Here is a 55,245-nt window from a genome sequence, read left to right as displayed (position 1 = left end):
GGCCATCCTCGGCGAGGCTGTCGGTGACGACTTTCAGTGCAGCCGCGGAACCGCCGACGTAGAGACTGCCGCTGTCTTTCTCGACGACCACCACGTCAGTCACCTCGGCGACAGCCCGGATGCTCGCGCGGGCGTCGTCGGTCAGGTCGCCGAGCAGGAACGTGAGCGTCGCGCCGTCGTCGGTGCCGCCAGCGACCGTCTCGCCGAGGGCCTGATGGCGGGCCACCTCCCGCAGCGTCACGTCCGTCAGTTCCGACACGGTGGGGCCAGCGTCGGTCTCCGGCCGCGTCGTCCGCTCGTCACCGAGTGCGTCGGCCACTTTAACCACATCATGTGTCTCTTGCGTGTCGTGCGTTCGGATGATGTGTGCACCGCGTTCGACCTCCATCGTCGCCGCGGCCAGCGACACCGCGAGCTGGTTCTCCGTCTCGGGCTGGTCGGCCAGGTCGCCGAGGAAGTCCTCGCGGTTGGTCGCGGTGAGCATCGGCCGGTCGAAGGCACGGAATTCCCGGAGCCGACGGAACATCTCCCAGTTGTCTTCGAACTCTTTGCCGTCGTACCAGCCGCCGAAGGCCGGGTCGATGATGGTCTTGTCCGTGAACCCGTCCCGCTGGAGTGCCTCGAAGATGTCGTCGATTGTCTTCAGCGCGCCGGGTCTGGCAAGGTCCGGCGGGCTAGCCATCTTGACGACCGGCATATCGTGGTCTTCGACGACGCCTTTCATGTCCGGGTCGGCAAAGCCACATACGTCGTTGATGAGGTCGAAACCGTGGCCGATGGCCGCCTCGGCCACCTCAGCATAGCGCGTCTCGAGCGACAGCGGCACATCGGCGTCGAGTTCGTCGACCAGCGGCGCGACCTCTTCGAGCCGGTCTTTCTCCATCTCGACCGGTTTGGACTCGTATTTGGGGTTCGCCGACTGAAGGCCGACATCGATGATGTCCGCGCCGGCGGGGACGAGGTTCTCCTCGATTGCGTCGGCGGCTTCCGCGGGGTCCAGATACACGCTCGGCTTGTACCCGGAGTTCGAACTCATGTTCAGCACGCTCATGACGCGTGTCGGATGGCCATCGCCCACCGGGAGGCCGTCGATTTCGACCGTTCGCATACCGCTCTCTGAGGGCTGTGGATACATAGGTCCCGCGACATCGGCGAACCGGTGACGCCATGCAACGTATCACTGACACAGAAACACCGAGTTTTATATAGGAAGTTGCATGATTTGTACGGGATGGGTGGGGAGTTAACTGTTACATTCGACCTCGATTCGTTCGAGGCTGTAACACAGCAGCTGATGACTGCGGAGTCCGAGAGAGAGATCTGCGAGATCGCAATGTCGGGGATTGCGTCCGTGTTCGACGTGCCACTCGGAGGGCTGTGGCTGTATGACAGCGACGCTACGGAGCTGCAGTTGGCCGCGTCGACGGAGCGGGCTGACGAGGTGTTTGATTGGCCGGTGACCTACCGGCCCGGCAACAGCCTCTCGTGGGAGGCGTTCGAGCAGGACGAAGTGCGGACGTACTCCGAACTCGACAGCGAGCGAAGCCAGTACAACAAGAACTCCCCTGTCAGTAGCGAGATTATCCTCCCGCTTGCCGAGTACGGCGTTATCAACATCGGGTCGCTAACCCCCGTTACGTTCGACGATGAAGCGGTTCGACTCGCCCGGATGTACGCGACACACGTTCAGGCGGCACTGCAGAAGGCCGAGCGCGAACACGACCTCCGCGTCCAGCGCGACCGGATGGAACAGTTCATCGGCGTCGTCTCACACGACCTCAGAAACCCGCTTCACGTCGTCGAAGGACGGCTTGAACTCGTTCGAGAGACCGGTGACCTGTCCCACCTCGAAGACGCGGAAGAGGGTGTGGCCCGCATGGAAGCGCTCATCGACGACCTGTTGACCCTCGCAAACAAAGGGTATGCAGTCGAAGACCGAACCGCTATCTCACTCGATACCATTGTCGAACAGACCTGGGAGATGGCCAGAACGGCTGACGCAACGCTGAATATCGAAGGGTCCGCTCCAGTGTTCGGTGATCAGAACCGCCTCAAACAGGTGTTCGAGAATCTCTTTCGGAACGCTGCGGACCACGCAGGCGACGAGGCGACCGTCTGGGTCGGGCCACTTGTCGACGGCGGGGCAGCCGGGATAGACCGTGCGGATGAGCGGAATGGGAGCCGAGTAACCGGCTTCTACGTCGCCGACGACGGACCGGGCATCCCATCGAATAAAGTGAACGATTTCCTCTCAGTCGACGGGTTCTCCGGCGGTGACACCGGCCTCGGCCTGTCTATCGTTGCCCAGATCACCGACGCCCACGGCTGGGATATCTCAGTGACGAAGAGTAGAGCCGGCGGCGCGCGATTCGAAGTGACAGACGGGACGAAACCAGTCTCACCGTTTCACTCCTGGTAGCGTGGAGATGGCCACCGACAGCGCCTGGACCGGGTGCCAGTGCTGTCCGTGGCGGGATTGACAGATTTATTTGCTCGCCCACTAGAAGGTATGTCAGTGCAGACCCCGGAACAGGACATCGAAGCTGTGCTGAAAGAATCAGGCCCGGACTACGAGGGGTTCCAGTTTGAGACTCCGGGTGGGGGCCACCAGAGCGATGTCTACATGGTAACGCTGCGCCACGACGGCGAGGCGTACGAGGTGGTCGTGAAATTCAAGCCACAGGGCGATGTCCCGTTCGCCGTCGAACCCTGTCTCCACGACTTCGTCGCCGGTCGGACAAATGTCCCTGTTCCACGCATCCTCGTCTACGAGGACAACCCCGACGCCGATGTCCCGCCGTATTTCGTCACCGAACGCATTCACGGCGAGAACTTGGCCGAGGAGTTCGCCGGGCTTTCGACCGACGACCGACAACGGGTGCTGGCCCAGTCCGGTCGTATCCTCGGAGATATGCACTCCGAGATCGGGTTCGAGGCGTTCGGTCGACTCACGCTCCACGACGACCGGATCATCGTGAGCGACTGGATGGGGGACTGGCGGGAGTACTTCGAGCGTCTCACCAGATCACACCTTTCTCATCTTGATGGGACGCCTTTCGAGGACATGACAGACCGGGCGTGGGACTGTATCGAACCGGCACTGAGTATGGTGCCAAAGGACGGCGTTCCGCGACTGGTTCACGACGATTTCAGGCCGGCGAACCTGATGTTCGAGCAGACGGCGGACGCGCCGATCACGGCCGTCCTCGACTGGCAGGACGTACTCGCGGCACTGCCGGAGTACAACCTCGCACAGACAGAGTTCCTCTTTATCGACTCGTCGTTTCAGGACCCGGAACTGCGTGCCTCGCTCCGGACGGTATTTCACGAGGGGTATCAGGAGATGCGCCCGATGGAGTTCGACGAAGGGTACGAACAGCGACGCCCCCTCTATCAGCTCTCGACGCTCCTGTGGCGAATGGCCGGCTTCAACGCCGCCTTCGCTGACGAGTCCGGCCTCGCCACCGCTCGCGCCGAAGCCCAGTACCGCCAGCAGTTCGAGCGGCTCGTCGAGGAGATACAGGCAAACTAAACCGGTTCCGATGAGCGCTCGCTGTCGACAAGCTCCCACACAGACTCCCAGTCGAGCGTCGTCTGTGCGCCGGGTGACTGCGCTGCGAGTGCGCCACAGGCGTTGGCGACCGCGAGCGCGCGCTCTGGCCCGATCTCCCGTGCGCTGGCGAGCAGATACCCGGCGGCGAACGCGTCGCCCGCGCCCGCAGTGTCCACAGATTCTATCGGATACCCGGCGTTCGTGACCGTCTGGTCACCGATATGGGCTGTCGCACCGCAGTCCCCGTGTTTGACCACAACTGTCGGCACTGCCTCGAAGAGCCCGCTGTCTCTGGCATGGTCGGCCTCCCGGTCGTTGCAAAACAGGATATCCGCATGTGAGAGCACCGACGAGTAATCGCGGTACGGGAGCCGGCGGCCGGGGTCGAAGCTTACCGGAACATCCGCGGCCGTGGCGTCGCGTGCGAGCGCTGCAGCCGTCGTCGGGTCTTGGCCGGTCAGGTGGAGGTGGTCCGCCTCGGCCAAGGTTTCGGCCGGGAGGTCTGCCGCGCCGAACGCCTCGTTGGCCCCGTCGTTTCCAAGCACTGCAACGTCGCTGCTCTCGTCCACGATGAGGTACTTCACGGCCGTCGGGTCGTCAGATTCGATCAACACCGTCTCGACGCCGGTGGCAGCCAGTTCGCGCCGGACCATGGTTCCGTGGTCGTCCCGGCCGACGCTACCGAGGACTAGCGGGTCCGCATCGAGCCCAGCCAGTGCAACGGCCGCGTTCGATGCGCTTCCCCCGCTAGACTGTGACCGGTCGGCGATACGCCCCTCGCCGTCGGGCTCCGGGAGGTGGTCGACGCGGAGCGTCACGTCCCAGTTGACGTGCCCGGCACAGATGACGCGCATATCCACCGCTGGGAGGGGCGCTATGATATCAGTTTCCCACTCGAAGATATGCAGCATGTTTAACACTGACCGGAACGGACCGGCGCACATGGTAACGGTCCCCGATAGCGTCCTCCCGATGAGTCGTCGGACCAGCAGACGATTACTGCACTCAGAGGTGACTGCCTGATGCGCCACGGTGCGGCTGTACTGGCCTGCTTAGTAGTCGTCGGCTCGCTTCCGCTCTCGGTCGCCGGCGCAAGCGTCAACGCGTCCGTCTCGAACGTCGACGTCTCGCCGTCGTCACCAGCGCCGGGTGAGACCGTCACGTTTGACACGACGGTCCGAAATCTCCAGAGCAGCGACGCCCCGCTCGAAATCAACGCCATTGCAATCCGGAAGTCTGGCGGACGAGGTGTCACCGAGTACGAACGCGTCTCGGATCTGGGCTCGATTTCGCCGGGCAGCACGCTTGAGGTACCCCTGACCGCGTCCTTCGATTCGTCCGGCAGCAAGGACCTCCGCGTCATCGCGTACGGCCGTGACCGCGGAACTGGCGAGAACGTCGAACTCAGATATCCGGTGAAGCTAAACATCGAAGAGCGTCACCCGCAGGTGGATATCACGACTAACGACTCCGTCGCTGGCGTTGAATCGGCGGGTGAAGTCACCGTTGCAAACGGACTCGATTCCCAGATAACGAACGTCGAAGTCGTCGTCGAAGGCGACGGCGTCGAGATGACGGAGAGCCGCACAGTCAGCTCACGCGTCGAACAGAACGGGTCGATGACTGCCCCGTTCCGGTTCCGGCCTGAATCTGCCGGCGAGCACGAACTGACCGCGACGGTCAGCTACACGGTCGACGGCGACACCACACGCACCACGACCCGCACGACGGTCATCGACGCGGACCCGCTCCGCAACAGCGTAGAGCTCGACACGACCGCAGTCGGTAGCGGCACCGACCGCGCGTTGCGGGTCGCCGTCTCTAACGGAGCCAACGCGCCGCTCTCGGATGTCATGGTCAGCGCAACGTCGGAGAACGCGTCGTTCCAGCGCGTCCTGCTTGAGAACATCTCAGCTAGCACGACCCGGCAGGTGCGACTGAACGCCACGATGGACGAGCCACAGGCAGACGTCACCGTCACGGCCAACTACGACCTGGGGTCCGAAACGGAGCAGGCCACCACCGAAACGACGCTTCGCTCCGTCCCGGGAACGATTGACATCACTGGTCTGGACGTGGTCCGACAGGGCGGGCGCCTCCAGATTTCAGGGAGTGCGAGCAACGTTGGCTCGACAGATGCGGACAGCGTCCTCGTCAGCGTCGTCGATACCGAAAACGTCACGCCGGCAACTCCGAACCGCGATTACTTCGTCGGGACGGTCCCAGCCAGCGACTTCGTCTCCTTCGACGTGTACGCACGGACGGAGGGGAACGCCACGTCAGTGCCACTGGAGGTGACGTATCTCGTCGACGACACGCGGAAGCGACAGACGTTCGACGTAGATATCGACCGAATGGGCGGTTCGGCACAGCAGCCGGCGGGTCAGGACGGCAACAGCGAGGATGAGGACCAAAACAGCATGCTGCCGGTGTTCATCGCCGGCGGACTGGCACTGCTGGTCGTCGTCGGTGTCCTCGTGCGCCGCTACCGAAGCAGTGACGACGATATCGAGGTATGACGGTTATCGACGCACAGGGGCTGGTCAAGCGGTACCGTACCGGGGGCCAGACCCTGTACGCACTGGCGGGGATCGACTTCGCGCTCGAATCCGGCGAGTTCGTCTCGATTATGGGGCCAAGCGGTAGTGGCAAGACGACCCTGCTGAACATCCTCGGGCTGCTGGACACGCCGACGGAAGGGACCGTCCTGCTTGAGGGGCAGGACGTGACCGGACTCGGCGACAGCAAGCGGACGCGACTCCGGAAGCAAACGATTGGGTTCGTGTTCCAGCACTTCTATCTCCTGCCGACGCTGACTGCCGTCGAGAACGTCGAGGTACCACTGCTGTTGGACAGTGATCCGAAAGTCAAAAAACGGGCCAGAGCGCTTCTAGAGCGGCTTGGGCTCGGCGACCGACTGGATCACAAGCCCGACGAACTCTCCGGCGGCCAGAAGCAACGCGTCGCAATCGCGCGCTCGCTCATCAACAGCCCGAAGGTTGTTCTCGCCGACGAACCGACAGGCAACCTCGACAGCGAAACCGGACGACAGATACTCGACGAGTTCCGCCGCATCGCCGACGAGGACGACGTGGCCATCGTCGCAGTCACGCACGATGACCTCGTCAACGAGTACGTTGACCGCACTGTCCACTTAGTCGACGGCACTATCGGGAGGGAGCGGAAGAATGGCGGGTAGGTTCTTCCCGGCCGCGCTGATGGCGCGGCGCAACCTCACGCGGACGAAGATGCGGTCGTTGCTGGCGTCGCTGGGTATCGTCATCGGCGTCGTCGCCATCGCTTCGCTGGGGATGTTCGGCGTTGCGCTCCAGTACTCGTTTACCCAGAACCTCGGCAACGTCGGGAATCAACTCACGGTGTACCCGAACTCCGGGGAAAACATCACTGAGCTCACCGAACGCGATATCCGTACGATTCGCAGAGAGACAAGTCCAACAGCGACTGTGTCGCCGGTAAAGACACGTGTAGAGCCGGTGTCGTACAACCGCGAGGACGCAATCAGGGAAACAATATACGGCGTTGAGGACCCCGCCGCGTTGTACGAGGCCAAGGAGGGACGGGTATCGCCGTTCCGATCCGGTGCACTCGTCGGCTCAGATGTCGCAGAGGAGCACGAACTGCATCCGGGGAGCCAGATTACTGTCAACGGGACCAGTGTCCGCGTCCGGGCCGTCCTCGAAGAGGGCGACCCGTTCTCCTCGACGAACCCCGATAACCGAATCATCATGCCGGCTACGTCGTTCAGCCAGCGCGGCTACTCGGAAGTGTACGTTATCGAGTCGACCGGGACACAGGCCAACGAGACCGCGATGGGGATCCGCGGCGCGCTTAACGACCGCGAGCAGCGGGTCGTCGTTCAGGAACTGGGCTCGCTCGTCGACACCATCGAAGAGCAGTTCCAGATCATCAACACCGTCCTCGCCGGTATCGCATCGATTTCGCTGCTCGTGGCTGGCATCTCCATTCTCAACGTCATGCTGATGTCCACCGTCGAACGACGGGAGGAGATCGGCGTCCTCAGGGCGGTCGGCTATCAGAAGCGGGATGTCCTCAAAGTGATGTTGATGGAAGCGACGCTGCTCGGATTCCTCGGTGGCATCGCTGGTGTCATTCTGAGTCTCGGTGCCGGACTGGCGATAAATCACTACGCCGTCGGCAATGCGATGGCCGTCTTCAGGCTGCCAAACGCCTGGTACGTCGGCGCGGCGTTCACGTTTGGGGTGCTGACGAGTATCGTCAGCGGGCTGTACCCGGCCTGGAAAGCAGCGAGCGAAGAACCGGTCGACGCGCTGCGCGGTTAAATCGTCGCGTCGACGCCCGGTTCCAGCAGTGGGTCGGTCCGGTCGACCGACAGGGCGTCGAACTGTGCAAGCCAGTCCTCGTCGCCGCGCTCGAAGGCCTCAAGCGCGTCGCCGACAGTGTAGGTGCGTTCCTCGTCCGAGCACGGGAACACGCCCTCTAGGTCGTCGCTGTCATAGATCGCCAGCGAAACGACCGGGAAAACGACGACGTCGTCGACCTGCTCCATCCCGACATAGCTCCGGTTCCGTCGCTCGAACGCCGGTTCGAGCGAGTGATGGTTCCGGGCCGCCCAGTCTGTGAACTCCTCGTATGTCTGGATGGCTTCCGACCGCTTGTCCTCTGCCATCGTCCTGATTCGCTGCCACTCACCGGCGACCATCGACTCGCTGAACACGCCGTTGGCCTCCAGTCGCTTCACTCGATTGAGCACTTGCTGTTGCGCGTCGAATGTGCCGTAGGTATCTCCGCGAAGATACAGTTCAGCCCGAAGATGTGTGTCCCCTGTCATAGCGTTCTCATCGCTAGCTTCTCCAGAGACCCTCAAAACTCTTTCCCAGATTTCGTGCCAACACACCACACAAAGCAGGAGACTGAAAATCAGGTGTATGTGGGGCTCTATATGTATAATATGGCGTATTTGCCTGAATGTGGAAGCCCCTTATATTATTAGTACGGCAACAGTTATCTTCCTCTCAGGTCGATGTTAGCTTCGACAATTATCGAACAAACTACCGATGAATGGCTTCCAGTTTAGCTGACGAATCCGAGTATATATAAGAAATATAATGGTTGCTTGTCGGGCGGTTTTGTGCGCAGGTTACCCTGTGATGGCCTGTTCGAGAGAGTGGTGGCCAGCGAGTGCACAGGTCTTGCCTGCTACCGCACCCGATACCATCGCTGTACCTGCCTGCGACATTTGCCGGATCCGGGTGCGGTGCGCCCGAGGATATTCGATAGCTGCCGAAATCGTAGCCAACTTTCGTCGAAAATACGGTCAGTCCTGCGACACTGTGTGTGGACGCCTGCCGCTCCTCCAGCGACACTGCTTGTGAACCCCCGTTCACAGATTCAACGTTCAGGTTCGAGCCGGGGACCTCACATCCCCTGTCCGATTCTCCGAGAGCTCCGCTGTGTTCGGGTCCTCGCTATTCGTCCGCGACAAAAACGGTTACCAACTCGCGGCCGCCCTCCTCGTCGATTCAGTCGTCTCACGGGTCACTCTGTTCCCCGTTCGACGAGTCCGAGATTTTCGCTCCGCTCAAATCTCGCTAATCGTCGGCGTGCGCTTCCGCACCACTCGCGACAACGTCAATTTCGCCGGCGTCCAGTTCTTCCTCGATTTCGCGGGCGGCCTGCACCATGTTCTCCATCTTGCCGCGGGCGACCTCGCGGGGCAGGAGCTTCACGCCACAGTCCGGCGAAACGGTGAGTCGCTCTGGGGGTACGACTTCCAGTCCCTTCTTGATGTTCTCCTTGATTTCCTCGACTGACTCGACCTCCGCGGTGTGGGCGTCCAGAACGCCCATGGCGAAGTCCTTCGTGAACTCGTGCTCTTTGAACACGTCGAGCTGGTCGTAGTCGCCGTTGGCGAGCTCCAGGTCGTACTCGTGGACCGGGTAGTCCAGAATCTCAGGGTAGATGCGCGAGTAGTCGCCGTAACACACGTGCAGGCCGAGGCGCACGTCGTCGGGAATCTCGTCGACGATGCGCTCCAGACACTCGCCGACGATAGCGTGGTCGTCCGGCGTCGTGGCGAGGGCGGGCTCGTCGATCTGGATGTAGCGAGCGCCGGCCTCGACCAGCGCCTCGATCTCCTCGTTGACGAGGTCTGCAAGCTCGTAGGCTAGCTGCTCCTCGCTGTCGTACACTTCGTTGAACGACCAGTTCGCCAGCGTGTACGGCCCCGTGATGGGGACCTTGACCGGACGTTCGGCGACCTCGTCGGTGAACTCGAACTCCTCGACGAGCCACTGCTCGCCGTACTCGACCTCGTCAGCGACGCTTGGCTTGTCGAAGTAGTTGTGGCCCCACACCTTCACGCGGCCGTTGAACTCGTAGCCGTCGATGCGGTGGGCGAAGTATTCCACCATCTCGTTGCGGCGCATCTCGCCGTCACAGATGACATCGAGGCCCGCGCGCTCGTGCTCGTGGGTGATGAGCCGCGAGGCGTCGTCTTTCGATTCTTCCCACTCCTCGGCGCCGAAGTCTGCGTCCTCGTCCTCAAACAGCTCTCGGGCACGGTCGTGCCACTTTGGCTTGGGGTAGGAGCCGACGACAGTCGTCAGCAGGAAGTGGTCGTTCGGGTGGTCCGCCGGCTTGAACTGGTCTCGTGGTCCTGTCATCGTTATGCCTCCGCCGCCTCCAGATCAGCGGCGTTTGCGAGCGCTTTGAGTTTGTCTTCGAACTTATTCACCGGAAGATAGAACGTTTCCGTGTTTGCCGTCGCGTACACCGTGTCGTACGCGGTGTTTGTCTGCTGTTCGAACCAGTCGATACGGTCTCGAATCGTTTCGGGCGACTCGACGAGCGTGTTCTGCCCGTTGACGACGCCCAGCGCCACGTTGTCCTTGGTGCCGTATTCTTGAACGTTGTAAACGGTTTGGTCGTGGTTCGCGACGAGATCGAAGCCGATAGCATCCACGTCAGCGTCCATCAGGTGTGCGTAGGCCTTCTCCTCGATGGCCCCCCAGTAGGTGTGGGCGACGACTTCGGCGTCGGCGGCCGAGGCGACGGCATCGATTGCCGCGGCGGCGCGTTCGTCCTCGCCGTCGGCCGGCGCGTTCTCGACCAGCGATGGCTCAAGCAGGAACAGCGTCTCCACGTCGGGGAAGGCGTTCACTTCCTCAACGAGGAAGTCGGCGATAGCATCGAGGAACGCGGCGTCGTCGCCGTAGTGCTCGTCCGTAGCGAGGTCCGCAAGCGAGTACGGCCCGGGGAGGACTGCCTGCAGGCCGGAATCGACGTGGTCGGCAGCAGCACCGAGGTCAGCGGCCACGTCGCCGCCGTCAGCACTGAGGTCACCTTGCACGACCGGCTCTCGATAGAAGTTGTTGTTGTCGTAGTAGCGGACGATACCTTTCGTCTCCACGCTGTCGTGGACCGCAAGTGGATGCGCGAGCATGTCGTCCCAGCGGAGCTGGCCCTCGACAATGCGGTCGAGCCCGGCGTCTTGCTGGACGGAGATGACTTCTTCGCGGGCTTTGTCGTAGGCCGCGACGACCTCGCCGGACTCGTCGCCCGAGATGAGGTCAGTCTTCTGATGGCCCTTCAGATCTGCCAGTTCGTCCTTGGCCCAGTCCGGAAGCGGAAAGAGCCCAGGGGTCGTGGCGATTACCTGTGTCATTGCTGTTGGGTAGGAAATGACGGGCTTTAATATTTCCTATTCAATAAAATGCTCTGCAGTAATCACTCTCGATAGAACCGCAGGACGACGAGCACTTCGTACGGGTGGTTTTCACTCGCAAGCTGCTCGCTCGCCAGTCCGTGTTCGCTCGCATACGCTCGCACTGCCTCCGGGTCCGTGAGACTGCTGACGAGCATGAGTGCCTCGCCGCCCGGGGCCAACACGCGCTCGACGGTTTCGAGAAACGGGTCGACGAGCCGGCGGCCGTCTTCGCCCCCCGACAGCGCGTGTTCCATCCAGTCGTCCCACTCCTGTTCGGGCGGGGTCGGCAAATACGGCGGATTGAACGCAACGAGGTCGAAGGCATCTGCCCGGAACGGCTCGACAAGATCGCCGCGAACGACCGGGACGCCGTTGTCGGCGGCCTCTCGACACGCGAGCGGGCTCACGTCGACTCCGACCGCCCGCGCGCCGGCCTCAGCGAGCGTCGCGGCGACGTAGCCAGAGCCCGTCCCCACGTCGAGCACGGTATCGCCTCCGTCGACTCGCTCGCTGGCTGTTCGGGCCAGCAGGTCCGAGTCCTCAGCGGGCTGATACACCGATTCGACGCCGCGCTGGTCGGCCAGCGAGGGACGGTCGCCAGAGTCGCCGTCCCCATTCGGGTCGCCCGTTTCCTCGTCCATCTCAGGCCTCCGGTTGGCCGACCTCGTAGGCGAGTGTCGCCAGCGTGGCGAAGTCGGCCGGCGTCAGCTTCCCGGCACGGGCGCTCATCAGCTCTTCGTCGGCGGCGTCGACCACCGCGTCGGGGTCGCCCAGCCCGGAGATGTGGGCCGTGTTCCGGACGGCGTTGCGCATCGTCTTCCGGCGCTGAGTGAACACCGCCTTCAGGAAGTCCATGAAGAAGTCGTCGCTGGGAACGGTGTAGTCGGGTTGTCGCGGCGTCGTCCGGACGAGCGCGCTCGTGACGCGGGGCTGCGGATCGAACGCTTCGGGCGGAACCGTCTCGACGATCTCTACGTCGGCGTAGTGGCCCGCTGTGACCGACAGCCGGCCGTAGTCGTCCGTTGCCGGTTCGGCAGCCATCCGCTCGGCGAACTCCTGTTGGAACATCAATAGGAGCGGGCGCTGCTCCGGGAGCACCCGAAACGCGATCTCCGAGGACGCACCGTATGGCAGGTTCGAGATGCTGGCGGTGAACTCCGGCAGGTCGACTTCGAGCGCGTCGCCCTCGACGACAGTGAGGCGGCCAGCCGCGACTTCATCAGCGAACTCCTCGCGGAGATGGGCTGCGAAGTCGGGATCGCGTTCGACTGCAGTCACTCTGTCCGCTGCCGCGAGTAAGCGGTCGGTCAGTGCACCCGGGCCTGCGCCGATCTCCAGTACGTGCGAGAGGTCGACGCCCGCATCCGTTGCGTACCCCGGAATCCGGTCGAGTACTCGGTCGTCGACGAGAAAGTGCTGGTCCTGCCGGGTGTCGGCCCGCTTGCCGGCCCGTCGGACAAGTGCGTCAGGGTCCCGACTCCCAGTCTCGGTCGTAGTCATTAGCGAGCCGTAGCGGGTCGCGGTAGAAAAGGGTCGCCTTACACTGGTGGCTGTAAGGTCAGCTGGTTGCAGCCGACAGTCTCAGGAGGACTGCTCCTCGCGCCGGACGAACAGCCGGTATTTGAGGTCGTCGTCCTGTAGCTCTTCGAGTATCCGTTCGACAAGCGTCTCTTTGGGGCTGTGGAGACCGCTGACGCGCTCTTCGAGGTCTTCGAAGCTCTGGAAGGGCTTTCGCTTTCGCTCGTCGAGAATCGTGTTCCGGAGCTTCTTCCCGATGCCCGGCAGGAGGTTCAGCTGGTGGAGTCGCAGCGTAATCGGCTGGGCGTCGTTGTAGAAGTCGACGAACCGCTGCTCGTTTGCTTCGACGATTTCCTCGACGGCGTAATCGAGTTCCGAACGGGCACCGCTCGGGATATCCTCGAACTCGACTTCGGTCACGCGGCCGAACTCTGTCAGGTCAACACGGTCACCGAACGCGATGTCAACGTCCTTGTCGTCGAGCTGCAACTCGTAGATGTAGAACTCGTCGATATCGAGCGCGTACGCGAGCGGCTCCTTCTGGTGTTGTGGCCGGTCGTCTCCGGGCCGCCCGTGTGGGAGGACATCGAGGACAGCCGCCATCATAGAGTCGCCGCCGCTCTCCGATTCAGTCATGTCAGGCAGTACGAGCACAGCACACTTAATGCCGGTGGATGCCTCGAACCGCTTCACCGAGCGCCGTCGCTGTCTCTGTGTTTGGCCCACCGACAGTAGAACGCGAATACAGTTCGCGTTGCTAATCGCCTACGAAATCAGAGTGAGCGGCGACGAGCCGAACTGACGAGGCTCTTGCTATGCGTACTGCTTGACGATATTGAGAATATCGTCGAGTTCGTCGCCGTCAAGGGTGTACCGCTCCTTTGCGAACACGGCGCGGAGTTCGTCGCGGTCCAGCGGCCGCAGGTTCGCGATTTTGTAGGCCGTCGGGGTGTCAACCTTTTCGAGTTCTTCGAGGTCTTCGACCAGCTGCAGCGACTCTTCTGGGTCGAGGACCGCAAAGCGGTTGACGTGCTCGATCGCCCGCTTGAGCTCGTAGCGCATCTCGCGGTCCTCCTCGGCCGCTCGCTCCATTTCGAGGTCCTCGAGTATCTCTTTGGTCTCCGCGACCGTCAGGAACTCCTCACTGACTTTCTCTTTGAATATTGTCATTCTTGCCGGCGCAGGTGCGCAGCGGTGACGATGATAGTCTTTTCCTTGCCACCGTCAACGATGTCGACCTTGTACGCGTCACCCTGCGTCCCTTCGACAGTACCGGTCCGGCCGTCGAATCGCGGGTGGAAGCGGCCGTTGGGCACGGATGGGTCAATCTTGAGGTGGACTTTCTCGCCGTCGTCGAACTCTTCAACGGCGCGCTGTGGCGGCGAGGTGCCGCGGTCGCGGGGCTTGTTCTTGAGCTTGTCTCGTGTTCCTTCGAGGGGTCCGTTTGAACTAGGCATTCTTGCTCCTCGCTAATCCGGTCGCCCTAATAAAACGTGCGTTCCGCGGCCGTCGCTGGTCACGCTCTTGCAGTCGCTACAGTACCGAGTGGAAAACGACAGCGGCGAGTCGATTACAGGCGACCGGTACTCTCGATGGAGACCGACTCGACGTCATCGACGTTCGCAAAGGCCTCTTCGACGGCTTCCGTGCCGCCAGAGTCGTCAGGGACGATGACCGTCGGCGTCAGCGCGACGAGGCCGAAGGCGACGTCCTCGCGCTCGAACCCGTTGATCTTCGTTCCTTCCGGAAGCACGCCCTCGAGACGCTCCTGCAGGTCGTCGAGGTCGACTTCGGGGCTCTCCGGCATGACCTTGATCTTGGCTGCTACTTTCCCCATTGTTATGGTCCCATGAAGCCACAATCCGGGCATTTGTAGAGGTTGCTCTGCTTCCGGCAGGTGGCACAGCGGTAGATCTGCTGGCCACAGTCCGGGCACTTGAACGCGGCGGCGTTCGTGCCGGCGATGTTGATGCCACACGAGACGCACTTGCGCGCCTGTTTCTGTTGGCTCTCGCTCATACCACTCCGTATCCGACCGCGGCTTTTAACGATTGCCAAACGCGACCGCCACCGCGAGAGACTGCCATGGCTCTAGTTCCCGGGCAGGATGTCCCCGAGCGCAGCACCGATTGCCATCGGGACGAACGCCACGGCACAGATACAGGCCGACCGGTAGACGACCACCGGGTCGGTCGACCACTCAACGAGCCCCCAGCCGGTAAGGAGCGCGACAGAGACGACGAGTGCCGTCCCGGTGACGCCGACGAGTCGGCGAGGGACGAGTCCGAAGATGGGGTTGGCGACGCGCACGTCCTGAAAGTCGGCGACGTACAGAATCGAAATGACCAGTCCGATAGCGATGACGAGCGTCGCGGCGAGGTACAGCGGGTGCTGGGCGATGTGCAACCCGGCGTCGACCGTTCCGCCTTCGACAGCCATCGGAATCCCGAACAGTAGTGACCCTAGCAGTGCCTCCGCGAGGTCGGACCGGCCGAAGCCCCAGACGACCCGGCCGAAGGTCGCCGCTTCGTGATCCTGTGACTCAGCGGCCGCGCGCATCGCGTCCCGGACCTGCTGTCGCTCGTCTTCGGAGTCGACGAGCTGTTCCAGTTCCTGAAGTTCGTCGAACAGGGCCGCGAATTCGTCGTCATCTGCATCCAGCTCGGCCGGCTGGTCCTCTTGCCTGCTCATCTGAGATCGGGCTCACTATCCCGTGTTGGTACGTCCGGGTCCGGTTCGGCACCGGTCGTGGGAACGCCGTTTTCCCAGACGTAGAATCCCTTGCCGGCGACAGCACCCCGCTGTCCGTCCTCGACCTTCTGTCGGAGCAACGCTGGCGGCTCGAACCGCTCGTCCAGCCGCGTAGAGAGGTCTTCGAGCGCGGTTAACACCGTTTCCAGCCCGTGGCGGTCGGCGCGGACCAGTGGCCCGTCACGGTCCGAGTCGCCGCGTTCGAACGTCCGGTCGATATCACGAATTCCGGCGACACCGTCCTCGACCATCCGGATCGCTTCGGCGATGGTCGCGAGTTCGAGCCGAAGCGCGGCAAACCCCGGCGTGTCGCGGACGACGACCGGCGACGCATCCAGGCTCTCGACGAAGTCAGTCACCCGGTCGCGGGTCGCCGCCGTCGTCTGCGCAGCGATGACGACCTCGACGACTGCGCCGTCGGGCGGGTCGACGAGGTTGAGACCAACTGCCCGGTCCGGGCTCCGGAGGCCGGTCGCCACTGCGGTCACCGACAGCGACGTGTCGCTGACGGCCATGAGCGTCTCCGCCTCGACCATTGTCTCTGTTTCGGCGACCACTTCCCGGTGGCTGTCCGTCCCGCCGTCGATTGCGTCGACGACAATATCGCTGCCGCTGACAGCACTTTCGAGCCCGGTAGTTCCGTCGATACTGGCCGAGACATCTCCGTTGAGTGCCCGCCGGATCTCGTCGACTCGGTCCATCACAGCCGTCGCATCCGCTCCCCGAAGACGTACTTCGTGGCCCGCACGGACACATCGCTGTGCGATATCCCGCCCCCGCTTTCCGGTTCCGAGTACGGCCACAATCATGACAATACCACCGAACTCCCGGCGTTAATCCTTTACGCCGCGACCTGTTCCGGCCTCATCTCTGGGCCGTACCGCTTGTCGGGCGGACAGCGAGACGAGAGCGGCGGCAGTACGCTTTTTTTGTCACCGGCTGTATCGCCGGCTATGGACATCGGTGTACTAACCGTTCCCCTCGGCGGGCAGTCGCTCGATGAGGCACTGGCGTATCTCAGCGATCTGGGCGTCGATGCGGTCGAACTGGGGTGTGGCGGCTTCCCCGGCGACGACCACCTCGACCGGCAGGCGTATCTCGACAACGAGGAGAAGCAGGCCGAACTCGAAGCACTCCTCGACGAGCACGACCTCCGGGTGAGTGCGCTGGCGACCCACAACAATCCGCTCCATCCGGACGACGACCGCGCCGCAGCAGCGGATACGGAACTCCGGGAAGCGATCCGGCTGGCCGACCAACTCGACGTGAACACCGTCACGGGCTTTTCCGGCCTGCCCGCCGGCGGTCCCGACGACGAAGTTCCGAACTGGATCACCGCGCCGTGGCCGACCGAACACGCCGACGCCCACGAGTACCAGTGGCGTGTCGCCGACGAGTACTGGTCGGACCTCGCGGCTCACGCGGGCGCACACGACGTGGATGTCGCCATCGAGATGCATCCCAACATGCTGGTGTACGAGCCCCGCGGCCTGCTGGAACTGCGCCGGCGGACGAACGACCGCATCGGCGCGAACTTCGACCCGTCGCATCTGTACTGGCAGGGCATCGACGTGACCGAGGCCATCCGCCTGCTCGGCGAACACGACGCCATCCACCACTTCCACGCCAAGGACACGAAGGTGTACGAGTCAAACGCCCGGGAGAAGGGCGTGCTGGACACCGCGCCGTACACGGACGAGTCGGACCGGTCGTGGCTGTTCCGCTCTATCGGCTACGGCCACGGGGAGTCCCACTGGAAGGACGTGGTGTCGACCCTGCGGATGGTCGGCTACGACGGCGCGCTCTCCATCGAACACGAGGATTCGCTGACCAGTGCTCGCGAGGGATTAGAGAAGGCCGTGGACGTGCTTGACCGCGCCGTATTTGAAACGCAGCCCGGCGACGCCTACTGGGCTGAGTGACCGATACGGGCGATAGTGCGGCGCTTTCGGGCACGTACGCTTATATTATGTCTGTGTGATACTCCGATTGGATTCCCGTATCCAGTGACACCCGATGAACATCGAACTCACACACAAGCCCTCGTACACGCACGTCCGCGCCGACCTCGACAGCGGTGAATCAATACTCGCGGAACCCGGCGCGATGGTCAGCCACTCGCCGACCATCGAAATCGAGACGACGACGAGCCGGGACGGCCTCCTCAGCTCCGCGAAATCGATGCTCGGCGGCGAATCGCTGCTCGCAAACGAATTCACGGCACGGGGCGGCTCTGGCACGCTGACCCTCGCGCCGCCGACGCCCGGCGACGTTCACCACCACGAACTCACCGGCGAGACGCTGTACGCCGTCGACGGGGCGTTTCTCGCGGCCGACCCTGACATCGATATCGACTCGGAGTTCGGCGGCATCAAGTCGCTGCTGGCTGGCGCGAGTATCACGCCGCTGGCGCTGAAAGGGACCGGGAACGTCCTCATCGAGGCTTTCGGCGGGCTGGAGACCGTTGAACTCGACGCCGGCGAGTCCTACACCATCGACAACGACCACGTCGTCGCCTGGGAGGAATCGGTCAATTTTGACGCCCACCGTGTCGGCGGGCTGAAGTCGACGCTACTCAGCGGCGAAGGACTGGTGATGGATTTCACCGGCCCCGGAACGGTCTGGTATCAGACGCGCGGGCTCGACTCGTTCACTTCGGCTATCGCCGATGCGCTACCCGGAACGGGTGACAACGACGGTGACGCGACTGGCCTAGACGACTTCATCTAGCCGAAGAGCGTCCGCCGGCGAAAAACCGCTTTCAGGAGAGCGCCTGCGTGATATCCGTCGAGGACACCATGCCGACGTAGTCCTGATGCTCGTCGATGACCGGGAGGTGCTTGATGTCGTAGGTCGTCATCATCGCGGCGGCCTCGCCCAGTTCGAGCGAGGTCGTCACCCGCTCGACCGGCGAGGTCATCACGTCGCCCACAGTCGCCGTCGAGAGGTCCTTGCCGGCTGCAACGGCGTCGACGATGTCGGTCGTCGTGATGATACCTGCCTGTGCCCCCGGGACAAAGATTCCGTTGATGTTCTGGGCCTGCATCTGCGTCGCGGCCGCTTTGACGGTTTCGTCGGCAGAAATCGTCTCTAGCGGCGTCGACATGATGTCCTCGATACGAACGGTCGTTTCAGTGGCCATGCAGGAGCAACGCGCGCATCCCGTTTCGTCTTTTCCCTCGAAGCGGCCCGCCGCCCTGCCGTCACCATGAGCGTTATTTCGGCCCCGAGTGAACAGTCGGGTATGACCCTCGACATCGGCATGCTCGGCTATCGATTCATGGGCAAGGCCCACGCAAACGCGTTGGACCGCCTCCCCATGTTCTTCCCCGAAGCGCCGGCCGTCAACAAGGACGTACTCGTCGGTCGCGACGAGGACGCGCTGGCCGAGGCGGCCGACCAGTTCGGCTTCGACCGCATCGCGACGGACTGGCAGGACATCATCGATGAGGTGGACGTGTTCTACAATCTCGGCCCGAACCACGTCCACGCCGAACCGTCCATCGCAGCGCTTGCGGCCGGCACACCGACGTTCTGTGAGAAACCGCTCGCACCCACGCTCGATACGGCAGAGGACATGGCCGAGGCCGCCGCCGACGCCGACGTGCCCGCGGGCGCGGCGTTCAACTATCGCTTCGTCCCGGCAATCCAGTACGCCAAGGGGCTCATCGACGACGGAGAACTGGGCGAGATTCACCACTTCCGCGGGCAGTACCTCCAGGATTGGCTGGTCGACCCCGACGCGCCGTGGTCCTGGCGCAACGACGCGGAGATGGCCGGCAGCGGGGCGTTGGGCGACCTCGGCTCGCACACGGTCGACCTGGCCCGGTTCCTGCTTGGCGACGCCGCCGGCGAGATAACCGACGTGAGCGGCCACCTTCGGACGTTCACGGAGGAACGGCCAGTTGAGGGAAGCGACGAGACGCGCCCGGTGACCGTCGACGACGCCTACAGCGCGCAGATCGAGTTCGACAGCGGCGCGATGGGAACACTGGAGGCCTCCCGCGTCGCCACCGGGCACAAGAACGCCCACACCATCGAAATCGAGGGGTCGAAGGGCGCGGTGAAGTTCGACCTCGAACGGCTGAACGAACTGCAGGTGCTCACCGAGGGTGACCGCGGGTTCCAGCAGGTGCTTGTCACCGACGCCGAGGACCCCTACGTCGACCACTGGTGGCCCCCCGGCCACGTCATCGGCTGGGAGCACACGTTCGTCCACGAGAACTACGAGTTCCTCTCGGCCGTGGCCGACGGCGGCGAACAGGAACCGTCCTTCGCCGACGGACTCGCCGCACAGCGTGTCCTCGACGCCATCGAGCGAAGCGACGAGCGCGGCGAGCGGGTCAGCCTGTAGGGCCGAACCGAAACCCCCTTTCGGGGGCCACTGGTAAATCCTGGCATGCTCTCTATCGCGCTGGCCGGCAAACCGAACGCCGGCAAGTCTACTTTCTACAAGGCGGCGACGATGGCCGACGTGGACGTGGGGAACTACCCGTTCACGACCATCGACGCCAACCGCGGGGTCAGCCACGTCCGAACGGAGTGCCCCTGTCTCGACCGCGAGGAACGCTGTGGCGACGACAACTGCCGGGACGGCAAACGCTACGTTCCGGTGGAGCTCATCGACGTGGCCGGCCTCGTCCCCGGCGCACACGAGGGTCGCGGCCTCGGGAACCAGTTCCTCGACGAGCTGTCGACCGCCGACGTAATCCTCAACGTCGTCGACGCCTCCGGCGGAACTGACGCCGAGGGCGAACCCGTCGAGGTCGGCGAGCACGACCCCGTCGAGGACGTGCACTTCGTCGAGGAGGAGATGGACCTGTGGCTCGCCAGCATCGTCGAGCGCAACTGGGAGTCCATCGAGCGCCAGTCCCGCTCGCCGGATTTCAAGCTCGACGAGTCGCTCGCGGACATGCTGGCCGGGGTCGGGGCCTCCGAACTCGATGTGGCGCGGACGCTGCGGGACCTGGAGTACCCCGAGGACCCCATCGCCTGGACCGACGAGCACCGCGAGGCGCTGGCGACGGAGATCCGCCAGCGGACGAAACCGCTCGTCGTCGTCGCGAACAAGGCCGATATCGCCCCGGATGGAAACATCGAGGCCCTGCAGGAGGCCGCCGACGTGGTCGTCCCCGCGACGGCCGACGGCGAACTCGCGCTACGCAACGCCGCGCAGGCCGGGGTCATCGACTACGACCCGGGCGACCCGGACTTCGACATCGTCGGCGACGTGAGCGACCAGCAACGGGAGGGACTGAACCGCATCCGCGGCGTGATGGAGGAGTACGGCGGCACTGGCGTTCAGGGCGCACTCGACACCGCCGTCTACGACCTGCTGGACCACCTGACGGCCTACCCTGTCCAGAACGAAACGCACTGGACTGATGGGCAGGAGAACGTCCTCCCCGACGCGTTCCTGCTGCGCCAGGGCGCGACGCCCAAAGACCTCGCCTACGCTGTCCACTCGGATATCGGCGACGGCTACATCCACGCTGTCGACGCCCGCGAGAACCGGCGTATCAGCGACGAAACGGAACTCGAAGAAGGATCGGTCATCAAAATCGTCAGCGACGCGAACTGACGCGCCTGGCCCGCGACCATTCTTTCACTGTCACTCCGGCAGTAAGTCCCGCAACGTCGCCCGGATATCCTCGCTCCCGGGGCTCTGTGGCACCTGCCCGAGCACGTCCCGGCCGAGTCGCTCCGTCGCTGCACCGACCGAAAGCCTGTCCAGCAGCGTCCCGTATTTCAGCGCCGGCCGCGGCGACACGTCGAACAGCAGGTCGCGCTTCCCGATGAGCGAGTGGGTAATCGACAGGATTTCCACGGCATGGTCGACGTACTGCTCTCTGGCGTCGTCGTCGCCGTACTCAGCTATCGCGGCTAGCAGAAACCCCTCCAGTTCGGCTTCGCGGTCGTGGAGCGCTGGCGGATCGGAGAGCACGGTCGTCCCATCGGGCCGTTCCGGGAGCATGCTCCGGCGGGGTGCATACGAGAGGACAGCGCCCGTGTGCGGCGTGGTCGCGGCGGGCAGTGGCACAGCCAGCCGCTTCGAGGGGTTCGTATCGGTGAAGACAACGTGGAGGTTCGCTGGGTCGCCACGCACCGGTTCGTCCCAGCCCTCAGGGGTGTGCACGTAGCCGCGTCGGAGCGCCTCCTGCAGCGTTCGTGGAATCCGCCCGCCTTCGCCCTGAAGATCTAGATGGAGCACGACGGGACCGTTGCCGCTCTCGTCGATGAGTGACCACAGAGCCGGGATTGCGTCCGCAGCGCCGGCGGAGAGTTCGTAGCAGGCGGCGTCCTGCTCTGCGGCCAGCAGTCGGGCGAGCGTACTACCGCGCCAGCCGGTCAGGTCGGCCACGTAGAACCACGGGAGGGTGTGTATCGGGCCGACCGCGGCGTCGCCGGTCGCTGTGTCGATAGTTGGCGGGACGGTGTCCAGATAGCTCTCAATCGTCGCAAGTTCGGGCGCGAAATACTCGGCCGTCGCTGGGGGCAGGTCGGTCGCGCGGCGACGATGGTCGTCGACTGAATCCATACTGGGCGTATGCCCGAGCGCCGGAAAACGGTGACGAGGGAACGAGTAGCAGTGGGGTGAACATCTGCGTCTGCCGTCTGTGTTCCGACAGCCTTCGATTCTGCAGTCGCTCTCGACCGATGAACCGGTGCGTCTCTCCCGTGCTCGGCTTCAGTGTCGTTTCTGACCGACGAAGGGAAACCCGTTTTTTGCCCCGTCCCGAACCAAGGGTATGAACGTACGGACGATAGCCGACCTGGGTCCCGACGAACGGGCCGCTTTCTTCGACCGCGATGCCGGTGTCGACGCCGTCAGAGACGACGTGCGCGATATTGTCTCGCAGGTCCACGAGGAGGGTGACGTGGCGCTGCGACGCTTTGCCGAGGAGTTCGACGGCGTGTCGGTGGGTAACATCGACATCACGGACGCCGCCGAGCGAGCATACGAGGAAATCGACGACGAGGTGCGGGAGGCCATCGAGGACGCCGCGGCGAATATCCGCGCGTTCCACGAGCGGCAGGTCCCGGAAGACTGGCACGACGACTTCGAGGGGCGGGAACTCGGTCGTCGCTATCAGCCGCTCGATAGTGCTGGTGTGTACGCGCCCGGTGGCACGGCGGCCTACCCCTCCAGCGCGCTGATGGGCGTCATCCCAGCGAAGGTCGCCGGCGTCGAACACGTTGCCGTCGCCACCCCACCAGCCGAGGAGGTCAATCCCGTCACATTGGCTGCCATCCACGTCGCCGGGGCCGACGCCGTCTATCAGGTCGGCGGCGCACAGGCCATCGCGGCGCTGGCCTACGGAACTGAAACCGTGAGCGCGACCGACATCGTCGTCGGTCCCGGCAACCGCTGGGTCACGGCAGCAAAGGCCGAGGTTCGCGGCGACGTTGCCATTGACTTCCTCGCTGGCCCCTCCGAAATCATGGTTGTCGCTGACGGCGATGCGGACCCTGAACTGGTCGCGGCCGACCTCGTCGCACAGGCCGAACATGACGAGAACGCTTCGGTCGTGGCCGTCACCGACGATGAAGAACTCGCAGAACAGGTCGCGGCCGCTGTTGACGAGCAGGTCGACGGCCGAGAGCGCGAGGCGGTCATCCGCGCCGCACTGGACAACGACGCCTCCGGCGTCCTCCTTGCTCGCTCGATGAGCGAGGCTGTCCTCTTCGCAGAGGAGTACGCCGCCGAACACCTCTCAATACAGGCCGACGACGACGAATCGCTGCTTGAACGGATTCCGTCCGCCGGGTCCGTGTTCCTCGGCCCGTACAGCCCGGTCGCCGCTGGCGATTACGCGACCGGCACGAACCACGTCCTGCCGACCGGCGGCAGCGCGCGAGTCACCGGCGGCCTCTCCGTGGACACGTTCGTCCGGTCGACAACTGTCCAGCGGCTCTCAGCGGAGTCGCTGGACGATCTTTCTGACACGATTACGACCCTCGCCGAAGCCGAAGGGCTGGAAGCACACGCCGAGAGCGTCCGCAAACGGTTCGAGTAACACACAGACCGGTACGGCGACCGTCGGTTGCAGCCAACGAATCCGGTGTGGGTCCGCTGTGGACTTTGGACGGTAGCGGACGTGTGCGGAGGACTGCCGTCACGTCCGGGGTGTCTAGTTACCCAGCTGATAGCTGTCCCCAGTGCCTGATTCAACAGGTATAGAGGAGTACTGCTGACAGTGTGCTGACTGTTCGCAAAGTTCCGATACCGTACGTGGTCGTAATAGACATAATCTAGACATATCAATAATATAAACTGTTAATCAGCGTCTGGGGTAGTGGACACACATGAGGCCCACGGACCTCCCGGAAATAGATACAACAGCACAGAACCGGCGAACGTTCATGCAACGGACTGGTGGCGTATCGCTGGCGGCGGTGCTTGGTATGTCTGCAAGCGCCAGTGCGATGGTGAACGACGACGGGAACTTCGAGTCGGACCCCTATACACTGGGGGTCGCATCGGGCGACCCGCTTCCCGACTCCGTCATCATCTGGACACGGCTCGCCCCGAACCCGCTCAAAGCGGACGGTGCGATGCCAGCCGAGCCGTTCGACATCCAGTGGACGGTTGCCACCGATGAAGGGATGAGCGACGTGGTCAACAGCGGGACCGCGACTGCTGGCCCGGACCACGCGCACACCGTCCACGTCGACGCTGATGGGCTTGACCCCGACACCGAGTACTACTACCAGTTCGAGTGCCGCGGCGAGACAAGTCCGGTCGGCCGGACAAAGACCGCGCCGCCCGCCGGCGCGTCTGTCGAGGAGTTCCGGTTTGGCTTCGCCTCCTGTAACCGCTGGGTCGACGGCTACTACACGGCGTTCAGGCAGATGGCCAGGGATGAACTCGATCTCATCGTTCATCTCGGCGACTACATCTACGAATACGGTATCGACGTCTCGGATTCGCCCCGGAAAAAGTCGCTCCCGCAGGCGTATAAGAAGGAGACGACAGACCTCGACACCTATCGCCTCCGCTATGGCCTCTACAAATCGGACCCGGATCTGCAGGCCGCTCACGCTAGCGCCCCGTGGCTCGTTACTCGTGACGATCATGAAGTCGACAACAACTGGGCAGGCGACGTTCCACAGGACCCTGACAAACAGTCCGCCGAGGCGTTTATCGAACGCCGCGCGGCGGCGCTGAAAGCGTATTACGAGCACATGCCGTTCCGGATGGCACAAAAGCCCGAGGACGCCAGCCAGAAGCTCTACAGATACTACGAGTTCGGCGACCTGCTCGATTTCAACGTTCTCGATACGCGGCTCTATCGGTCCGATCAAGCCTGCGACGACGTGTTCAACAAGGTTGACTGCGCGGAACGCTTCGAAGAAGACCGGACCATCCTCGGGGACGCCCAAGAAGAGTGGCTACTGGACAACCTTTCGACCACCGAGACGACGTGGAACGTACTGGCAAATCAGCTCCCCTTCGCGAAAATGGACTTCAAGCAGGGCTCGGAGGAAGGGTTCCGAACGGAGCAGTGGGACGGTTACGTGCCCGAACAGAACTTGGTCAAAACCGCGTTCGAGGAGGACGCCAACAACCCCGTCGTTATCACCGGTGACTTCCACTCTCACTGGGCGAATAATCTTATTAGTGCGAAAGACGGCTCTAGCAAACCGGTCGGCGCGGAGTTCGTTGGGACCTCTATCACGTCGGGCGGGAACGGCACTGACATAGATGACTTCGGTCGCTACGTCGTCACAGAGAACGACAACGTCGAGTACTACAACAACCAGCGCGGCTACGTCCGCTGTACGGTCACGCCCGACAGTTGGACGACAGAGTTCCGAGTGTTAGACTACGTCGACGAACCCGGCGCACCGATGCGCACGGACGCGACGGTCGAACTCAGGGCGGGCCAGCCCGGAATTCCCGACGAGAAGCCGCTGGTCCTCGCTGACTCTGTCGCCGTCGGGAACGGTAAAAACGGGACAGCCGAACTGACTGGCCGCTGGCTGGAGACAGGCCTCTCGGGCGGGACAATAACTGCTTCTATCTCTAACCCTGAGGTCGCGACAATCACCGGTGTGACTGTCACCGAGCCCCTCAGTATCTCCGAGACGGATATCGCCAGCGATGGGGCGTCCGCCACGGTCCGCTTTGCCGATGTCGAAAAGAACGTCCAGTCGGTTGTCGGTGGCACTGATACGCCGCTCGCCACGCTCGATATCCGCGGCAAGAGCGCCGGGACGACCGATATCGAGCTGTCAGTCGAAAAGCTAGACGACGAGAGCGGCGATGCACTCGAACCGAACACCGAGATAGGTGTCGTCATCGTCGGTCCGCCGCCAGTCACTGGGAGTGACGAACCAACTGACCCCGACGGTGACGGGCTGTTCGAGGATGTTAATGGCAACGGGCGCGTCGACTACGACGACATCCAAGCGCTGTTCGACAGCTTCGCTGACGACAGCGTCGCGCTCAACAAGGCAGCCTACGACTTCAACGAGAACGGGAAGCTCGAATACGACGACATCGTCACGCTGTACAGCGAGGTTAACTGACCGGCTTGCCCTCGCCGCCGGCGTCACTGTTAACACGTTCGGGCGTCCACATATGTGCATGAGCAGCACAGCGGACGATGGCGACCCGAACCTCGGGGGCGAGGACGTAGCCGTCACCGAGCAGGCAGCGGGTGAGGCACTGGACCTCCTCGAAAGTGAGGGCATGGACGTGGAAGAATCCGGGCTTCGCCTGTACGTTCAGCAGGGCGGTTGTGCCGGACTCTCATATGGGATGCGATTCGAACATGCACCCGAAGAAGACGACGAAGTGTTCGAGCGCAACGGGCTCCGCGTATTCGTCGACGACGCGAGCATCGACTACATCGAGGGGTCGGTACTGGACTACGAGGGCGGCCTGCAGGGGGCCGGGTTCCACGTCCAGAACCCGAACGTGGTCAGCGAGTGCGGCTGTGGCGAGTCTTTCCGGACGTAGCTACTCTTCGAGTTCGAACGCCACGACGACCTCGGCCTGGTACTCGCGGCCTTCGACGCTGGCAATTTCGACGCCGAGTTCCTCCACTTCGACCCATTTGAGGTTGTCCAGTGTCGCCTCCGCGCGTTCGATGGCGTCGTCAGCGGCTTTGTCGAAGCTTTCCGAACTGGTCCCGATGAGTGTGATCTTTTTGAAAACCATCTGCGTGATATTTGTTCACACAGATATGTCATAAAAGTACGGACAGGTCACCGAGACTGCCGGTTCAACAGTGCCTCGACGTGCCCGACCACGTCAGTGAGGTGTGCGGTCCCCCAGATAGCCACGACGATGGCACCGATAGCGTCGAACACGAGGTCGAGCATCGTGTCGCTGAGTCCGAACTGTGTCAGAATCGTGTCGTTCCCGGTTGCCGACGCGGCTAGGGTAATAGAGAACTCGATGACCTCCCAGAACACGCCGAAGGCCATCACGAACAGGAGGAGGAACACGAACATGAACCGCGAGGGGATCGAGATCTCGTCGGTGTGTTCGTCGAGCGCGCGAACCGTCGTGTACCCGACGGCGGCGACGACCGACGACGAGAGGGCGTGGGTGAAATGGTCCCACCACCAGATGGTGACGTAGAAGTTTGCATCGGCTCCGGGCAACCCAACAGTCCCGAGTGCGTGAAAGAATGCCGCTGACGTAATCCACAGCGTCAGCGCGGGGTCAAGGACGATGTCGTAGTCCCGTTCCAGCAGCGCCGGGAGTTGCGTGACGAGAATGGCGACAGCCGAATTGACGATGATGCCGACGTTGCCCCGCTCGATGCCGACCCCGAGAAGGGCGATGAGCGCGACCGAGAGGGTCCGCGAGAGTAGCTGCTGGGTCGCCGTACTGATACGGAGGCGGTCGCGGACCTTCATACGTCCGGCTGCACCTCCTCGGGGACGCGATTGGTCCCGGCCTGCCGGCGGACGTAGTACGCGAACACCACGCCGGCACCGATGCCGGCGATAGTCGACGCGACGAATTCCCACATCAGCGCTTCCTCGATGACGTGTTCGGACACCGTCGGATCGAGGATGAAAGTCGTCCCGAGCAGTTGGTCGGCCGTCCAGCGGGCCACCGCCCAGACGCCGGCGGCCGCCATCGTGGTGATGGCGACGAAGACGACGGCGAAGCGGGGCGTCATCCGGACGGGGGTAAAGAGCTGGAGTTCGACAGCGAGGATGAGCGCAATGGCGGCAACCGAGAGGTAGGTCGCGAGATTGCCCGTCATCGAGAGCGTCGCAAACAGCCGACCGACGACGGGCAGCGCCGCCAACAAGAGGATTTCCCAGGGAAGCATAGCATCCCGGTTACGCAGTAGAATCGGCGGCAATAGCGCCAGCGCCGCGACGGCGGCGGCGAATCCGGCCCACAGCAGGTCGGCCTGAACGGCACTTGTCACGGAAACGGCTGCGAGCATAGCGACGATACACCACGCGGCGAGCGCGTTGACGCGCTTGTCCCGGAGCAACCGCGCTACGTCTCGGCTCATACTGTCTGGTGAGTCGCGACTGGAAAAACCCTATCGACCGATACCGGTGGCGTGGGCTGTTCAGATAGCCCCATACGCCATGGCATACGCGAGCGCAGCGATAGTCACTGCTGCCAGCCCCGTCACAACCGTCTCCAGCCAGTCGACACCGTCACTGAAGGGCCGAGTCGGCGCGCCGACGACGCCCAGTGCGAGGACGCTGAACACGAAGTGCGCCGACCGTTCGAGCGTCGGCGCGGGCAGGAACAGGACGGCCGCCGCGTACCCGATTCCCAGCGCTGCCCGGGGACGGACGAGTTCGGTCAGCGAATCTCCGCGGAGGTGGACGTACGTCCACACGGCGAGCCAGACCGTCGCAAGCTCGATAGTGAACGCCGCCAAGAGGTGCGTTGTCGGGTCTGGGTGGAGTAGTACCCGCTCGGCGACGAGGGTCACGTCGAAGGGGTAAAAGAACGGGGGCGGGCCGCCGGTGAAGAGGTCGCCAAACGGGTGGGTAAGCAGGCCCAGTAGCGCCAGCCCGGTCACCGTCCGGGGGCTGATATCACGGGACTGTGCCACTGTGGCGACGCCGAGCACAGCTAAGCCGAAGACGAGCATCACGAGTGCCGCGACGGGTCCGCTGAGTGCGCCCGTGAGCGCCGTCAGCGCGACGCCGATAGACAGCGCGCCGGTTCGGGCGGGCCGCGAGTCGGTCGCCCAGAGGCCGGCCGCGGCAGCGAGTATGGCCCCCAGCACGAGCGAGTGCGTCGGGCCGCGGTGGACGACGTTGGCAGTCTCCCAGAAACTGTCGGCCGTCAGGTTCTCGGCGGCCCCGACAAGCAGGCCGAACGGCGCGTAGACGATGTCCACGTCGGGCACAGCGGCGAACAGGCCGGCGACGACGCCGAGCTGGACCGCCCGCTCGCGGGAGAGCCCCAGCCACCGGGCGGCGAGGGCTCCGAGGGCGAACGCGAACAGCGCGTGTCCGACAAACATACGTTCAGTTGGGCGGCGAGAGTCTTAAACACCTCGTGTGAACTGGTAGCGCGGGTTTCCGGCACGCTCAGGGGTCGGACCCGACTTTGGTCCAGCGTTCCTCGATGGCCGCGTTGGCCCTGACGACGGTGTCGCCGTCTACCCGGAACCGCGTCTTCCGGAGTTCGATGGCGACCACTTCGCCGGTGGTGTCGCCGGCCTTGACGGTGTCACCGGGATTGAAGTCGGGGTCCCGGAGGAGGTAGACGCCGGCAACAGCGTCCTTGATCATCTCCGAGAGGGCGTAGGAGACGCCCAGCGCGAGAAACCCTGTTGCGGTCCCCAGCGACGCGGCGATGGCGGTCAGCCCGACAATAGAGAGGAACGAAAGCGCCACGCCGAACCACAAGAACACGAGCACGATGACCGCAAGAAACTGCCGATAGACGGGTGATTCGCCGGGTAGCGACCGCTCCAGCACGGTCCTGACGACAAACATGATCGCCTTGATGCCTACTGCAGCGACTGCGAGAAAGATGAACCCCGTTATCAGGCGCGGGAGCGCGTCAACGACGTTCGTGACTAGCTGTTCGAGCGCTCGATTGATGACACCGACTTGCACGCCGGATGGTGAACGGAGAGGCTCCTAAGTGTTGGCGTCGGTCGAGGTGGCTGTGTCGCCGGGGTGACGGATTACCTCGTAGTCGCCGTCTTCGGTAATCTCGATGACAGCCCAGTCATATGATACGTCGAGCCGATTGAGACGGCGACTGAGGTGTGTTGCCTCGCCAGTGCGTGTGACGAAACATCGCAGATCGCCGCTCTCTGGTATCGGGTCCTGCGAGCCGAGCGCTGAGACAGTGACGACGCGCCAGCCGCGCTCCGCTTGCAGTTCTGTGCCAGTGCGCGACACGGTGTATCCGAGTTCGTCGAATATCGACCGGGCCTGCTCGTCGAGTGATGTGGTAACGGCCCCCATCTGAGAACCAGTACCACTGGCTATCTCATAAACGTTCCCACTATCCATGTAGCTGACAGTTAGTCGGGCAATACGGCGGCTGAACTGAGCGAGCGGCCAGTGTTGGGGGAGGCCCCTCCCAGCGTTCCATCCGACACACTGAGGCGGTTAGGTAGCAACACAGTCCGGTCGCCTGGACCCGCCGTCACTCGTGGGCGGCGTCCCACTCCTCGGCTTTGCGGAGGTTCGAACAGTCGTTACAGCGGATGCGCCCCATCGAGTCCATCGCGTTGTTGAACGTCTCGCAGTTGCTACAGAAGTACCCCCAGCGACGCTCGCGATCGGCGTCGCGGTAGACGACGTAAAACGCGCCTTTCGTGCCGATGTCGCCGTCGCTGCGGTCGACGTACAGCGTTTCCCCGTCGGGACCGTCGAGTGCGTCCATAGGTAGTCATGACGGGCCAGTGGCTAAATCACTGCGGAAACCATTAGTTGCTGGTTCGCCTGCACTCGTGGTGTGAGTCCCCGGCTAATTCACTACTCAGACGTGGAGAAAGCGTACGATACACCCGAGCGAATCGGTCGATTCGCGGGGACAGTGGCCGCTGCTGATGGCTCGGATACGCTGGTGGTCGGAACCGGGGACAACACTGGTCCGGGGGTGCTGTCGTTAGTCACCGACGGCGAGCAGTCGCTGGACCTCTTCACTGCGCTGACGCCCGCGTTCGAGACGCTGGGCAACCACGATTTCGACCACGGACTCGATGCGGCGCAAGAGATTATCGCACGGTCGCCACAGACCTGGCTGACAGCAAACGTCGAACAGGACGGCGAGCGGTTCGCCCGACGATTGACCCAGCCGTGGGCGAGCCGGACTGTCGACGGAGTGCAGGTCGGCTTCGTTGGCGTCACCAGCCCGGACACGGCCTCGGCCAATCCACAGGCGACGACGCTGACGTTCACTGACCCTGTCGAGGCCGTCAGCGAAGCGGCCACAGCGCTTCGGACCGACGGGGCAGACGTCGTGGTCGTGCTCTCACATCTGGGGCGGACTGATGCGAAACTGGCCCGCGCCTGCGATGTAGATATCATCCTCGGCGGGCACGTCCACGAGCGCCGTATCGACCGCGTCGCCGGGACGTTGCTCACCAGACCCGGGGCTAACGGCCGGGCCGTCGTCGATGTCGACCTCGCCGGGCCGGAACCGACTGCGCAGTTCCGTGAGACGGCCGACGGCCCTGTCGACGACCGGCTCGCGGCGGCCATCGAGGACAGACTTTCGGCGGCTGGACTGGACGAAGTTGTCGGGCATGTCGACGACCCTATCGACCGACGGCAGGCGACGACTTACGGCGGCGAGTGTCGGCTCGGCAACCTCGTCGCCGACGCGTACCGATGGGCGACGGGCGCAGATGTGGCCCTCCAGAACAGCGGTGGTCTCCGGAACGACACGGTTCCGCTCGATGGAGCGCTGACGGTCGCCGATATGATTTCTGTCGTTCCGTTCGAGGAGCCGCTGACCGTCGCCGAACTGACGGGTGCGGAACTCCGGACGCTGTGTCGACAGGGGAACGGGCAACAGGTCGCGTTCGGCGACCCGGACTGGTGGCACGCCCACCTCAGCGGCGTCGAACTGGTCTGGAACGATGACACACAGACCATCGAGCGACTGCAGGTCGATGGGCGACCGGTCAGCGACACCGAGACGTACACGCTCGCGACGAGCAACTACCTCTACTACACCGAGCTGGAGTTTCCGGTCCTCACCGAGTCCCACCGGGTCAGCGTCGCCGACGTACAGTACGAAGCGCTGGCCGACTACGCCCGTGAGACGGACATCGCCCCGGCGGTCGACGGGCGACTCACTCGTCGCTAGCGATTTAAACCTCGGCACGGTACGTTCTGCCGATGCCACAGGTCGTCGTCCCGGTCAGATACCCGCTCTCTGAGAACTCCCGAGCCACGCTCGCGGAAGCCATTCAGATCGCCGACGAGGAAGACGCGGACCTCACCGTCCTGCACGTGAACCTATACCAGAACAGCCACCGTGTCGACCGGACAGAACTCAAACGTGCCGTCGAGCAGTCCTTTGGCCACGTCCCGCGAACGCGATACGTCGTCCGGTCGGGGATGCTCGTCGAAGAAACGATTCTCGACGAGGTCGCCGCACAGAACGCAGACATCGTCGTCATCGGGAGCAAACAGGCGAGTCGCTGGCGACAGATGATCCGGCGGTTGGTCGACGACCCCGACGTCGAACAGTTCCTCCGCGAGGAACTCGACTGCGAAATCGTTACCGTCGAGCCAAACTCACAGTCTAGCCGTCACTCGTCGGCGAGTTCATCAGGGTCCTGATGAGGTGGAACGGGCGAGTCACCAGTGGCCGTGTGGGTCCGGTCAATACCGTCTAGGCCACCAAGCCCGTTGTTGAGTGAGACGTTCATCTCCCCGCTGGTCTCGTCGAAGTACAGGTGCGAATGCGGATAGGCGATTTCGACGTTTGCGTCCTCGAGCCGCCGCCAGACGTTCGTCTGGACCTTCGAGCGTGCAGCGAGCAGCTTGTACGGTTCGGTCACCCAGTACCGGAGTGTCAGCAATACGCCGTGGTCGGCGAAATCGTTGATGTACACTGTCGGCGAGGCGGGATACCGGGCCGCGCCGACGCGGATGTTCGGCCCGCCGGAGATGACGTTGTCCACTTCTCGGGCCGCCGCTTCGATGAGGGTCCGCGCGACAGCGATATCACTCTCGTAGGTGACCAACACATCGAGGGAGAGGCGCGTCCGTGCGTCTTCCGCCGAGTAGTTGACGACGTCACGCTGTCGCATCTCGCCGTTGGGGATGACGAGAAACGTGTTGTCGAGCGTGAATATCTTCGTGTGTCTGAGCGTGATATCCTCGACGAACCCCTGCTGGCCGCTGTCGACGAGTTCGATCATGTCGCCGATCTCGTAGGGCTGGTCGGCCAACAGGAAGATTCCGGAGATGAGGCTCCCCAGAATCGGTGCCAGGACGACACCCACCACGGCCGTGAATACGGTGACGGAGAGGGCGATGTCGCCCAGTTGCAGGCCGTAGATATTCAGAATGGTCAGCAATGCGAAAATGTACACACCGACACGGATGCCGCGCAGGGCTGTTCGAGTGAGACTCGGCCGCCGGAACTGCTGGGCGACGCGCCGGCCAAGGAGGCGAACGAGGACCCTGGAAACGATGATTGCCAGCGCGATGACGATTAGCGATTCCCCGAGGTTCACTACCCACATCGGAATTTCGAAGGGGAGCAACCCACCGATGTCGGTGGCTACTTCGGTCGCAGTTTCGGTCGGTGTCGGAGTGGGTGTCTGCAACGGCCAGACAGGGCCAAAACGCATGACATGGAATCGACACCGCCGCGAGAAAAGGGTTCCCCTCCCGAACTACTTAGCCCTCGCGTCCCGTCCGAAAAAATATGTCTTCAGACGACATTTCGGTGGTCATCTCAGGCGACCGGCCACCGGTCGATACGCTGGCAGTCGGCGTCTCGGAGTATGGTCTGGCAGGCCTCACGGCCGTCGACTATCTCGCCGATCAGGACTCGATGCACGAGGTCGGTCATCTGCGGACGAAGGAACCGCCGTTCATTACGCCCTTCGAGAACGGGACTCCGAGACATCACACGCGGCTATACGTCGACGAGGCAGCGTCGTTTGCCGTCCTAGTGGGAGAGCGGTTCGTGCCGCCGGCGCAGGCCGAATCGCTCGCCAAGGCAATCGCGACCGCTGGGAGAAAACTGGACGCTTCGAACATTACGATGCTCACCGGCGCCCCCGTCGCGCACGGTCCGGACGACCACGTCCCGTTCTACATCGCAACGCCGGCGTATCAGGAGTCGTATCTCGACGAGACCGACATCAGGCCGATGGGGAACGGATTCCTCGACGGACTGAGTGCAGAGCTCGTCGTGCGAGGCATCGATGAGTCGCTTCCGACCGGCGTGTTCACGACACCAACCCACCCGCAGGCGCCCGACGCAGCGGCCGCAATCAGACTGCTTACCGCGCTGAAAGAGACCCATGCGATCCAGATTGACACCGGTCCGCTGGAGGCCTTCGCCGCGAACATCGAGGCCCACTACGAGGCACTCGCAGAACGGATGGAGGCCGCCGATTCCGACCAGTTTACTGATGACCGAATGTACATGTAAGAGCTAAAATACGGGACAGACGTGCACATTTTCAGCAATTAAAAATCTCATAATTCCACATTATGCGTTAACAATCAAACATTCTGCCGACACATTTTTCAGCGTACAGCCCGTTCTTTTCTTTGATGACCTCCACCGAAATCTACACGACCAGCGCGGTCGATTCAGACCCGCCACCACAGACGCGGTCCAAGACATCACTGTTCTGCCCCGACTGCGGCCACGAGAGCGCAGTGACGGGCGACTGGACAGCCGAAGCAACCGAGAATAGTCTGGAGCTCCGATGTCCGGAGTGTGACGCCGTCGTCCAACAGCGGTAGACTACGGATTACCTCTCGTCCTCTGTAGACGGGGAACGATCGGTGTTCTCAGCGGTCGGAGTCACTCTGATGAACTCAGCAACGAGATACACTACCGCGATGATGGCCAATATGAGCAAGTAGCTCGCTTCTCCGGGACTCTGTAGACTTACTCCAACGGCGGCAAGGGTGGCAACGAGTATGGCGGTACACCGACGGATTGTCCGACAGAGGAGGGCAGTGTCGTCCATACGTGTTTGTTCATTGCCAGCAATAAGAACCTTCGAGCCTGCGTTCCGTTGCCGGACCTGTCTTGCCAGATACCGGAAGCACAGCGGTCCGCCTCAGTACTCGTGGATTCCGTCGTCGGTGACGACCGTATCCAGCAGGTGCGTCGGCGTGGCGTCGTAGGCCGGGTTTGCGACCTCGAATCCGTCTGCAGGCTCTCGGAGTACTTCCGACGGCGACCGAATCTCGTTTTCGAACGCGAAGGCCCCGTCGACGTATTTCGCGGCGGCCCCGACCACCGTTACCGGAACGTCGTTGTCTGCTGCCGCCGTCACAATCGGATAGGTGCCGATGCGGTTGTACAGCGTGTCGTCAACGATGCAGTCCATGCCGACCAGCACGCGGTCGACCTCCGACATGAAGTGGCCGGCGGCGCTGTCGACGATGAGCGTCACGTCGACACTCTCTCGGTCGGAGAGGTGGCGCGTCATCTTTCGGCCGAGGAAGCGCGGTCGGGACTCCGTAACGTACACGTCGAAGCTGTGTCCGGCTTCGATAGCGTCGTCGATGGCCGCAAGGACCGTCGAGGAGAAGTCATGCGTCAACAGCACGTCATCATCAGCGAACTCCGACACGGCGCGTGCAGCGGCGCGGTCTTTCGACGACTCCACCGAGTCAACAACGTCGTCGATGGCCTCGTCAGTCAGTTCCTTGGCGGCCGCCACGTCGTCGGGCTCCGCGTTTGAGACGGTTGTCACGATCCGGTGCTGGGTCGTATGGAGGGAGGCGTGTGAGGGGTTCGCTCGTCGGAGGGCGCTGCTGTTCCGGTCGAGTGAACGGAGGTAATCCTCGACCGTCGGGTACTCTCTATCGATCAAGTCCCGGAGCGCCTGGGCGGCTTTGACTGCGACCACGGAGGAACTGTGGGTCTGCATCTCCGAGATCTCTTCGACAGTCTCGTCTATCATACGCGTGGCTGTGAGTTGAACCGATATGTGTCTTCCCCTCGCCGCCGAACAGCATTTAACGCCGTCTCACATTAGGGGAGACAGACGGCTATGGGACGGTTCAAGACTGAGACAGTCGGGATGACCGAGGGTATTGGTGTCGCCGTACTCGTCGGACTGACGCTACTTGTGACGGCTATCGTCGGGCTGAACGTCCTTGTCATCGAGGATGACGACGGTGGTGGCCCACAGGCGAATTTCAGCTACGACTACGTCGAGGACAATGAACTGCTCATCGTCACACACGAACGCGGCGACGAGTTCGAAGCCGGGAACGTCGAATTCGAAGGGCCGAGCAAGACGGTCACCTGGGCGCAGGTGGCGAACCGCGAGCCCGACGCGATGATCGGCCCGGGCGATATCGCGCAGTTGAGCAGCGGCAACGCCTACGAGCGACGCGTCGGGGCTCGTGACACGATCACGATATACCACAACGCAAGCGGGAACCGGACCCAGCTGGACCAGTGGGACGGCGCGAACTGACCTGCGGGACTGCTGTGCCTGCTCAGTCCGCCGAAACGACGCTCTCCCGGTCGCTCTGTGCCGGCCGACCGAACCAGTCATCGAACGAGAGCGGCCCGGCACCCATCGTGAACACCGCCGAAGCCATCCCGAACAGGGTGATGTGCGCGAGTACCGGGTCGTCCGGTAGCCCGAACAGCGTCGTGGTAAACAGGACAAAGGAGACGGCCGCGGCCCCGCGAGTCATGAAGCCGACGATCAACACCAGACCGACCAGCATCTCGGTCAGGCCGGCACCGAGTACCCACAGCCCGGCGTCGACCGGGACGACGGCGGTGAGGTTGTATTTTTCGACGACCAGCAGCGCCCGGCCGGGATCGGCGAGCTTCTGGAACAGTCCGAGATAGATGAACGTCACACCCATGCCGACGCGGACGATGACCGGGACGTACTCGCGATACGGGTCCGCTACCGAGTCAAGAAACCCCTTGAGATGGTGAACCGGGTCGACGCGGCCGTAATAGGTCCCGTCGGTGCTAGCGACCTGCTGGAGCATGTGGTCAGCGCTCGGGCGACCGCCGCCCAGAATCAGCAGTGCCAGAAACGCCGGCACGTACTCCATAGCGAGCACGACACCGGGGTCGATGGTCAGTGCCAACCCGTAGGTCACCAGCCCAACCGTCGTGACGATACGGGTCGCGAGTCCGAACAGGAGCGTGAAACCCAGTCCGATGAACAGGACTCGGACAACCGGGCTCGTGGCGGGGTCAAACGTCACTGTCGGGGCAAACAGATACCCCTGAAAGCCGGCACCGACGAGTGGCAGTCCCACGCTGAGTCGGAGCATCCACGGGACGAGGTCCGCGTAGCCGACGAGTACGTCCCGGAGAATGACGATGTCCGCAATCGTCGGACGGACCCAGAGATACGCTGCGAGGCCGACAGTCACGGCCACTCCCGAGACGCCAAAAACCGCCGCGTTCACCGGATCAGACAGCACAGATATCGCAAACGCCACCGCATCAAGGGCCTCGCCTGGCCCATCCGTCACGTAGTCAACGTGTGCCGCCGCGGGCCGCGATAGGAGAGTGAGCGCGAGCACGGCGGTGCCGACAACACTCGGTATCCGTGTGACCATACCTGAGAATTCGTGCGCTATCTACCTAACCCTGTTCGTCCGGTCGATGAAGCTGGACGTTCAGATACCCCTCTCTGTAGGCGGTGGAATTATATCCACGCCTCTACTACTTATACGGCAGTGAGCGTCAATATCGAGACACAGATCGTCGAACGCGGGGACGACGAACACGTCGACGCGGCGTGGCGGCTCAAGGAGGACATCCGCGAGGCTGACGGCGTCCTCCGACAGCGACGGGGGTTCTTTCGCGACGCCTACCGACGGTCGACAACCTATCTTTACATCGACCGCTCCAGAGACCGCCTCATCGGCTTCGCCGCGGTTCGACGCGACGGCTACATTCTCTTTCTCGCAGTCGACGACGAGTACAGGGGCCACGGCTTCGGCAAGCGACTCGTCGCCCGCGTCGCCGAGGACTACGGCAGCGTGACCTGCCACGCCCGGGCGACGAACCGGGAGGCACTCGGCTTCTACAAACACATCGGCTTCGAGATCACACGGCGCATCGACAACTACTACGAGGACGGCGGCGACGCCTACTACCTCAAACTCGGCGAGGACTCGATTACGGACAAACTGTCGAAGTTCCTGCGCGGCTAAGCGAACGCTTTTCAAGGGACCTCCCCAAGCAGGTAGCCGATGGAAGAGCGGACCCGCGCGTACCTTCGTGGCCGATTCGGCGACCACTACCGACAGGCATCCGTAACGCCGCCACCGGCCGCGAACGAGCGCGAATGGGGGTTCATTCCGTGGACCGACGGCCCGGGCGAGACGATGGTTCGCCACCGCTCGCTGCTGGACCTCGGTGAGATTGAGGACTTCCTCGGCCGTCGGAAGCCTCGCCACGTCTACTTCTCCGCGGGCCGCTACGACGAACCGAGCGCCTCCACGATGTCGGACAAGGGCTGGCGTTCCTCGGACCTCGTGTTCGACCTCGACGCCGACCACCTCCCCTCGGTAGTATTAGGGGAGGACAGCTACGCCGAGATGCTCGAAAAGTGTAAGGATGCGCTGCTCCGACTGCTCGACTTTCTGGAGGGCGACTTCGGCTTCGATGATCTTACTATCGTCTTCTCCGGCGGTCGCGGCTACCACGTCCACGTCCGCGACGAGCGCATCCGTCACCTGGAGCGGGACGCGCGGCGAGAGGTCGTCGACTACGTCCGCGGCATCGGGCTGGAGTTCGACGAACTCGTCGACGAGGAGTCCGTCGCCGGGACGGCCGGCCGGTCCAGCCCGGCACAGAAGCGGACGCTCTCGACGGAGGGGGGCTGGAGCGCCCGCGCACACCGTCACATGCTCGATTTGGTTGACGAACTACTCGCGATGGAGGAATCGGATGCGCTGGACCGACTGCAGGAGTACGATAGAATTGGCGAGGGGAAGGCGACGGCGGCGCTGAACGCCGCCCGGTCGAACTACGAGCAACTGGAAGCCGGGAACATCGACGTGCATCCGGCGTTCTACCAGCTGGCGAAGATTCTGCTCCACGAAGTTGTCGCGGCGGACAACGCACCGATAGACGAACCGGTAACGACGGACACGAACCGGCTCATCCGCCTGCCCGGGTCGCTACACGGCGGCAGCGGGCTGGAAGTCCAGCGCATCGACCGCGAGGACATCGACGCGTTCGACCCGCTTGTCGACCCTGTGCCGGAGACGTTCCGGGGCCACGATATCACTGTCGAGGTGACCGACGGGGGCCTCGTGGAACTGGATGGCGATAGCTTTACACTGGAGGCGGGTAATCAGACTGTACCAGAGCACGTAGGCGTGTTTCTCATGGCCCGCGGGCGTGCCGAGAAGGGGAAGGAATGAACGTAGACGAGCTCCAGTCCGTCCAATCGCGAGAACGCCAGACAGATCAGCTCCAGCAGCTGCGCGAGACGTTCTACGAGGACGCCGGCCAGTTCATTCAACAGCTCCGGTCGGAGCGCGACCGCGCGGCCGAGCGCGCTGAGGACCCGTTCGATTCGCCCGAGGTCAACCGTCTGACCGACGACATCAAGACCGCCGAACAGACCGTCGAAGCGGTCTACGAACGGCGTGTCGGAAAAATCGTCAAGATGGCATCGCTGGCCGCGGCGGACATGCCGACCGAGGACGACGGCCTCACACAGGAGGAGCGAGACCTGTTCGAGACGATGGTCGAGGCCATCGAGTCCAACCGGGGTCACGTCCTTGACGTAATTGCCGGAGAGGCTCCGACCGGTGCGGTCGGTGACGAGCCGAAATCGGGCGAGCGACAGGCCCCTGACCCGGACCAACATCAAGCAGCAACCGACGCGACAGCCGGTGGGCCCGAGCCGACATCGATGCCGGACTCGGGTGTCGACGCGGCAGACATGATGGGCAGCGGCGGGGACCAGTCGCCGCCAGCGGCGGACTCCGATGCACCAACGCCACCGCCCGAGCTGGACACTGGCAGCAATCCCACAGTCGGCGGCCAGTCCGATCCGGTGGACGTGTCAAGCGGTGGTGACGATGTTCCCGTACCACCAGCCGACCAGAGCGCCGAGTCTCCCGCCAGCCAAGCGCCGGACCCGCCGCAGGCTGACGGCGACCAGCAGTCATCGGCCAGTTCTAACACGGCTGGAGCCGCCGACGTGGACCGGCGGACGGTCCGTATCACGGACGACGTCGGCGAGATATTCGGCGTCGACCAGCGCGAGTACGACCTCTCGACGGACGACGTGGTGACGCTGCCGGCCGACAACGCCGACCCGCTGGTCGAACAGGACGCCGCTGAGCCGCTAGAATAGGCCGACCGACGGGAACACGGGCCGCTGTGCACCGCTCGACACGCCATTCTGCGGCAGCGATGGACTATTTGTAGACCGTCGTGCAGTTGAGACGTATGAACACGCACGTCCGCATCGTTGTCACCCTGCTCCTTGGCGCACTCGTGTTCGCTGTCACAACCGTCGCAGTGACCGCCGGCTTCGAACCGCAGATAGAGTTCTCACTGCTCATCGGCCTTCCGGTGGGCCTGTCGGCCGGCCTGACCGGATTGTTTGCCGGGTACGTCTTGCTGTGGTATCGCGACCGAGCAGCGGCGGGCGCGGTTCCCGAGCGCGCAGTCCGCCTTCGACTTGCCGCGCTGGCGACCATTGCGGACTTCGTTGTGGTCACCGCGGCTGGCGTTGCGCTCTACGTGTACGGCGACGGGAGTCTCGGCATCAGCCTGCTTGTCGCTGGGCTCCCGGTGACGCTACCGCTTGCTGCCGCAATCGGTTACGGGCTAGCAGGTAGCAGCCGTGGTGAACAGGACGGGTTCCAGACACAGTAATCAAACGCGGCTATCAGATTCGGCCGGCTACGTTCGTCATGGCTCCGGACGCGAACCGAGCGTGAGTTCGACCGTCTCCTGCATCCCGTCGCGCTCGACCAGTACGTCGACTGTCTCACCGGGACTGGTTTCCAGCGCGAGGAAGCTTCCGAGCGCTTGACGCGTCGGCGTCGGCGTGTCGCCCATCTGCCTGACTACGTCACCGCCAGTGGGAATCGCCGTCCCCGAAATCATCGTCTCCCCGTCACTTCCCTGCAGAACGCCCGCTGCCGGACCGCCGTCGAGGATGCTGTCGATGTACACGCCTGACGCGGGGTCTAAGTCGTTGGCCTCTGCGAGTCGTGGCGACACGCTCCGGAGTCCAACACCCATATACGAGTGGTCGTAGTTGCCGCTCTGGATGAGCGACGGGACGACACGCTGGGTCAGCGGGGCCGAGATAGCGAATGCGACGTTGTCGCCGCCGCCCGAATTGATCACACCGACTACGTCGCCGTCAAGCGTGACCAGCGGTCCGCCGCTGTTGCCCGGGTTGACTGGTGCGTCGGTCTGGACCGCGTCTGCGATAGAGAAGTTGTTGGCGCTCTGGAGCGTGCGGTCGACACCGCTGACGATGCCCGCAGACACTGACCCGGACAGGCCGAAGGGGTTCCCGATAGCGACGACTTCGGTTCCGACAGTGGGTTCAGTCTCGACAAACGAGAGCGGTGTCACGTCCGGCGTCGCGCCGACACGAAGGACCGCTAGGTCGCTGTACACGTCTGCACCGACGACGGAGGCGGAGCGCCAGCCGGTGTCCGCGAAGCGGACATAGTACTCGTCCCCGCCCTCGACGACGTGTTCGTTCGTGACGATGTGTTCGTCGTCGACGAGGAAACCGCTCCCCTGCCCACCACGGGAGTCCTCGGCGTACACTCTGATCGAGACGACAGCATCGGCGACCTCTTGGTACACGTCGGTGTAGACACTGTCTGACTGTGCGACTGCGTCGGCTGACCCTGACTGGTTTCCACTGTCACTGCCGGAGTTGCTGTCTGTCCCAGGACTCTGACAGCCGGCTGTGGCCGCGACGGCTGTCCCGAGGGCCCCTAACATCGCCCGGCGAGTGAGAGACTGTTTCATACTGGTGCGTAGGTCTGTGCTCCGAAAAAGGCACGGTCAGAGCCCGTTATCACGACCGAACCGCGTGACTGCTGTGCGCTGTGGCTTTCAGTTCGACCCGGAGAGCGGGCACAAACTACAATCGTCCCGATAGCATACGGGGGCGCATGGCAGAGGATTCATCGGGAACGAACACGCCGACACCGGGGTTCGTCTTGCCCGGACTGCGCTGTGGTGTCGAGATGGCACTCGTCGGGACAATCGTGTTGCTCATCGGCCTCCCGACTGAGGAACCGATACGGCTGGGAATCGTCTTCCTGTCGGCGCTACTGGCGATGACTGTCGTACTGTTCTGGGCAGTCGGTCGACATATACGGCGCTGGATCCGGTACGCACAGGGGAAACCGACGCGGACGACACCGTTCGATTGAGGGTGGCGGCTAGCAATGCCGGCGACACGGCGATATTGGCTGGGTTAATAATTGACACGGTACTATTTATTAGCAAATCCCACTCTGAGGGGGAACTTTAGCAGCTGAATTAATAAGATAGGGTAGCCTAGCACCGGTAATGACGGAGTCCGACAGCTGTTCGGACGGTGGTGCGTGTGCCGGTGCGAGTAACGACGGTTCTCCGACAGCGTCGGCCGGAGAGCGGACGAGGCAGGTCGCACAGCTGTCCGTTCCGGAGATGGACTGTCCCTCCTGTGCGGGAAAAGTGGAGTCGAGCGTCCGCGAACTGGCGGGCGTCGAAGCTATCGACCCGCAGGTAGCGACGGGTCGGCTCACCGTCGAGTACGACGAAGCCGAGACGGAGTTAGCTGCAATCAGGGACCGCGTCGAAGCGGCGGGCTACACCGTTACAGATGACGGCGGCGAGACGCTGCGGCTCAGCGTCCACGAGATGGACTGTGCCTCCTGTGCCGGGAAGGTCGAAACCGCGCTCGGCCGAGCCAACGGCATCAGAAGCGCCGAAACACGCCCGACTACTGGGACGGTCGTTGTCACGTATGACCGGAACGCGACGACGGCGGCGGACCTCGTGACGGCTATCGAGAGCGCCGGGTACGAGGTCACGGAGACGATGGGTGAAGACGAGACGGCGACCGGCCAGACGGACGAGAATGGCTCGCTCTGGACCAGTTCGCGGGCGCTGAAGACGTGGGTCAGCGGCCTTTTCGTGGCCTTCGGCCTCCTCTTCGAGTTCTTGGTGCGCGGTGCGAACGCGCAGGTTGGAACCGTTCTCGGGTCGCCGCTGCACATCGCCGACGTCCTGTTCCTCATCGCTGTGGCCACCGGTGGGCAGGAAATCCTGCGTGGCGGCTACTACTCCCTGAAAAGCAAGAATCTGGACATCGACCTGCTGATGTCTATCGCCATTCTGGGCGCGCTCACCGCCAGCCTGGCCTTCGGCGAGGCGCTATACTTCGAGGCCGCGACACTTGCGTTCCTGTTCAGCGTCGCGGAGCTGCTGGAACGGTACTCGATGGACCGCGCGCGGAACTCGCTGGCGGAGCTGATGGACCTCTCGCCCGACGAGGCGACGGTGCTGCGGGACGGCGAGGAGACGACGGTCCCCGTCGACGAGGTGCAGGTCGGTGACACCGTCGTCATCAGGCCCGGCGAGAAGATTCCGATGGACGGTGCGGTCATCGACGGGACCAGCGCCGTCAACCAGGCACCGATCACCGGCGAGAGCGTTCCGGTCGACAAGACCGACGGTGACGAGGTGTACGCCGGGACAATCAACGAGGAGGGGTATCTGGAAGTGCAGGTCACGGCGGCAGCCAGCGACAACACGCTCTCGCGTATCGTCCAGATGGTCGAGGATGCCCAGTCGAACAAGACCGAGCGCGAGCAGTTCGTCGAGCGTTTCTCGTCGTACTACACGCCGGTCGTCGTCGCCTTTGCCGTTCTGGTAACGCTGACGAGTCCTGCCGTGTTCGGCGTGGCGTGGTCGACTGCCGTCGTGTACGGGCTGACCCTCCTCGTCCTCGCCTGCCCCTGCGCGTTCGTCATTTCGACACCCGTCTCGGTCGTCTCGGGTATCACCAGCGCGGCGAAGAACGGCGTCCTCATCAAGGGCGGCAACCATCTCGAAGCGATGGGCGCGGTTGACGTGGTGGCCTTCGACAAGACGGGCACGCTGACGAAAGGCGAACTCACCGTCACCGACGTGGTTCCGCTGAACGGGAACACCGAAGAGCAAGTCCTGCGGTGTGCTCGCGGGCTCGAACAGCGTAGCGAACACCCCATCGGCGAGGCCATCGTCGCCAGAGCGGGGACTGCCGGCGTCGAGAGCGCCGAAGTCGACGACTTCGAGAGCATCACCGGTAAGGGCGTTCGGGCGGACCTCGACGGGACGCCCCACTACGCCGGCAAACCGGGGCTGTTCGACGACCTCGGATTCGACCTCTCGCACGTCCATGCGACCACTGATGGCGGCGTCGTCACCAAGACGGCCCAGCAAATCTGTGAGCGTAACAACTGCCTGGACCTGCTTGCGGACACGGTGCCGGAACTCCAGGCCGAGGGGAAGACCGTCGTCATCGTCGGGACAGAAGACGAGATCGAGGGCATCGTCGCCGTCGCCGACGAGGTGCGACCGGAGGCGAAAGCCGCTGTTTCCCGGCTCCGTGACTTGGGCGTCGAGCGGACAGTGATGCTCACCGGCGACAACGAACGCACTGCGGGGGCTATTGCTCGGGAAGTGGGTGTCGACGACTACCGGGCGGAACTCCTGCCCGACGAGAAGGTGGCGGCCATCGACGACCTCGTGGACGAGTACGACGGGGTTGCCATGGTCGGCGACGGTATCAACGACGCCCCGGCACTGGCGAGCGCCACCGTCGGCGTCGCAATGGGAGCCGCCGGCACAGACACGGCCCTCGAAACGGCCGACATCGCGCTGATGAGCGACGACCTCTCGAAGCTCCCGTACCTGTACGAACTGGCGAACGACGCCAACAGCGTCATCCGGCAGAACATCTGGGCCAGCCTCGCGGTCAAGGCCGGCCTCGCGCTTGCCGTCCCGTTCGGTCTCGTCCCTATCTGGGTCGCCGTGCTCGCGGGTGATGCCGGCATGACGACGGCCGTGACCGGAAACGCGATGCGGCTCTCGCGGGTCCGGCCGGAGAGCGGCGACGGTTAGATATCACCGGCGCGAATGTCCGCGATTCGCTGGCGGTCATACAGCATCTCTTCCTCGTCGAACTCGTCCGGGAACAGCTGCTTTGCGGCGCGTTCTGTCTTTGAGAGGTTGAGAATCGGGCCCTGATACATCCCGCCAGCCGGATACACAGCGCCGTTCTGCACGGCAGTGAGCCGGCTTGCCGTGTCGTGGTCCTGCAGAAACGCGAGGTACGTGTCCTCGAACGCCGCATCGGTACGATGGGTATCCGTGTACAGCATCAGCACCTCCGGATCGATCTCAAGAAGCGGCTCGTAGTCGATCGTCCCCCGGTCGGACGTGAAGCTCTGGATCTCACTCCCGGCGAGTGCGTCGCTCACACCCAGATCGCGCCAGTGCTTGTACGCCGTCCGGTCCCCGAGCCGGTACGGATAGAACGTCTCCGGCTCAGTCGACCCCGGTGACAGGAGCGCGATTTCCGGCCGCTGGTCTTCCGGGGGAAGCCGTCCCTGCAATCGACCGAGGAACTCTTCGTGGAGATTCGAGAGGGCCCGGAACCGGTCCTGTCGCTGGAACACCGCTGCTACCTTCTCGGTCGCTTCGTACAGGCTGTAGTACGGATAGTCCTCGTGCCAGGAGTACGTCGAGAAACTGGTGTTCCCACAGAACGGGCCGACGCGTTCGTGCATCTCCTCGACATCTGATCGGTCCCAGTTCGGGATGAGATTCACCATGTAGTTGGGGTCGATGAAGTGAACACCAGCGTCGATTTCGAGTAGCCGCTCCTTCGAAATACCGTCCTGCCACAGTGAAGTCATATCGCCTTTCGACGGCGAAAGTCCCGGCACGTCCTCGTAATGCCACGTACGGTACTCTCCGGTGAGAACAACTGCACTGGGTTTGGTCAGGCCGAGTGCGACGCCCATGTCGGCCCAACTGGCGTTTTCTGCGACCCACGTCTGTGGAACTGTCTCGAACGTCACCTCCCCCACTGGTTCGACGGTGACGCGGTAGGACCTGTCCGTGGCCGTCGCGTCGGCCGGTTCGGATTCCGTTGCTGTTGTTGTGTCCGTTCCCGTGGCGGTCCCCGACTCCGACGGGTCTGGGCTGCTGCTTCCCGTACATCCAGACAGCAGTCCACCAGCGACGACCGTACCGCCACAGGCGACATATTCCCGTCGTGTCAGCCCTGACTGGTCATTTGAGTTACTCGCCATGTATTTAGGCTAGCCTAAAAATCATAAAACGGTTTTGGTTCCCGTCCCCAGAGCGTTTCCCATCGAAGCGCGGCTACCGGTCGAGCCTGTGCAGTTAAACGAGCAGACAGAAAATGTTCTGAAAGACTTTTCGGATACCCGTCATGGCTGATTGCTGCCAGCGATGATCGGTGGGGAGCGGCCGCTCGATTGGACACTACAGAGCCAGTCCACTGTAATATTAAGTAGACGCCGCGAGTAGCGTGCATCCGGTATGGAACTCACATGGCATGGCCACTCGACGTGGCACGTGACAGTCGACGACACCGAGTTGCTCATCGACCCGTTTTTCGATAACCCACACACAGACACCGACCCAGAGGAACTGGACCCGGACTACGTGTTGTTGACCCACGGCCACGCCGACCACATCGGCGACGTGGACCGCTACGAGGGCAGCGGGCTCGTGGCCACGCCCGAAATCGTCGAGTACTGCGAGGACAACTTCGGCGATTTCGACGCCGTCGGCGGCATGGGGATGAACCTCGGCGGCACCGTCGAAATCGACGACGCCTTTGTCACGATGCACCGGGCCGACCACACGAACGGCATGGATACCAGCTACGGGACGAGCGGCGGGATGCCGGGCGGGTTCATCATCTCGGACACGAAGCCGACACAGGTCAGTGACGAGGAGTCGACGACGTTCTACCACGCCGGCGATACCGGTCTCATGACGGAGATGCGCGACGTCATCGGGCCGTTCCTCGAACCGGACGCCGCGGCGGTGCCGGTCGGCGACCACTTCACCATGGGACCGATGCAGGCCGCCATCGCCGTCGACTGGCTGGACGTCGACCACGCGTTCCCGATGCACTACGACACGTTCCCGCCAATCGAAATCGATACGCAAGACTTCGTCAACGAGGTCGCGGGCACCGGCAGTGACGCCGAGGTCCACGTCCTCGACGGCGACGAGACATTCGAGCTTTAATCCGGTCGCTCCACGTCGGTCACGGTAAACCGCGCGCCGCCGTCCTCGCTGTCATCGACGGACAGCGACCAGCCGTGCTCTTTTGCGATCCGGTTGGCGATGTAGAGGCCGAACCCGCTGTTTTGCTTCTCTGATGCGTAGCCCGCTTCAAACACCCGTTCCGGCGGCGAAACGGTGACGCCGGGCCCATCATCTGCGACGAAAAACCCCGAGGACGTGGCCCCGACGCGAATCGCAACGTCCGGCCCGCCGTGTTCGACAGCGTTCGAGAGTAGTATCTCGAGAAACAGGCGCATCGACTCCGGGTCCGCCAGCAGTCGCCTATCCGATGTCACTTCGAGCGACGCGGCTTCGAGCGATAGCGAACTCCATACGTCCCAGACAACCGTCGAGAGCCACTGCTTCTCGGGTTCGAACTCCGGCGAGTCGCTCGACGCCAGCGAGACGACCTTATCGACAATACTGGAGAGTCGGTCGATGGACTGCTCCACAGCGCTAACGTGCTCGTCGTCGGCTTCGATCTGCGAGAGGTGGCCGGTCGACACCTGAAGTTCGTTTCGGAGTTCGTGTGCGGCCAGCAGCGCCACTTTCCGGAGGCGTTCGTTCTGCTGTCTGAGGAGCCGCTCGCGCTCTTTCTGGTCGGTGACATCCTGCGTAATACCGATGAGACCGGCCAGCTCATCGGTTTCGTCGTACCAGGGTACCTTCGACGTTCGAAGGTGTTTCCCCATCGACGGCGAGAACTCGTGGATGTCGAGGATATCGGTCCCGTCGTTGATGACCTGCAAGTCGTCACCGCGTGCCGCATCCAGATACGTCGCCCCGGCGGGGAGCCCGTCTTCGTCCCGCCGACCGAGTAGTTCTGGGGGCGCGTATGAGGCATCGTTGAGCAACAGATAGTGCCTGTCAGTGTCTTTTACATACAGGTGTTCGGAGTTCCGCTCGAACATCGTTGCGAGAATCGTCTCCGGCCGGGACGCCGGCCGCGCAGCCATCGTCTCACTGTTTTCGAGTGTCTCACCGATTGTGGCTGCCAGCTCCGGCGACCCGAGGTCGTCGTCGGCGACCGTCCGAATATGTTCTCCATGGTCCGCCTCACTACCGTACATGATTACTGGGAGGTCCGGGTAGAGACCGGTGGCCGCCTCCGCCAGATGTCCGCCTGCCATGCCCTCACACGTCACCGGAACGACGAGGCAGTCAGCCGCAGTACGTAGCAGTGTCGTATCGACGCATTCGGGCTCTGTCGTGTCGACCGTGGCGTCGATTGCGGCCTGTTCGAGTGCCGCCTGTAACCGCTTTCCGGTAGCAGGCTCGGCGGCGATGAGGAGGACGGTCGGCGGGGACATCGACACGCCCGTAGTTTGTACTGAGATTGTAAATAGGTTTAGTAGTCATGATAAAAATAAAATAGGACCTAATAGCGGGACAAGGCCGTCCGACTCATATTAGCCATTGCTGTCCGCAGCGGACAGTCGTCGTCTGAATCCTCCCGCTGAATGGCCCAAGTGGCCGCGATAACGCAATGACACAGCACGGTGCCTATCTTCCGCGCAGGGAACTGTGCGGTGATAGCCGATAGAGCGTGCCGTCGATGGGAACGGCCCATAGCCGCGAATGACACTCAGTTGAAATAATTCACAACATCCGAGTATCCGGGCGGCGTATGGACGGGTGTGTCCGAAACGTACGTGTGTGCACGGTGCCAGGCCGGCGTCGAGCGGGACTTCGAGGTTCGCTCGATAATCAAGACCTGCGACGACTGTGGCGAGAACGGACGGTTCCTCCACAGGTCGCTGGTCGAGTCGCTCGCTGAGATCGCTACGGAGAACCGGCCTGACGGCTGGGAGCAGATGACGCTTGACGAGCGGTTCGAAGCGGCGCTGAAAGAAGGGCTTATCACGGTCACACGGACGTGAGTCCACGATTCCGTCAGGACTGGCCCTGCGAGCCGAGGCTGTGACTGGTTCGACTCAGTCCCACTTCGCGCCGGGGTTCGTCACTGCACCGTTGGCGGCGGAGCCGAAGTCGCTGTGGTACTTCGCCAGCACGCCGCTGTCGTAGGTCGGTTCGGGGTCGTAATCTTCGAGGCGCTGTGCCATCTCGTCCTCGCTGAGATCGACCGACAGTTCGTGGTTGTCGATGTCGATGGTGATGGTGTCGCCGTCCTCCAGGGCGGCGATGGGGCCGCCGACGAACGCCTCGGGAGCGACGTGGCCGATGGAAAAGCCGCGAGTCGCGCCGGAGAACCGGCCGTCGGTAAACAGCGCCACGTCCTCGGCGTGGCCCTGGCCGGCGACGGCCGAGGTCACGCCCAGCATCTCGCGCATGCCGGGGCCGCCCTGTGGTCCCTCGTTGCGGATACAGATCACGTCGCCGGATTCGACGTGGCCTTCCTGCACGTACTCCATAGCTCCTTCCTCCTGCTCGAATACGCGGACCGGCCCTTCGTGGTGGAGGTGGTCTTCGCCGGTTATCTTGATAACTGCGCCGTCGGGCGCGAGGTTCCCGGAGAGGATGCGGATAGCGCCGCGCTCGTGGATGGGGTCCTCGACTGTGTAGAGATAGTCCACGTCGAGCTCCGCGACCGTGGGCGGATTGATCTGTTCGAGCTCCTCCGCGATTGTGTTGCCTGTGACCGTGAGCGCGTCACCGTGGAGCAGGCCGGCGTCGTTCAGCGCCTTCAGGACGACTGGGACACCACCGACTTCGTGGAGGTCGTTCATGACCCGCTCGCCGCCGGGCTGGAGGTCAGCGATCTTGGGCGTCCGGGCGCTTATCTCGTTGAACGTCTCGATGTCGAGGTCGATGCCGGCCTCCGCCGCGAGCGCGAGCAGGTGGAGGACGGCGTTGGTCGATCCGCCGACCGCGACCTGCAGGGCGATAGCATTCTCGAAGGATTCGCGGGTGAGGAAATCGGAGGGGCGGCGGCGTTCCTGAACCACCTCGACGGCGAGTTCGCCGGCCCGACGGGCCTCCTCGTAGCGGGACTCGTGTTCGGCTGGCGGGGAGGCCGACCCCAGCGGTGCAAAGCCGAGCGCTTCGGAGATAGAGGCCATCGTGTTCGCGGTGAACATCCCACCACAGGAGCCCGCACCGGGGCAGGCGTGGCGTTCCATCTCGTCGAGTTCGCCCTCGGTCATCTCGCCGTCGGCGACCGCGCCGACGCCCTCGAAGACGTTCTGAATAGTGACCTCGCGGCCGTCGTGCTCGCCGGGCATGATGGAGCCGCCGTAGAGGAAGACGCTGGGCAGGTCCGTCCGGATGGCGGCCATCATCATGCCGGGCATGTTCTTGTCACAGCCGCCGATAGTGACGATGCCGTCCATGCGCTCGCCGAAGGTGACAAGTTCGACTGAGTCGGCGATTATCTCACGGGAGATAAGCGACGCTTTCATCCCTTCGGTTCCCATCGAGATGGCGTCGGAGATGGTGATCGTTCCGAACTCTATCGGCATCCCTTCCGTGTCGTCGATACCCTCGTAGGCAGCGTCAGCCACGTCGTCTAAGTGGACGTTACACGGCGTGATGTCGGCGGCGGGGTTCGCGACGCCGATCATCGGCGAGGAGAGGTCCTCGTCGTCATAGCCCATCGCGCGGAACATCGCGCGGTGGGGAGCTTTCTCGTATCCCTCCGTCACCTCGGTACTCCGCAGGTCCGGGTCTTTTTCCGGACGTTCTTGCCGCTCCTGATTGCTCATATTTCACCGAGGCCATGGGCAACCTTAAATAACTTGTACTCGCGCTAACGACCCACACAGAAGCACGGCGAAACCCACCGGTGACAGCAGGTTCTTTTCTGTCGGGAACCTCCGCTGCGGTATGCCGACGGTCACGACCGCTGCGCGACTCCATTTCGGGTTTCAGAACCTCTCACTCGCTCACGAGCGCCTCTACGGCGGCGTCGGGCTTGCGCTTGACGAGCCGCGGCTGACCGTCGAGGCGACACGGGCCGACAGAGTCCAGTGTGACGACCCGGCGACCGAGCCGTACGTCCGGCGCGTGGTCGACGCGCTTGATGTACCCGGCGCTGCTGTCTCTGTCGACGAGCGCTTCCCGCGACACGTCGGGCTCGGCAGCGGCACACAGCTCTCGCTCGCGACGCTCATCGCCATCGTGCGGGCCTACGAACGGACCGCCGACGCACGGACATACGCGCCACAACTGGGACGGGGCGGCCGGAGCGGCGTCGGGGTGGCGGCGTTCGAGTCGGGCGGGTTCATCGTCGACGGCGGCCACCCAACCGAGCGGTTTACAGCCGAACCACCGGCGGAGGGTGACTGGGACGTGCCGCCGGTGCTGGCGCATCACGACGTGCCCGCACACTGGCGCTTCGTCGTCGTCGTGCCGGACACCGACCCGGGTCAGAGCGGAGACGCGGAGGACCAGAGCATGCGGCAAGCCGTCGAGCGCGCTGACCCCGGCATCGCCGACCAGATTTCGACGTTACTGACCCGCCGAGTCCTCCCTGCGATTGCGACGAGAGACCATAGCGACTTCGGGCAGGCCGCGGCACGACTGGGCCGACTCAACGGCGCGTGGTACGCTGACGAGCAGGGTGGCGTCTACCGCCCGCCCGCTGGCGAACTCGTCGACTCGCTATCGAGCGCACCGGTCATCTCCGGGGCCGGCCAGAGCTCGTGGGGTCCTACCGTCTGGGGTCTGACGACGGCAGACTACGAGTCTGAGGCCCGCGAAGCAGGCGTACTGGCGCTCGATGCGGCCGGCGTTGAGGGAACGGTCCGCGTCGTCGCACCCCGGAACACCGGTGCCTCGCTGACCGAGTAGCCGAAGCGGAACAGCGGGGCGACTCGATGCGAGCCGCTGGCAGTAACGACGACTCTTGCAGCCGCCATTGTGGTTATCCGTCTCGACGGCAAACCACCGCCGATGACTGCACTGTTCTCACCGCTGGAACTCCGCGAGACGACAGTCCCGAATCGCGTCATGGTTTCTCCGATGTGCCAGTACTCTTGCGAGGCCGGCGACGGCCTTGCTACCGACTGGCACCGCACGCATCTGGGCTCTCGTGCCGTTGGCGGCGCGGGGTTGGTCATGACAGAGGCGACCGCCGTCGAAGCTCGCGGACGCATCTCTCCGGAGGATCTGGGCATCTGGAGCGACGAGCACGCGGCGGCGCTCGACCCGATTACGGAGTTCATCAGCGAACAGGGCAGCGTGCCCGGCATCCAGTTGGCCCACGCCGGGCGGAAGGCCTCGATTGAACGACCGTGGGATGGGCACGACCCGCTCCAGCCCGACGACGGCGGCTGGGACGTCGTCGGACCGAGCGACAACCCGTGGCCGTACGAAGACGACGAGGCCCCGCCGACAGCGGCGCTTGATCAGGACGGCATCGAGGACGTTATCGATTCGTTCTGTGCCGCCGCCGAGCGCGCACTCGACGCCGGCTTCGAGGTCGCGGAGGTCCATGCCGCCCATGGCTACCTCTTGCATCAGTTCCTCTCGCCAGTGACGAACCACCGCGAAGACGACTACGGCGGCGACTTCGAGGGGCGCACGCGGCTAACACGGAAGGTAACCGCCGCCGTCCGTGACCTCTGGCCCGACGACAAGCCGGTGTTCGTCCGGATCTCGGCGACAGACTGGCTCCCCGACCGCGACGCATTGACCGTCGAGGACTCCGTGCGCCTCTCGGACCGACTCGCCGACATCGGTGCGGACTTCATCGACGTGAGCGGCGGCGGCATCCACCCCCAGTCCCGGCCGGAGTACGCCGGCCCGAACTACCAGCTTCGATATGCTGAGCGGATTCGCGAGGCAACCGAATCGGACATCGCCGTCGGCGCTGTCGGCGGCATCACGACGCCCGAACAGGCCGAAGCCGTCATCGCCAACGACCGGGCCGACATGGCTATTGTCGGCCGCGAACACCTCCGGGACCCGTACTTCACGATGACTGCTGCGAAAGAACTCGACGCGACCGACGGAATCGAAGGGCCGCCGCAGTACCGTCGCGCCTGGGGGTTCTGAACCGGATTAGACCTTATCGAGGTCGAGGTCGACGGCGTACCAGTCGAGGACGAGCAAGAAAACCGCGCCGACGGCACCAGCGGCGACGAACGCGATGAGTACGTCCGTCGAAAAACCTACATTTTCCTGAACTTCCACGACAGGGGCGCGTAGTGCGCCGACGACGAGGGCGACGAGGAAAGCCAGTGTCGCCCGGCGGTTGTAATCAAGCGCACGACGGACGACGCGGGCGATGGTGAACAGGCCGACAAGGCCGCCGAGGATGAACGTCACGACCGGCACGGCGGTCGTGGTCACGTCTTCGGCTGGCCCGCCGGTGGCAAGCGCGATGAGCGCGTCCACGAATTCGGTGAGTGCCGTCGACATCCTGTCGTACTGGCCGAGGATGATGAGTAGCAGTGACCCCGAAATGCCGGGCAGAATCATTGCACTAACACCGATCATGCCGGCGATGAAGACGAACACGAGACCACCGCCGTCGGCCGCGGTGTTCGACACACCGGAGACGTAGAACGCGAGCAGGAAGCCGACGACCCCAGTCCCGATCTGGACCGGTGAGTCGACCGTGAGACTGCGCAGTAACACCAGCGCCGAGGCGGCGATGAGTCCGAAGAAGAACCCAAAGAGGAGTTCCGGCGTCTCTTTGCTGGCGATAGTGACGATTCGAGTCACGATGACGACGGCGGTTGCGACACCGCCGACCAGCGCGAGCAGGAACCAAATATCTATTTCGAGGAGTTCGGAGAACGCGCTACGGACATCGACGCCGCCGTCAACGGGAACGAGCGCGCGAACGAACCGAATTATACGGCCCGGGGTGACGGCGGTAATCGCGGCGATGAGTCGCTCGTAGACCCCGGCGATAAGCGCGATTGTTCCGCCGGAGACACCGGGGACGCCGTCCGCGCTGCCCATACAGAGGCCGATGAGAAACGTTCGAATCCACGCACGAAGCGGCGGCACCGAGCCCCAAATCGTTGACAGAGCGCTCGGGTCCCGGTCGGGATCGGTGGTCATCACTGAACGCTTCCAGCATCACGCCCAAATCCCTTGTGGAGTTACATCGTGTTGTGTGGTTGTCACAACAGCGGGTATGGTTAAAAAGGAGTCCGCGACAGCGCTAGCTTCGCTGCGAGAGCGTGAGCACGCCGTTCCTGAGTGTCTGGACTGCCCCGGCGGCCGGCAGCTCGATGTCGAACTCCGTCTGGAGGTGCGGGGCGTCGACGGCAACGATGGCTTCCGTTCCGATGACGTCGACTGTCACGTGGTCGTCGCTAACCTGAAGCGAGCCAAGGTCGACAGCGACCGTCCAGCTGTCGTCGTGGTCGGTGTGCGAGACGTGTAGCGGCGACCGCTCAGTTTGTGCGTCCATTCGTCACCCATGAGTATGTGTTACATACATAAAGGTCCCCGTTCGGCGCGTGCCAAAAGAGATACGCCAGACAATACAGCGATCTGCCATTACACGGCCGGGCTGAGATACCCCCATGCCTGCAATCTGTCGCCGTCGCCGTCGATCCACCGTTCGCCGATGTCGTCGCGGTAGTAGCAGTTCGGGATCAGGATGCCATCGACGCGCTTGTAGGCCTGCTCTCGCGCCGCTTGCATCGTTTCGCCCTTGCCTGTGACGACCAGCGGCATCCCGCTTTCGCCAGCCACCCGCCACTGGCCGTCGGCTGCCGCTCCCGGTTCGCTGCTTTCGCCGGTCGCGCGTTCCGCGTCCGCAACGGGCACGCGCTTCGCGTCCTCGATGTGGATGCCATCGCGGCTGTCGGACTCGAAGACGACCGCGGCGTTGCGGGAGTTCTCGTCGTAGGTTTGCTCGTCGTCGAACGGGAACGGCGGGAGGACGACCCGAACCGCGACCTGATACCCACGATGGACCGCCAAGTCCGGGTCGCGCCCGTTCGCCAGGTCGAGGAAGAACTGCCCCGTTCCAGATTCGAAGGACTCCTCTTGCAACGTGATTGTGGGATATCCGAACCGCGGTGTGAACTCCAGTGGATAGATACCACTGTCGTTGACGATACAGTTGATGTCGATGCTGCCGACGTGCCCCTCGTCGGCGAGCCAGCCCTCCAGCCTACCGAGCGTCTCCGTGAACAGTTCCCGCCAACGATGGCGTGACCCTCGACTCGGAGTTCCTGTGCGATTTCGCCGGTGCCGATGTCGCTGCCGACCCAGATGTCGTCGAAGATAACGACATCGGCCCAGTCGAGGTCCCCGCGCCAGTCGTCTGTTTTCGGGACGAACCCGTCAGCGATCTCCTGATCGCTGGCGGCTTCGATG

The 55,245-nt window shown here is 63.4% G+C and carries 60 protein-coding genes and 1 pseudogene (1 of these 61 only partly in view); 27 read left to right on the top strand and 34 right to left on the bottom strand.

The window, feature by feature from the left end; all coding sequences use genetic code 11:
- Window positions 1-1,108, bottom strand: partial view of a dihydropteroate synthase gene (locus tag C437_RS09040; RefSeq protein WP_004516636.1) — the 5' portion only. The gene continues 50 nt to the left of window position 1, outside the view; 1,108 of the gene's 1,158 nt are visible here — the first part of the coding sequence; its start codon is at window positions 1,106-1,108; its stop codon lies beyond the left edge, outside the window.
- Between the two features lie 123 nt (window positions 1,109-1,231).
- On the opposite strand from C437_RS09040, the gene C437_RS09035 reads away from it, so the two are divergent.
- Complete coding sequence (locus C437_RS09035; protein WP_004516635.1) at window positions 1,232-2,419, top strand: sensor histidine kinase; 1,188 nt, start codon at window positions 1,232-1,234, stop codon at window positions 2,417-2,419.
- A gap of 96 nt (window positions 2,420-2,515) precedes the next feature.
- Window positions 2,516-3,532, top strand: a complete 1,017-nt coding sequence (locus C437_RS09030) for a phosphotransferase family protein (RefSeq protein ID WP_049919707.1) — start codon at window positions 2,516-2,518, stop codon at window positions 3,530-3,532.
- Here the strand turns inward: C437_RS09030 and C437_RS09025 are convergent.
- On the bottom strand, window positions 3,529-4,407 hold the full coding sequence (locus C437_RS09025; protein ID WP_049919719.1) for a carbohydrate kinase family protein: 879 nt from the start codon (window positions 4,405-4,407) through the stop codon (window positions 3,529-3,531). The two genes, C437_RS09030 and C437_RS09025, sit on opposite strands and share 4 nt — an antisense overlap.
- A gap of 168 nt (window positions 4,408-4,575) precedes the next feature.
- Here C437_RS09025 and C437_RS09020 point away from each other — a divergent pair, with 168 nt between their 5' ends.
- The 3 genes from C437_RS09020 to C437_RS09010 are packed head-to-tail and all read left to right on the top strand — an operon-like array spanning window position 4,576 to window position 7,875.
- A complete protein-coding gene (locus C437_RS09020) occupies window positions 4,576-6,072 on the top strand; it encodes a COG1361 family protein (protein ID WP_004516632.1) in 1,497 nt (498 codons plus the stop codon).
- Window positions 6,069-6,752 (top strand): ABC transporter ATP-binding protein, encoded by a 684-nt coding sequence (locus C437_RS09015; protein WP_004516631.1) that lies wholly within the window; start codon window positions 6,069-6,071, stop codon window positions 6,750-6,752. Before C437_RS09020 ends, C437_RS09015 begins: the two co-directional genes overlap by 4 nt.
- Entirely contained in the window at window positions 6,742-7,875 is a 1,134-nt protein-coding gene (locus tag C437_RS09010; protein WP_004516630.1) for an ABC transporter permease, read from the top strand. The genes C437_RS09015 and C437_RS09010 overlap by 11 nt, the downstream gene beginning before the upstream one ends.
- Here the strand turns inward: C437_RS09010 and C437_RS09005 are convergent.
- The 12 genes from C437_RS09005 to C437_RS08950 form a co-directional block, all read right to left on the bottom strand.
- Entirely contained in the window at window positions 7,872-8,384 is a 513-nt protein-coding gene (locus C437_RS09005) for an HTH domain-containing protein (RefSeq protein ID WP_004516629.1), read from the bottom strand. The genes C437_RS09010 and C437_RS09005 overlap by 4 nt on opposite strands.
- A gap of 760 nt (window positions 8,385-9,144) precedes the next feature.
- Window positions 9,145-10,218 carry a methionine synthase gene (locus C437_RS09000; protein WP_004516628.1) on the bottom strand — a complete coding sequence of 358 codons (1,074 nt, stop codon included), beginning with the start codon at window positions 10,216-10,218 and terminating at the stop codon, window positions 9,145-9,147.
- Window positions 10,219-10,220: 2 nt separating this feature from the next.
- Window positions 10,221-11,219, bottom strand: coding sequence for a methionine synthase vitamin-B12 independent (locus C437_RS08995; RefSeq protein WP_004516627.1), 999 nt, complete (start codon window positions 11,217-11,219; stop codon window positions 10,221-10,223).
- A gap of 62 nt (window positions 11,220-11,281) precedes the next feature.
- Window positions 11,282-11,902: a HemK2/MTQ2 family protein methyltransferase gene (locus C437_RS08990; RefSeq protein WP_004516626.1), complete on the bottom strand. Its 621-nt coding sequence runs from the start codon at window positions 11,900-11,902 to the stop codon at window positions 11,282-11,284.
- 1 nt (window position 11,903) lies between these two features.
- A complete protein-coding gene (locus C437_RS08985; protein WP_004516625.1) occupies window positions 11,904-12,761 on the bottom strand; it encodes a 16S ribosomal RNA methyltransferase A in 858 nt (285 codons plus the stop codon).
- An 81-nt stretch (window positions 12,762-12,842) separates the two neighbouring features.
- Window positions 12,843-13,415, bottom strand: coding sequence for a DUF655 domain-containing protein (locus C437_RS08980; RefSeq protein ID WP_049919706.1), 573 nt, complete (start codon window positions 13,413-13,415; stop codon window positions 12,843-12,845).
- Between the two features lie 177 nt (window positions 13,416-13,592).
- A complete protein-coding gene (locus tag C437_RS08975) occupies window positions 13,593-13,949 on the bottom strand; it encodes an RNA polymerase Rpb4 family protein (RefSeq protein ID WP_004516623.1) in 357 nt (118 codons plus the stop codon).
- Window positions 13,946-14,236, bottom strand: a complete 291-nt coding sequence (locus tag C437_RS08970; protein WP_004516622.1) for a 50S ribosomal protein L21e — start codon at window positions 14,234-14,236, stop codon at window positions 13,946-13,948. The genes C437_RS08975 and C437_RS08970 overlap by 4 nt, the downstream gene beginning before the upstream one ends.
- A gap of 113 nt (window positions 14,237-14,349) precedes the next feature.
- A complete protein-coding gene (locus tag C437_RS08965) occupies window positions 14,350-14,616 on the bottom strand; it encodes an elongation factor 1-beta (protein WP_004516621.1) in 267 nt (88 codons plus the stop codon).
- A gap of 2 nt (window positions 14,617-14,618) precedes the next feature.
- Complete coding sequence (locus C437_RS08960; protein ID WP_004516620.1) at window positions 14,619-14,798, bottom strand: HVO_2753 family zinc finger protein; 180 nt, start codon at window positions 14,796-14,798, stop codon at window positions 14,619-14,621.
- A gap of 72 nt (window positions 14,799-14,870) precedes the next feature.
- Window positions 14,871-15,470, bottom strand: a complete 600-nt coding sequence (locus tag C437_RS08955) for a hypothetical protein (RefSeq protein WP_004516619.1) — start codon at window positions 15,468-15,470, stop codon at window positions 14,871-14,873.
- Complete coding sequence (locus tag C437_RS08950; protein ID WP_049919705.1) at window positions 15,467-16,339, bottom strand: 3-hydroxyacyl-CoA dehydrogenase family protein; 873 nt, start codon at window positions 16,337-16,339, stop codon at window positions 15,467-15,469. Before C437_RS08950 ends, C437_RS08955 begins: the two co-directional genes overlap by 4 nt.
- A gap of 144 nt (window positions 16,340-16,483) precedes the next feature.
- Here C437_RS08950 and C437_RS08945 point away from each other — a divergent pair, with 144 nt between their 5' ends.
- Both C437_RS08945 and C437_RS08940 read left to right on the top strand, forming a co-directional pair.
- Complete coding sequence (locus C437_RS08945; protein ID WP_004516617.1) at window positions 16,484-17,452, top strand: sugar phosphate isomerase/epimerase family protein; 969 nt, start codon at window positions 16,484-16,486, stop codon at window positions 17,450-17,452.
- Window positions 17,453-17,546: 94 nt separating this feature from the next.
- On the top strand, window positions 17,547-18,260 hold the full coding sequence (locus C437_RS08940; protein WP_004516616.1) for a TIGR00266 family protein: 714 nt from the start codon (window positions 17,547-17,549) through the stop codon (window positions 18,258-18,260).
- 31 nt (window positions 18,261-18,291) lie between these two features.
- Here the strand turns inward: C437_RS08940 and C437_RS08935 are convergent, their stop codons facing one another.
- Entirely contained in the window at window positions 18,292-18,672 is a 381-nt protein-coding gene (locus tag C437_RS08935; protein WP_004516615.1) for a CBS domain-containing protein, read from the bottom strand.
- Window positions 18,673-18,774: 102 nt separating this feature from the next.
- Between C437_RS08935 and C437_RS08930 the strand changes: the two genes are divergently transcribed.
- Together C437_RS08930 and C437_RS08925 are read left to right on the top strand one after the other, a co-directional pair.
- The gene (locus tag C437_RS08930; RefSeq protein ID WP_004516614.1) at window positions 18,775-19,884 is read left to right on the top strand and encodes a Gfo/Idh/MocA family protein; all 1,110 of its coding nucleotides are present in this window, start codon (window positions 18,775-18,777) and stop codon (window positions 19,882-19,884) included.
- 45 nt (window positions 19,885-19,929) lie between these two features.
- Window positions 19,930-21,111, top strand: coding sequence for a redox-regulated ATPase YchF (locus C437_RS08925; RefSeq protein WP_004516613.1), 1,182 nt, complete (start codon window positions 19,930-19,932; stop codon window positions 21,109-21,111).
- A 30-nt stretch (window positions 21,112-21,141) separates the two neighbouring features.
- Here C437_RS08925 and C437_RS08920 read toward each other — a convergent pair whose 3' ends face one another.
- The gene (locus tag C437_RS08920) at window positions 21,142-22,068 is read right to left on the bottom strand and encodes a hypothetical protein (protein ID WP_004516612.1); all 927 of its coding nucleotides are present in this window, start codon (window positions 22,066-22,068) and stop codon (window positions 21,142-21,144) included.
- Between the two features lie 211 nt (window positions 22,069-22,279).
- Here C437_RS08920 and hisD point away from each other — a divergent pair, with 211 nt between their 5' ends.
- The 3 genes from hisD (at window position 22,280) to C437_RS08905 (ending at window position 26,496) form a co-directional block, all read left to right on the top strand.
- On the top strand, window positions 22,280-23,548 hold the full coding sequence (gene hisD, locus C437_RS08915) for a histidinol dehydrogenase (RefSeq protein ID WP_004516611.1): 1,269 nt from the start codon (window positions 22,280-22,282) through the stop codon (window positions 23,546-23,548).
- A 289-nt stretch (window positions 23,549-23,837) separates the two neighbouring features.
- Window positions 23,838-26,063, top strand: coding sequence for an alkaline phosphatase D family protein (locus C437_RS08910; protein ID WP_241431654.1), 2,226 nt, complete (start codon window positions 23,838-23,840; stop codon window positions 26,061-26,063).
- 58 nt (window positions 26,064-26,121) lie between these two features.
- Window positions 26,122-26,496, top strand: coding sequence for a HesB/IscA family protein (locus C437_RS08905; protein WP_004516609.1), 375 nt, complete (start codon window positions 26,122-26,124; stop codon window positions 26,494-26,496).
- Here C437_RS08905 and C437_RS08900 read toward each other — a convergent pair whose 3' ends face one another.
- The 7 genes from C437_RS08900 to C437_RS08870 form a co-directional block, all read right to left on the bottom strand.
- A complete protein-coding gene (locus C437_RS08900; RefSeq protein WP_004516608.1) occupies window positions 26,497-26,697 on the bottom strand; it encodes a dodecin in 201 nt (66 codons plus the stop codon). It abuts the gene before it with no gap.
- A 47-nt stretch (window positions 26,698-26,744) separates the two neighbouring features.
- Window positions 26,745-27,404, bottom strand: a complete 660-nt coding sequence (locus tag C437_RS08895) for a hypothetical protein (RefSeq protein ID WP_004516607.1) — start codon at window positions 27,402-27,404, stop codon at window positions 26,745-26,747.
- A complete protein-coding gene (locus C437_RS08890) occupies window positions 27,401-28,021 on the bottom strand; it encodes a hypothetical protein (protein ID WP_004516606.1) in 621 nt (206 codons plus the stop codon). Before C437_RS08890 ends, C437_RS08895 begins: the two co-directional genes overlap by 4 nt.
- A gap of 60 nt (window positions 28,022-28,081) precedes the next feature.
- Window positions 28,082-28,996 (bottom strand): metal-dependent hydrolase, encoded by a 915-nt coding sequence (locus tag C437_RS08885; protein WP_004516605.1) that lies wholly within the window; start codon window positions 28,994-28,996, stop codon window positions 28,082-28,084.
- Window positions 28,997-29,063: 67 nt separating this feature from the next.
- Window positions 29,064-29,597 (bottom strand): mechanosensitive ion channel domain-containing protein, encoded by a 534-nt coding sequence (locus C437_RS08880; protein ID WP_004516604.1) that lies wholly within the window; start codon window positions 29,595-29,597, stop codon window positions 29,064-29,066.
- A 24-nt stretch (window positions 29,598-29,621) separates the two neighbouring features.
- Window positions 29,622-29,954 (bottom strand): DUF7116 family protein, encoded by a 333-nt coding sequence (locus C437_RS08875; RefSeq protein WP_004516603.1) that lies wholly within the window; start codon window positions 29,952-29,954, stop codon window positions 29,622-29,624.
- Between the two features lie 184 nt (window positions 29,955-30,138).
- Window positions 30,139-30,378, bottom strand: a complete 240-nt coding sequence (locus C437_RS08870) for a DUF5816 domain-containing protein (protein WP_004516602.1) — start codon at window positions 30,376-30,378, stop codon at window positions 30,139-30,141.
- Between the two features lie 72 nt (window positions 30,379-30,450).
- Here C437_RS08870 and C437_RS08865 point away from each other — a divergent pair, with 72 nt between their 5' ends.
- Both C437_RS08865 and C437_RS08860 read left to right on the top strand, forming a co-directional pair.
- Window positions 30,451-31,809: a bifunctional metallophosphatase/5'-nucleotidase gene (locus C437_RS08865; RefSeq protein WP_049919704.1), complete on the top strand. Its 1,359-nt coding sequence runs from the start codon at window positions 30,451-30,453 to the stop codon at window positions 31,807-31,809.
- A 32-nt stretch (window positions 31,810-31,841) separates the two neighbouring features.
- The gene (locus tag C437_RS08860; protein ID WP_004516600.1) at window positions 31,842-32,288 is read left to right on the top strand and encodes a universal stress protein; all 447 of its coding nucleotides are present in this window, start codon (window positions 31,842-31,844) and stop codon (window positions 32,286-32,288) included.
- Here C437_RS08860 and C437_RS08855 read toward each other — a convergent pair.
- A complete protein-coding gene (locus C437_RS08855) occupies window positions 32,258-33,307 on the bottom strand; it encodes a mechanosensitive ion channel family protein (RefSeq protein ID WP_004516599.1) in 1,050 nt (349 codons plus the stop codon). The two genes, C437_RS08860 and C437_RS08855, sit on opposite strands and share 31 nt — an antisense overlap.
- 77 nt (window positions 33,308-33,384) lie before the next feature.
- On the opposite strand from C437_RS08855, the gene C437_RS08850 reads away from it, so the two are divergent.
- Complete coding sequence (locus C437_RS08850; RefSeq protein WP_004516598.1) at window positions 33,385-34,119, top strand: proteasome assembly chaperone family protein; 735 nt, start codon at window positions 33,385-33,387, stop codon at window positions 34,117-34,119.
- A 125-nt stretch (window positions 34,120-34,244) separates the two neighbouring features.
- Window positions 34,245-34,439 (top strand): hypothetical protein, encoded by a 195-nt coding sequence (locus C437_RS08845; protein ID WP_004516597.1) that lies wholly within the window; start codon window positions 34,245-34,247, stop codon window positions 34,437-34,439.
- A gap of 8 nt (window positions 34,440-34,447) precedes the next feature.
- Here the strand turns inward: C437_RS08845 and C437_RS08840 are convergent, their stop codons facing one another.
- The gene (locus C437_RS08840; RefSeq protein ID WP_004516596.1) at window positions 34,448-34,669 is read right to left on the bottom strand and encodes a hypothetical protein; all 222 of its coding nucleotides are present in this window, start codon (window positions 34,667-34,669) and stop codon (window positions 34,448-34,450) included.
- A gap of 93 nt (window positions 34,670-34,762) precedes the next feature.
- A complete protein-coding gene (locus tag C437_RS08835; RefSeq protein ID WP_004516595.1) occupies window positions 34,763-35,614 on the bottom strand; it encodes a translation initiation factor eIF-2B in 852 nt (283 codons plus the stop codon).
- 90 nt (window positions 35,615-35,704) lie between these two features.
- Here C437_RS08835 and C437_RS08830 point away from each other — a divergent pair, with 90 nt between their 5' ends.
- The gene (locus C437_RS08830) at window positions 35,705-36,136 is read left to right on the top strand and encodes a type IV pilin (RefSeq protein ID WP_004516594.1); all 432 of its coding nucleotides are present in this window, start codon (window positions 35,705-35,707) and stop codon (window positions 36,134-36,136) included.
- Window positions 36,137-36,158: 22 nt separating this feature from the next.
- On the opposite strand, the gene C437_RS08825 is transcribed toward C437_RS08830, so the two are convergent.
- A complete protein-coding gene (locus C437_RS08825) occupies window positions 36,159-37,253 on the bottom strand; it encodes a DoxX family protein (protein ID WP_004516593.1) in 1,095 nt (364 codons plus the stop codon).
- A gap of 120 nt (window positions 37,254-37,373) precedes the next feature.
- On the opposite strand from C437_RS08825, the gene C437_RS08820 reads away from it, so the two are divergent.
- The 4 genes from C437_RS08820 (at window position 37,374) to C437_RS08805 (ending at window position 40,542) form a co-directional block, all read left to right on the top strand.
- Window positions 37,374-37,853: a GNAT family N-acetyltransferase gene (locus C437_RS08820; RefSeq protein ID WP_004516592.1), complete on the top strand. Its 480-nt coding sequence runs from the start codon at window positions 37,374-37,376 to the stop codon at window positions 37,851-37,853.
- 39 nt (window positions 37,854-37,892) lie between these two features.
- Complete coding sequence (gene priS / locus C437_RS08815) at window positions 37,893-39,071, top strand: DNA primase small subunit PriS (RefSeq protein ID WP_004516591.1); 1,179 nt, start codon at window positions 37,893-37,895, stop codon at window positions 39,069-39,071.
- Window positions 39,068-40,015, top strand: a complete 948-nt coding sequence (locus C437_RS08810) for a hypothetical protein (protein WP_004516590.1) — start codon at window positions 39,068-39,070, stop codon at window positions 40,013-40,015. Before priS ends, C437_RS08810 begins: the two co-directional genes overlap by 4 nt.
- Before the next feature lie 95 nt (window positions 40,016-40,110).
- Window positions 40,111-40,542: a hypothetical protein gene (locus C437_RS08805; protein WP_004516589.1), complete on the top strand. Its 432-nt coding sequence runs from the start codon at window positions 40,111-40,113 to the stop codon at window positions 40,540-40,542.
- A 36-nt stretch (window positions 40,543-40,578) separates the two neighbouring features.
- Here the strand turns inward: C437_RS08805 and C437_RS08800 are convergent, their stop codons facing one another.
- Entirely contained in the window at window positions 40,579-41,664 is a 1,086-nt protein-coding gene (locus C437_RS08800) for a S1C family serine protease (protein ID WP_004516588.1), read from the bottom strand.
- A gap of 146 nt (window positions 41,665-41,810) precedes the next feature.
- Here C437_RS08800 and C437_RS08795 point away from each other — a divergent pair, with 146 nt between their 5' ends.
- Window positions 41,811-42,074: a hypothetical protein gene (locus tag C437_RS08795; protein ID WP_004516587.1), complete on the top strand. Its 264-nt coding sequence runs from the start codon at window positions 41,811-41,813 to the stop codon at window positions 42,072-42,074.
- Window positions 42,075-42,213: 139 nt separating this feature from the next.
- Window positions 42,214-44,793: a heavy metal translocating P-type ATPase gene (locus C437_RS08790; RefSeq protein WP_004516586.1), complete on the top strand. Its 2,580-nt coding sequence runs from the start codon at window positions 42,214-42,216 to the stop codon at window positions 44,791-44,793.
- On the opposite strand, the gene C437_RS08785 is transcribed toward C437_RS08790, so the two are convergent.
- Complete coding sequence (locus tag C437_RS08785; protein WP_004516585.1) at window positions 44,790-45,989, bottom strand: ABC transporter substrate-binding protein; 1,200 nt, start codon at window positions 45,987-45,989, stop codon at window positions 44,790-44,792. The genes C437_RS08790 and C437_RS08785 overlap by 4 nt on opposite strands.
- A 253-nt stretch (window positions 45,990-46,242) precedes the next feature.
- Between C437_RS08785 and C437_RS08780 the strand changes: the two genes are divergently transcribed.
- On the top strand, window positions 46,243-46,962 hold the full coding sequence (locus C437_RS08780; RefSeq protein ID WP_004516584.1) for a metal-dependent hydrolase: 720 nt from the start codon (window positions 46,243-46,245) through the stop codon (window positions 46,960-46,962).
- Here the strand turns inward: C437_RS08780 and C437_RS08775 are convergent.
- Window positions 46,959-48,311: an ATP-binding protein gene (locus C437_RS08775; RefSeq protein WP_004516583.1), complete on the bottom strand. Its 1,353-nt coding sequence runs from the start codon at window positions 48,309-48,311 to the stop codon at window positions 46,959-46,961. The genes C437_RS08780 and C437_RS08775 overlap by 4 nt on opposite strands.
- 327 nt (window positions 48,312-48,638) lie before the next feature.
- Here C437_RS08775 and C437_RS08770 point away from each other — a divergent pair, with 327 nt between their 5' ends.
- Window positions 48,639-48,881: a hypothetical protein gene (locus C437_RS08770; protein ID WP_004516582.1), complete on the top strand. Its 243-nt coding sequence runs from the start codon at window positions 48,639-48,641 to the stop codon at window positions 48,879-48,881.
- Between the two features lie 54 nt (window positions 48,882-48,935).
- On the opposite strand, the gene ilvD is transcribed toward C437_RS08770, so the two are convergent.
- Entirely contained in the window at window positions 48,936-50,663 is a 1,728-nt protein-coding gene (gene ilvD / locus C437_RS08765; RefSeq protein ID WP_004516581.1) for a dihydroxy-acid dehydratase, read from the bottom strand.
- Window positions 50,664-50,784: 121 nt separating this feature from the next.
- Here ilvD and C437_RS08760 point away from each other — a divergent pair, with 121 nt between their 5' ends.
- Together C437_RS08760 and C437_RS08755 are read left to right on the top strand one after the other, a co-directional pair.
- Entirely contained in the window at window positions 50,785-51,750 is a 966-nt protein-coding gene (locus tag C437_RS08760) for a beta-ribofuranosylaminobenzene 5'-phosphate synthase family protein (RefSeq protein ID WP_004516580.1), read from the top strand.
- Window positions 51,751-51,852: 102 nt separating this feature from the next.
- Window positions 51,853-52,956 carry an NADH:flavin oxidoreductase/NADH oxidase gene (locus C437_RS08755; protein ID WP_004516579.1) on the top strand — a complete coding sequence of 368 codons (1,104 nt, stop codon included), beginning with the start codon at window positions 51,853-51,855 and terminating at the stop codon, window positions 52,954-52,956.
- A 6-nt stretch (window positions 52,957-52,962) separates the two neighbouring features.
- Here the strand turns inward: C437_RS08755 and C437_RS08750 are convergent, their stop codons facing one another.
- The 3 genes and pseudogenes from C437_RS08750 to C437_RS21190 all read right to left on the bottom strand — a co-directional run.
- Window positions 52,963-53,973 carry a DUF368 domain-containing protein gene (locus C437_RS08750; protein WP_004516578.1) on the bottom strand — a complete coding sequence of 337 codons (1,011 nt, stop codon included), beginning with the start codon at window positions 53,971-53,973 and terminating at the stop codon, window positions 52,963-52,965.
- Between the two features lie 103 nt (window positions 53,974-54,076).
- Window positions 54,077-54,328, bottom strand: coding sequence for a DUF7127 family protein (locus C437_RS08745; protein WP_004516577.1), 252 nt, complete (start codon window positions 54,326-54,328; stop codon window positions 54,077-54,079).
- Window positions 54,329-54,417: 89 nt separating this feature from the next.
- Window positions 54,418-55,065 (bottom strand): annotated as a pseudogene (locus C437_RS21190) (phosphoribosylamine--glycine ligase); the annotation flags it as partial.
- Window positions 55,066-55,245 lie beyond the last annotated feature (180 nt).

The sequence above is a fragment of the Haloarcula vallismortis ATCC 29715 genome (genome assembly GCF_000337775.1).
Lineage (GTDB): Archaea > Halobacteriota > Halobacteria > Halobacteriales > Haloarculaceae > Haloarcula > Haloarcula vallismortis.
Note: the sequence above shows the minus strand (reverse complement) of the source record. Positions and strands in the feature narration are given on the sequence as shown.

Excerpts from the sequence above, each read along its gene's own strand:
- C437_RS09035 (WP_004516635.1), top strand. The coding sequence starts at position 1,232 with ATGGGTGGGGAGTTAACTGTTACATTCGACCTCGATTCGTTCGAGGCT.
- C437_RS09025 (WP_049919719.1), bottom strand. The coding sequence starts at position 4,407 with ATGCGCGTCATCTGTGCCGGGCACGTCAACTGGGACGTGACGCTCCGC.
- C437_RS09020 (WP_004516632.1), top strand. The coding sequence starts at position 4,576 with ATGCGCCACGGTGCGGCTGTACTGGCCTGCTTAGTAGTCGTCGGCTCG.
- C437_RS09015 (WP_004516631.1), top strand. The coding sequence starts at position 6,069 with ATGACGGTTATCGACGCACAGGGGCTGGTCAAGCGGTACCGTACCGGG.
- C437_RS09010 (WP_004516630.1), top strand. The coding sequence starts at position 6,742 with ATGGCGGGTAGGTTCTTCCCGGCCGCGCTGATGGCGCGGCGCAACCTC.
- C437_RS09005 (WP_004516629.1), bottom strand. The coding sequence starts at position 8,384 with ATGACAGGGGACACACATCTTCGGGCTGAACTGTATCTTCGCGGAGAT.
- C437_RS09000 (WP_004516628.1), bottom strand. The coding sequence starts at position 10,218 with ATGACAGGACCACGAGACCAGTTCAAGCCGGCGGACCACCCGAACGAC.
- C437_RS08995 (WP_004516627.1), bottom strand. The coding sequence starts at position 11,219 with ATGACACAGGTAATCGCCACGACCCCTGGGCTCTTTCCGCTTCCGGAC.
- C437_RS08990 (WP_004516626.1), bottom strand. The coding sequence starts at position 11,902 with ATGGACGAGGAAACGGGCGACCCGAATGGGGACGGCGACTCTGGCGAC.
- C437_RS08985 (WP_004516625.1), bottom strand. The coding sequence starts at position 12,761 with ATGACTACGACCGAGACTGGGAGTCGGGACCCTGACGCACTTGTCCGA.
- C437_RS08980 (WP_049919706.1), bottom strand. The coding sequence starts at position 13,415 with ATGACTGAATCGGAGAGCGGCGGCGACTCTATGATGGCGGCTGTCCTC.
- C437_RS08975 (WP_004516623.1), bottom strand. The coding sequence starts at position 13,949 with ATGACAATATTCAAAGAGAAAGTCAGTGAGGAGTTCCTGACGGTCGCG.
- C437_RS08970 (WP_004516622.1), bottom strand. The coding sequence starts at position 14,236 with ATGCCTAGTTCAAACGGACCCCTCGAAGGAACACGAGACAAGCTCAAG.
- C437_RS08965 (WP_004516621.1), bottom strand. The coding sequence starts at position 14,616 with ATGGGGAAAGTAGCAGCCAAGATCAAGGTCATGCCGGAGAGCCCCGAA.
- C437_RS08960 (WP_004516620.1), bottom strand. The coding sequence starts at position 14,798 with ATGAGCGAGAGCCAACAGAAACAGGCGCGCAAGTGCGTCTCGTGTGGC.
- C437_RS08955 (WP_004516619.1), bottom strand. The coding sequence starts at position 15,470 with ATGAGCAGGCAAGAGGACCAGCCGGCCGAGCTGGATGCAGATGACGAC.
- C437_RS08950 (WP_049919705.1), bottom strand. The coding sequence starts at position 16,339 with ATGATTGTGGCCGTACTCGGAACCGGAAAGCGGGGGCGGGATATCGCA.
- C437_RS08945 (WP_004516617.1), top strand. The coding sequence starts at position 16,484 with ATGGACATCGGTGTACTAACCGTTCCCCTCGGCGGGCAGTCGCTCGAT.
- C437_RS08940 (WP_004516616.1), top strand. The coding sequence starts at position 17,547 with ATGAACATCGAACTCACACACAAGCCCTCGTACACGCACGTCCGCGCC.
- C437_RS08935 (WP_004516615.1), bottom strand. The coding sequence starts at position 18,672 with ATGGCCACTGAAACGACCGTTCGTATCGAGGACATCATGTCGACGCCG.
- C437_RS08930 (WP_004516614.1), top strand. The coding sequence starts at position 18,775 with ATGACCCTCGACATCGGCATGCTCGGCTATCGATTCATGGGCAAGGCC.
- C437_RS08925 (WP_004516613.1), top strand. The coding sequence starts at position 19,930 with ATGCTCTCTATCGCGCTGGCCGGCAAACCGAACGCCGGCAAGTCTACT.
- C437_RS08920 (WP_004516612.1), bottom strand. The coding sequence starts at position 22,068 with ATGGATTCAGTCGACGACCATCGTCGCCGCGCGACCGACCTGCCCCCA.
- hisD (WP_004516611.1), top strand. The coding sequence starts at position 22,280 with ATGAACGTACGGACGATAGCCGACCTGGGTCCCGACGAACGGGCCGCT.
- C437_RS08910 (WP_241431654.1), top strand. The coding sequence starts at position 23,838 with ATGAGGCCCACGGACCTCCCGGAAATAGATACAACAGCACAGAACCGG.
- C437_RS08905 (WP_004516609.1), top strand. The coding sequence starts at position 26,122 with ATGAGCAGCACAGCGGACGATGGCGACCCGAACCTCGGGGGCGAGGAC.
- C437_RS08900 (WP_004516608.1), bottom strand. The coding sequence starts at position 26,697 with ATGGTTTTCAAAAAGATCACACTCATCGGGACCAGTTCGGAAAGCTTC.
- C437_RS08895 (WP_004516607.1), bottom strand. The coding sequence starts at position 27,404 with ATGAAGGTCCGCGACCGCCTCCGTATCAGTACGGCGACCCAGCAGCTA.
- C437_RS08890 (WP_004516606.1), bottom strand. The coding sequence starts at position 28,021 with ATGAGCCGAGACGTAGCGCGGTTGCTCCGGGACAAGCGCGTCAACGCG.
- C437_RS08885 (WP_004516605.1), bottom strand. The coding sequence starts at position 28,996 with ATGTTTGTCGGACACGCGCTGTTCGCGTTCGCCCTCGGAGCCCTCGCC.
- C437_RS08875 (WP_004516603.1), bottom strand. The coding sequence starts at position 29,954 with ATGGGGGCCGTTACCACATCACTCGACGAGCAGGCCCGGTCGATATTC.
- C437_RS08870 (WP_004516602.1), bottom strand. The coding sequence starts at position 30,378 with ATGGACGCACTCGACGGTCCCGACGGGGAAACGCTGTACGTCGACCGC.
- C437_RS08860 (WP_004516600.1), top strand. The coding sequence starts at position 31,842 with ATGCCACAGGTCGTCGTCCCGGTCAGATACCCGCTCTCTGAGAACTCC.
- C437_RS08855 (WP_004516599.1), bottom strand. The coding sequence starts at position 33,307 with ATGCGTTTTGGCCCTGTCTGGCCGTTGCAGACACCCACTCCGACACCG.
- C437_RS08850 (WP_004516598.1), top strand. The coding sequence starts at position 33,385 with ATGTCTTCAGACGACATTTCGGTGGTCATCTCAGGCGACCGGCCACCG.
- C437_RS08845 (WP_004516597.1), top strand. The coding sequence starts at position 34,245 with ATGACCTCCACCGAAATCTACACGACCAGCGCGGTCGATTCAGACCCG.
- C437_RS08840 (WP_004516596.1), bottom strand. The coding sequence starts at position 34,669 with ATGGACGACACTGCCCTCCTCTGTCGGACAATCCGTCGGTGTACCGCC.
- C437_RS08835 (WP_004516595.1), bottom strand. The coding sequence starts at position 35,614 with ATGATAGACGAGACTGTCGAAGAGATCTCGGAGATGCAGACCCACAGT.
- C437_RS08830 (WP_004516594.1), top strand. The coding sequence starts at position 35,705 with ATGGGACGGTTCAAGACTGAGACAGTCGGGATGACCGAGGGTATTGGT.
- C437_RS08825 (WP_004516593.1), bottom strand. The coding sequence starts at position 37,253 with ATGGTCACACGGATACCGAGTGTTGTCGGCACCGCCGTGCTCGCGCTC.
- priS (WP_004516591.1), top strand. The coding sequence starts at position 37,893 with ATGGAAGAGCGGACCCGCGCGTACCTTCGTGGCCGATTCGGCGACCAC.
- C437_RS08810 (WP_004516590.1), top strand. The coding sequence starts at position 39,068 with ATGAACGTAGACGAGCTCCAGTCCGTCCAATCGCGAGAACGCCAGACA.
- C437_RS08805 (WP_004516589.1), top strand. The coding sequence starts at position 40,111 with ATGAACACGCACGTCCGCATCGTTGTCACCCTGCTCCTTGGCGCACTC.
- C437_RS08800 (WP_004516588.1), bottom strand. The coding sequence starts at position 41,664 with ATGAAACAGTCTCTCACTCGCCGGGCGATGTTAGGGGCCCTCGGGACA.
- C437_RS08795 (WP_004516587.1), top strand. The coding sequence starts at position 41,811 with ATGGCAGAGGATTCATCGGGAACGAACACGCCGACACCGGGGTTCGTC.
- C437_RS08790 (WP_004516586.1), top strand. The coding sequence starts at position 42,214 with ATGACGGAGTCCGACAGCTGTTCGGACGGTGGTGCGTGTGCCGGTGCG.
- C437_RS08785 (WP_004516585.1), bottom strand. The coding sequence starts at position 45,989 with ATGGCGAGTAACTCAAATGACCAGTCAGGGCTGACACGACGGGAATAT.
- C437_RS08780 (WP_004516584.1), top strand. The coding sequence starts at position 46,243 with ATGGAACTCACATGGCATGGCCACTCGACGTGGCACGTGACAGTCGAC.
- C437_RS08775 (WP_004516583.1), bottom strand. The coding sequence starts at position 48,311 with ATGTCCCCGCCGACCGTCCTCCTCATCGCCGCCGAGCCTGCTACCGGA.
- ilvD (WP_004516581.1), bottom strand. The coding sequence starts at position 50,663 with ATGAGCAATCAGGAGCGGCAAGAACGTCCGGAAAAAGACCCGGACCTG.
- C437_RS08760 (WP_004516580.1), top strand. The coding sequence starts at position 50,785 with ATGCCGACGGTCACGACCGCTGCGCGACTCCATTTCGGGTTTCAGAAC.
- C437_RS08755 (WP_004516579.1), top strand. The coding sequence starts at position 51,853 with ATGACTGCACTGTTCTCACCGCTGGAACTCCGCGAGACGACAGTCCCG.
- C437_RS08750 (WP_004516578.1), bottom strand. The coding sequence starts at position 53,973 with ATGACCACCGATCCCGACCGGGACCCGAGCGCTCTGTCAACGATTTGG.
- C437_RS08745 (WP_004516577.1), bottom strand. The coding sequence starts at position 54,328 with ATGGACGCACAAACTGAGCGGTCGCCGCTACACGTCTCGCACACCGAC.